The organism is Micromonospora sp. NPDC050276, from assembly GCF_044459545.1.
GTDB lineage: Bacteria > Actinomycetota > Actinomycetes > Mycobacteriales > Micromonosporaceae > Micromonospora.
Genome location: NZ_JBITJA010000009.1, coordinates 236097 through 292987, shown reverse-complemented (window position 1 = coordinate 292987; position 56891 = coordinate 236097). Strand labels below are relative to the sequence as shown.

Annotated in this window: 50 protein-coding genes and 1 pseudogene (2 of these 51 cut by a window edge); 33 read left to right on the top strand and 18 right to left on the bottom strand. The window is 72.3% G+C overall.

Annotated elements, in window-relative coordinates; translation table 11 throughout:
- A protein-coding gene (locus ACIBF8_RS22095) for an ABC-F family ATP-binding cassette domain-containing protein (protein ID WP_396785223.1) crosses the window boundary here: on the bottom strand, nt 1–794 show its beginning. The gene continues 844 nt to the left of window position 1, outside the view; 794 of the gene's 1638 nt are visible here — the first part of the coding sequence; it begins with the start codon at nt 792–794; the stop codon falls past the left edge of the window.
- 62 nt (nt 795–856) lie between these two features.
- Here ACIBF8_RS22095 and ACIBF8_RS22090 point away from each other — a divergent pair, with 62 nt between their 5' ends.
- The 3 genes from ACIBF8_RS22090 (at nt 857) to ACIBF8_RS22080 (ending at nt 2501) form a co-directional block, all read left to right on the top strand.
- Complete coding sequence (locus ACIBF8_RS22090; RefSeq protein WP_396785221.1) at nt 857–1627, top strand: ROK family protein; 771 nt, start codon at nt 857–859, stop codon at nt 1625–1627.
- A gap of 129 nt (nt 1628–1756) precedes the next feature.
- Nucleotides 1757–2125 carry a M48 family metallopeptidase gene (locus ACIBF8_RS22085; RefSeq protein WP_112584722.1) on the top strand — a complete coding sequence of 123 codons (369 nt, stop codon included), beginning with the start codon at nt 1757–1759 and terminating at the stop codon, nt 2123–2125.
- A gap of 121 nt (nt 2126–2246) precedes the next feature.
- A complete protein-coding gene (locus tag ACIBF8_RS22080) occupies nt 2247–2501 on the top strand; it encodes a Smr/MutS family protein (protein WP_030329768.1) in 255 nt (84 codons plus the stop codon).
- A gap of 168 nt (nt 2502–2669) precedes the next feature.
- On the opposite strand, the gene ACIBF8_RS22075 is transcribed toward ACIBF8_RS22080, so the two are convergent.
- Nucleotides 2670–3884, bottom strand: a complete 1215-nt coding sequence (locus ACIBF8_RS22075; protein WP_396785219.1) for a low temperature requirement protein A — start codon at nt 3882–3884, stop codon at nt 2670–2672.
- 114 nt (nt 3885–3998) lie between these two features.
- Between ACIBF8_RS22075 and ACIBF8_RS22070 the strand changes: the two are divergent.
- Nucleotides 3999–4378: pseudogene (locus tag ACIBF8_RS22070) on the top strand (CHC2 zinc finger domain-containing protein); the annotation flags it as partial.
- Nucleotides 4379–4648: 270 nt separating this feature from the next.
- Here the strand turns inward: ACIBF8_RS22070 and ACIBF8_RS22065 are convergent.
- Complete coding sequence (locus ACIBF8_RS22065) at nt 4649–4897, bottom strand: hypothetical protein (RefSeq protein WP_396785217.1); 249 nt, start codon at nt 4895–4897, stop codon at nt 4649–4651.
- Between the two features lie 221 nt (nt 4898–5118).
- Here ACIBF8_RS22065 and ACIBF8_RS22060 point away from each other — a divergent pair, with 221 nt between their 5' ends.
- Nucleotides 5119–5892, top strand: coding sequence for a proline hydroxylase (locus ACIBF8_RS22060; protein ID WP_396785215.1), 774 nt, complete (start codon nt 5119–5121; stop codon nt 5890–5892).
- Nucleotides 5893–5908: 16 nt separating this feature from the next.
- Complete coding sequence (locus tag ACIBF8_RS22055) at nt 5909–6850, top strand: threonine/serine dehydratase (RefSeq protein WP_396785213.1); 942 nt, start codon at nt 5909–5911, stop codon at nt 6848–6850.
- 113 nt (nt 6851–6963) lie between these two features.
- On the opposite strand, the gene ACIBF8_RS22050 is transcribed toward ACIBF8_RS22055, so the two are convergent.
- Nucleotides 6964–9147 carry a tetratricopeptide repeat protein gene (locus ACIBF8_RS22050; RefSeq protein WP_396785211.1) on the bottom strand — a complete coding sequence of 728 codons (2184 nt, stop codon included), beginning with the start codon at nt 9145–9147 and terminating at the stop codon, nt 6964–6966.
- Nucleotides 9148–9395: 248 nt separating this feature from the next.
- Between ACIBF8_RS22050 and ACIBF8_RS22045 the strand changes: the two genes are divergently transcribed.
- Nucleotides 9396–9884 (top strand): hypothetical protein, encoded by a 489-nt coding sequence (locus tag ACIBF8_RS22045; protein ID WP_396785209.1) that lies wholly within the window; start codon nt 9396–9398, stop codon nt 9882–9884.
- 49 nt (nt 9885–9933) lie between these two features.
- Here the strand turns inward: ACIBF8_RS22045 and ACIBF8_RS22040 are convergent, their stop codons facing one another.
- Nucleotides 9934–12360, bottom strand: coding sequence for a M28 family peptidase (locus ACIBF8_RS22040; protein WP_396785207.1), 2427 nt, complete (start codon nt 12358–12360; stop codon nt 9934–9936).
- Between the two features lie 282 nt (nt 12361–12642).
- Here ACIBF8_RS22040 and ACIBF8_RS22035 point away from each other — a divergent pair, with 282 nt between their 5' ends.
- The 7 genes from ACIBF8_RS22035 to ACIBF8_RS22005 all read left to right on the top strand — a co-directional run bounded on the left by ACIBF8_RS22035 (nt 12643) and on the right by ACIBF8_RS22005 (nt 21371).
- Nucleotides 12643–13842, top strand: a complete 1200-nt coding sequence (locus tag ACIBF8_RS22035) for a PP2C family protein-serine/threonine phosphatase (RefSeq protein ID WP_396785205.1) — start codon at nt 12643–12645, stop codon at nt 13840–13842.
- Nucleotides 13839–15572 (top strand): ATP-binding protein, encoded by a 1734-nt coding sequence (locus tag ACIBF8_RS22030; protein WP_396785203.1) that lies wholly within the window; start codon nt 13839–13841, stop codon nt 15570–15572. The genes ACIBF8_RS22035 and ACIBF8_RS22030 overlap by 4 nt, the downstream gene beginning before the upstream one ends.
- On the top strand, nt 15569–16021 hold the full coding sequence (locus tag ACIBF8_RS22025) for a response regulator (RefSeq protein ID WP_396785201.1): 453 nt from the start codon (nt 15569–15571) through the stop codon (nt 16019–16021). The genes ACIBF8_RS22030 and ACIBF8_RS22025 overlap by 4 nt, the downstream gene beginning before the upstream one ends.
- The gene (locus ACIBF8_RS22020) at nt 16014–16823 is read left to right on the top strand and encodes an inositol monophosphatase family protein (protein WP_396785199.1); all 810 of its coding nucleotides are present in this window, start codon (nt 16014–16016) and stop codon (nt 16821–16823) included. Before ACIBF8_RS22025 ends, ACIBF8_RS22020 begins: the two co-directional genes overlap by 8 nt.
- Before the next feature lie 193 nt (nt 16824–17016).
- Nucleotides 17017–18033 (top strand): coiled-coil domain-containing protein, encoded by a 1017-nt coding sequence (locus tag ACIBF8_RS22015; RefSeq protein ID WP_396785197.1) that lies wholly within the window; start codon nt 17017–17019, stop codon nt 18031–18033.
- A gap of 36 nt (nt 18034–18069) precedes the next feature.
- Nucleotides 18070–19632 carry a fused MFS/spermidine synthase gene (locus ACIBF8_RS22010; protein WP_396785195.1) on the top strand — a complete coding sequence of 521 codons (1563 nt, stop codon included), beginning with the start codon at nt 18070–18072 and terminating at the stop codon, nt 19630–19632.
- Between the two features lie 83 nt (nt 19633–19715).
- On the top strand, nt 19716–21371 hold the full coding sequence (locus ACIBF8_RS22005; RefSeq protein WP_396785194.1) for a protein kinase: 1656 nt from the start codon (nt 19716–19718) through the stop codon (nt 21369–21371).
- A gap of 56 nt (nt 21372–21427) precedes the next feature.
- Here ACIBF8_RS22005 and ACIBF8_RS22000 read toward each other — a convergent pair whose 3' ends face one another.
- Together ACIBF8_RS22000 and ACIBF8_RS21995 are read right to left on the bottom strand one after the other, a co-directional pair.
- The gene (locus tag ACIBF8_RS22000) at nt 21428–22096 is read right to left on the bottom strand and encodes a potassium channel family protein (RefSeq protein ID WP_396785192.1); all 669 of its coding nucleotides are present in this window, start codon (nt 22094–22096) and stop codon (nt 21428–21430) included.
- Between the two features lie 59 nt (nt 22097–22155).
- Complete coding sequence (locus ACIBF8_RS21995; protein WP_396785190.1) at nt 22156–23490, bottom strand: TrkH family potassium uptake protein; 1335 nt, start codon at nt 23488–23490, stop codon at nt 22156–22158.
- A 139-nt stretch (nt 23491–23629) separates the two neighbouring features.
- Between ACIBF8_RS21995 and ACIBF8_RS21990 the strand changes: the two genes are divergently transcribed.
- The 8 genes from ACIBF8_RS21990 (at nt 23630) to ACIBF8_RS21955 (ending at nt 33208) form a co-directional block, all read left to right on the top strand.
- Nucleotides 23630–24742: a glycerophosphodiester phosphodiesterase gene (locus tag ACIBF8_RS21990; RefSeq protein ID WP_396785188.1), complete on the top strand. Its 1113-nt coding sequence runs from the start codon at nt 23630–23632 to the stop codon at nt 24740–24742.
- Nucleotides 24743–25122: 380 nt separating this feature from the next.
- Complete coding sequence (locus tag ACIBF8_RS21985; RefSeq protein ID WP_396785186.1) at nt 25123–26322, top strand: substrate-binding domain-containing protein; 1200 nt, start codon at nt 25123–25125, stop codon at nt 26320–26322.
- A gap of 3 nt (nt 26323–26325) precedes the next feature.
- Nucleotides 26326–27069: an ABC transporter ATP-binding protein gene (locus ACIBF8_RS21980; protein ID WP_354819773.1), complete on the top strand. Its 744-nt coding sequence runs from the start codon at nt 26326–26328 to the stop codon at nt 27067–27069.
- The gene (locus ACIBF8_RS21975) at nt 27069–27794 is read left to right on the top strand and encodes an ABC transporter ATP-binding protein (RefSeq protein WP_396785185.1); all 726 of its coding nucleotides are present in this window, start codon (nt 27069–27071) and stop codon (nt 27792–27794) included. The genes ACIBF8_RS21980 and ACIBF8_RS21975 overlap by 1 nt, the downstream gene beginning before the upstream one ends.
- A complete protein-coding gene (locus ACIBF8_RS21970) occupies nt 27794–28684 on the top strand; it encodes a branched-chain amino acid ABC transporter permease (protein WP_396785183.1) in 891 nt (296 codons plus the stop codon). The genes ACIBF8_RS21975 and ACIBF8_RS21970 overlap by 1 nt, the downstream gene beginning before the upstream one ends.
- Complete coding sequence (locus ACIBF8_RS21965; protein ID WP_396785181.1) at nt 28681–29784, top strand: branched-chain amino acid ABC transporter permease; 1104 nt, start codon at nt 28681–28683, stop codon at nt 29782–29784. The genes ACIBF8_RS21970 and ACIBF8_RS21965 overlap by 4 nt, the downstream gene beginning before the upstream one ends.
- Nucleotides 29785–29927: 143 nt before the next feature.
- Complete coding sequence (locus tag ACIBF8_RS21960) at nt 29928–32057, top strand: DEAD/DEAH box helicase (protein WP_396785180.1); 2130 nt, start codon at nt 29928–29930, stop codon at nt 32055–32057.
- A gap of 143 nt (nt 32058–32200) precedes the next feature.
- A complete protein-coding gene (locus tag ACIBF8_RS21955; protein ID WP_396785179.1) occupies nt 32201–33208 on the top strand; it encodes a hypothetical protein in 1008 nt (335 codons plus the stop codon).
- 148 nt (nt 33209–33356) lie between these two features.
- On the opposite strand, the gene ACIBF8_RS21950 is transcribed toward ACIBF8_RS21955, so the two are convergent.
- On the bottom strand, nt 33357–33773 hold the full coding sequence (locus ACIBF8_RS21950) for a helix-turn-helix domain-containing protein (protein ID WP_091402568.1): 417 nt from the start codon (nt 33771–33773) through the stop codon (nt 33357–33359).
- Between the two features lie 249 nt (nt 33774–34022).
- Here ACIBF8_RS21950 and ACIBF8_RS21945 point away from each other — a divergent pair, with 249 nt between their 5' ends.
- Nucleotides 34023–34472: a hypothetical protein gene (locus ACIBF8_RS21945; protein ID WP_396785177.1), complete on the top strand. Its 450-nt coding sequence runs from the start codon at nt 34023–34025 to the stop codon at nt 34470–34472.
- A gap of 10 nt (nt 34473–34482) precedes the next feature.
- Here the strand turns inward: ACIBF8_RS21945 and ACIBF8_RS21940 are convergent, their stop codons facing one another.
- Complete coding sequence (locus ACIBF8_RS21940; RefSeq protein WP_396785176.1) at nt 34483–35643, bottom strand: class I SAM-dependent methyltransferase; 1161 nt, start codon at nt 35641–35643, stop codon at nt 34483–34485.
- Nucleotides 35644–35730: 87 nt separating this feature from the next.
- Nucleotides 35731–37443, bottom strand: coding sequence for a DEAD/DEAH box helicase (locus tag ACIBF8_RS21935; RefSeq protein WP_396785174.1), 1713 nt, complete (start codon nt 37441–37443; stop codon nt 35731–35733).
- A 448-nt stretch (nt 37444–37891) separates the two neighbouring features.
- Here ACIBF8_RS21935 and ACIBF8_RS21930 point away from each other — a divergent pair, with 448 nt between their 5' ends.
- A complete protein-coding gene (locus ACIBF8_RS21930; protein WP_396785173.1) occupies nt 37892–38521 on the top strand; it encodes a ferritin-like fold-containing protein in 630 nt (209 codons plus the stop codon).
- A 96-nt stretch (nt 38522–38617) separates the two neighbouring features.
- On the opposite strand, the gene ACIBF8_RS21925 is transcribed toward ACIBF8_RS21930, so the two are convergent.
- From ACIBF8_RS21925 to ACIBF8_RS21915, 3 genes are all read right to left on the bottom strand, one after another.
- The gene (locus tag ACIBF8_RS21925; protein ID WP_030329796.1) at nt 38618–38845 is read right to left on the bottom strand and encodes a DUF3107 domain-containing protein; all 228 of its coding nucleotides are present in this window, start codon (nt 38843–38845) and stop codon (nt 38618–38620) included.
- A gap of 64 nt (nt 38846–38909) precedes the next feature.
- Nucleotides 38910–39548, bottom strand: coding sequence for a TetR/AcrR family transcriptional regulator (locus tag ACIBF8_RS21920; RefSeq protein WP_203152031.1), 639 nt, complete (start codon nt 39546–39548; stop codon nt 38910–38912).
- A gap of 529 nt (nt 39549–40077) precedes the next feature.
- On the bottom strand, nt 40078–40410 hold the full coding sequence (locus tag ACIBF8_RS21915) for a hypothetical protein (protein WP_396785248.1): 333 nt from the start codon (nt 40408–40410) through the stop codon (nt 40078–40080).
- Nucleotides 40411–41136: 726 nt separating this feature from the next.
- Between ACIBF8_RS21915 and ACIBF8_RS21910 the strand changes: the two genes are divergently transcribed.
- The 6 genes from ACIBF8_RS21910 (at nt 41137) to ACIBF8_RS21885 (ending at nt 48194) form a co-directional block, all read left to right on the top strand.
- Nucleotides 41137–43017 (top strand): hypothetical protein, encoded by a 1881-nt coding sequence (locus ACIBF8_RS21910; RefSeq protein ID WP_396785246.1) that lies wholly within the window; start codon nt 41137–41139, stop codon nt 43015–43017.
- Between the two features lie 24 nt (nt 43018–43041).
- Nucleotides 43042–44016, top strand: coding sequence for an alpha/beta fold hydrolase (locus tag ACIBF8_RS21905; RefSeq protein ID WP_396785171.1), 975 nt, complete (start codon nt 43042–43044; stop codon nt 44014–44016).
- Nucleotides 44017–44021: 5 nt separating this feature from the next.
- The gene (locus ACIBF8_RS21900; RefSeq protein ID WP_396785170.1) at nt 44022–44873 is read left to right on the top strand and encodes a DUF3152 domain-containing protein; all 852 of its coding nucleotides are present in this window, start codon (nt 44022–44024) and stop codon (nt 44871–44873) included.
- Between the two features lie 101 nt (nt 44874–44974).
- The gene (locus ACIBF8_RS21895) at nt 44975–45796 is read left to right on the top strand and encodes a DUF3152 domain-containing protein (RefSeq protein ID WP_396785168.1); all 822 of its coding nucleotides are present in this window, start codon (nt 44975–44977) and stop codon (nt 45794–45796) included.
- Between the two features lie 123 nt (nt 45797–45919).
- Nucleotides 45920–47101: an adenylyltransferase/sulfurtransferase MoeZ gene (gene moeZ, locus ACIBF8_RS21890; RefSeq protein WP_396785166.1), complete on the top strand. Its 1182-nt coding sequence runs from the start codon at nt 45920–45922 to the stop codon at nt 47099–47101.
- A 256-nt stretch (nt 47102–47357) separates the two neighbouring features.
- On the top strand, nt 47358–48194 hold the full coding sequence (locus tag ACIBF8_RS21885) for a prenyltransferase/squalene oxidase repeat-containing protein (protein WP_396785165.1): 837 nt from the start codon (nt 47358–47360) through the stop codon (nt 48192–48194).
- A 234-nt stretch (nt 48195–48428) separates the two neighbouring features.
- Here the strand turns inward: ACIBF8_RS21885 and ACIBF8_RS21880 are convergent, their stop codons facing one another.
- Both ACIBF8_RS21880 and proB read right to left on the bottom strand, forming a co-directional pair.
- Nucleotides 48429–49670: a glutamate-5-semialdehyde dehydrogenase gene (locus ACIBF8_RS21880; protein WP_396785163.1), complete on the bottom strand. Its 1242-nt coding sequence runs from the start codon at nt 49668–49670 to the stop codon at nt 48429–48431.
- Nucleotides 49671–49760: 90 nt separating this feature from the next.
- Nucleotides 49761–50918, bottom strand: a complete 1158-nt coding sequence (proB, locus tag ACIBF8_RS21875) for a glutamate 5-kinase (RefSeq protein WP_396785160.1) — start codon at nt 50916–50918, stop codon at nt 49761–49763.
- A 13-nt stretch (nt 50919–50931) separates the two neighbouring features.
- Between proB and ACIBF8_RS21870 the strand changes: the two genes are divergently transcribed.
- The 3 genes from ACIBF8_RS21870 to ACIBF8_RS21860 are packed head-to-tail and all read left to right on the top strand — an operon-like array spanning nt 50932 to nt 54206.
- Complete coding sequence (locus ACIBF8_RS21870) at nt 50932–51246, top strand: MGMT family protein (protein ID WP_124772730.1); 315 nt, start codon at nt 50932–50934, stop codon at nt 51244–51246.
- Between the two features lie 32 nt (nt 51247–51278).
- Nucleotides 51279–52670, top strand: coding sequence for an MFS transporter (locus ACIBF8_RS21865; RefSeq protein ID WP_396785159.1), 1392 nt, complete (start codon nt 51279–51281; stop codon nt 52668–52670).
- A gap of 27 nt (nt 52671–52697) precedes the next feature.
- Nucleotides 52698–54206 carry a pyridoxal phosphate-dependent decarboxylase family protein gene (locus tag ACIBF8_RS21860; protein WP_396785157.1) on the top strand — a complete coding sequence of 503 codons (1509 nt, stop codon included), beginning with the start codon at nt 52698–52700 and terminating at the stop codon, nt 54204–54206.
- 55 nt (nt 54207–54261) lie between these two features.
- On the opposite strand, the gene ACIBF8_RS21855 is transcribed toward ACIBF8_RS21860, so the two are convergent.
- The 3 genes from ACIBF8_RS21855 to ACIBF8_RS21845 form a co-directional block, all read right to left on the bottom strand.
- Complete coding sequence (locus ACIBF8_RS21855) at nt 54262–55467, bottom strand: hypothetical protein (protein WP_396785155.1); 1206 nt, start codon at nt 55465–55467, stop codon at nt 54262–54264.
- On the bottom strand, nt 55460–56017 hold the full coding sequence (locus tag ACIBF8_RS21850; RefSeq protein WP_396785244.1) for an RNA polymerase sigma factor: 558 nt from the start codon (nt 56015–56017) through the stop codon (nt 55460–55462). The genes ACIBF8_RS21855 and ACIBF8_RS21850 overlap by 8 nt, the downstream gene beginning before the upstream one ends.
- 210 nt (nt 56018–56227) lie before the next feature.
- Nucleotides 56228–56891: the 3' portion of a hypothetical protein gene (locus ACIBF8_RS21845; RefSeq protein WP_396785153.1), read on the bottom strand. The gene runs 281 nt beyond the window's last position; the window shows 664 of its 945 coding nt (coding positions 282–945); its start codon lies beyond the right edge, outside the window; it ends in the stop codon at nt 56228–56230.

Here is a 56891-nt window from a genome sequence, read left to right as displayed (position 1 = left end):
TCGGCGTACTCCTCGAAGTCCGCACGGGCGTGCCGGCGGGCCACCTCGCGCTCCTCCAGGTAGGCCGCGTAGCCGCCGCCGTAGTGGTTGACCTGCTGCTGAGGCAGGTCCAGCTCCAGCACCCGGGTCACTGTCCGGGTGAGGAACTCCCGGTCGTGGCTGACCAGCACCGTGCCGGCCCGCAGCCCGGTGACGAACTCCTCCAGTCGCTCCAACCCGGCCAGGTCCAGGTCGTTGGTCGGCTCGTCGAGCAGGAACACGTCGTACCGGCTGAGCAGCAGCGACGCGAGCCCGGCCCGGGCCGCCTGGCCGCCGGAGAGCCCGGTCGTCGGGTGGTCCAGGTCGACCGCGAGCCCCAGGTCGGCGCTCACCTGCTCGGCGCGTTCGTCCAGGTCCGCGCCGCCCAGGGCGAGCCAGCGCTCCAGCGCGTCGCCGTACGCGTCGTCGGCGCCCGCCGCCCCGGCGGTCAGCGCCTCGGTCGCCGCGTCCAACGCCGCCTGCGCGGCGGCCACCCCGGTCCGGCGGGCCAGGAAGTCGCGTACCGTCTCGCCCGGTCGCCGTTCCGGCTCCTGCGGCAGGTGCCCGACGCTCGCGGTGGGCGGGCTGAGTCGCACGCTGCCGGCCTCGACCGGCAACAACCCGGCGAGGGTACGCAGCAGCGTCGACTTGCCGGCCCCGTTCGGCCCGACCAGCCCGACCACGTCACCGGGGGCGACCACCAGGTCCAATCCGGCGAAGAGCGAGCGGTCGCCGTGCCCGGCGGCCAGGTCCTTGACGATCATCGTGGCGCTCATCAGGACGGCAGCCTATCCGGCCGCCCGCATACGACCGGTCGGCAGCGGGCAGACTCAACGACGTGGTGACCACACTGGCGATCGACTGTGGCGGCGGGGGCATCAAGGCGTCCGTGCTCGACGAGGCGGGGACGATGCGGGCCCGGCCGTTGCGGGTGCCCACCCCGTACCCGTTGCCGCCTGCGCTGTTTGTCCGGACCCTGCTGGATCTGGGCGGGCGCCTGCCAACGGCGGACCGGCTCACGGTCGGCGTACCCGGGATGATCCGGCACGGAGTGGTCGTGAGCACGCCGCACTACGTGACCCGCAGCGGCCCTCGCAGTCGGGTCGACCCGGACCTGCTCGCCGAGTGGTCCGGCTGGGACGCGCGCGGCGCGCTGGTCGACGCCTTCGGGGTGCCGGCGCTGGTGCTCAACGACGCCGAGGTGCACGGCGCCGGGGTGGTCGCCGGCACCGGCTGCGAGCTGGTGCTGACCCTGGGGACGGGGCTGGGCAGCGCGCTCTTCGACGGCGGGGTGCTCGCACCGCACCTGGAGCTGTCGCACGCGCCGGTGCGCTGGGGCACCACCTACGACACGTACGTCGGTGAGCCGGAACGTCGGCGGCTCGGTGACGCCTTCTGGTCCCGCCGGATCCGCCAGGTGGTGGACGGCCTCCGCCCGGTTTTCCGCTGGGACCGGCTCTACCTGGGCGGGGGCAACTCCCGACTGATCCGCCCCGAGCAACTGGCCCGGATGGGCGACGACGTGGTGGTGGTGCCGAACACCGCCGGAATCGTCGGCGGGGTCCGCGCCTGGGAGCTGTCCGCCGGGCGCCGGGACGCCCGAACCTGACCCGCCGGCGCCCGTCGGCGCCCGTCGGCGGCCGGAAGTGACTCGATCTCGACTGCGGGAACAGTCGCCAAACGTCCGGTGTTGTGCCAGCGTCGGAACAGGTGACGGTGCGACCCGAGGAGGTGGCAGATGGATCTTCTGGCGGACTACCGGCGGGCGACCATGTTCTTCGAAACCGGTGACCCCAGCGGGGCGGCCCGACTGCTGGAGCCGATCATCGATGCCGAACCCGGCAACGCGGCGGTCCGGCAGTTGCTGGCCCGGGCGTACTTCCAGTCGGCCCAGCTCAACCGGGCCGAGGAGCACCTGCGGGAGCTGGTCGAGCGGGACCCGAGCGACCACTACGCGCACCACGTGCTCGGTCGGACGCTGGAGCGGCTCAACCGACACACCGACGCGCTGCGGCACCTGCGGATCGCCGCCGCGATGTACGCGGCCAACGACGACTACCGGACCGCGCTGGAGCGGGTGGAGACCCGCCTGGGCGGCCGGCGCTGAGCCTGACCCGGTGACGCGTGCGGGGGCGGCCCTTCGGGGCCGCCCCTTCGTCGTCGTCGGGCGACCTGAAGGACGTGCCTAGGATGGCGGACATGGGACCTGACCGGCCGGGGGCTGCGGCATGAAGCTCAAGCTGGACCTGCACGAGATCTTCAACAAGGGCCACGACATCGACCGCGCGTTGCGCGGGATCATGGACGAGGCGGTGGCGAAGAAGGCCACCCTCGTCGAGATCATCCCCGGTAAGGGGTCCGGCCAGCTGAAGAAGCGGGTGCTGCGGTTCCTCGACCAGAAGGACGTCAAGCAGCTCTACCACCGCGTGGAAAAGGACTCGAAGAACTTCGGCCGGCTCTTCGTGCACTTCCGCTGGAAGTAGCAACGGCCTTGTCGATGGGGTGTAGGTGTGGCACGGGCGGTGACGCGCCCCTAGCACCGCAGGACGCCAGGCCAGCTCGGCTCGGCGGACGCCTGATTCGGATCGTCTACGCGGCGGACCATCATCCTCAGCGGGCTGACTCTCCCGGTGTACGGACGGGACGTCGGTTCAGTCGGTGGTGGTGACCGCCCCCGCCGGCTGCCTCGACCGTTCGCTGCCCAGCAGGACGGTGAACAGCACCGCGTACCCGGCGATCACCGCGCTGAGCAGCACGAGCAGCAGGTACGGCGAGGAGACGGCCAGGGCGAGTGCCCAGACCGCGGCGGCGGCGAGCCCGAAGAGCAGTGCGGCGGGGAGCGAGACCCGGATCGACAGCCAGTACAGGCCCAGCCCGGAGACGATCCAGACGGTGGACGCGCCGGCGAGCAGCAGGCGTACCTCCTGGGTCATCGGGATCTCCCCGTGGATCGCCCGCACTATCTGGGCGAGCGCCCACCCGAGCAGCAGCAGGCCGCCACCGAGCGAGTAGTGCAGGTAGGTGTAGGGCTGGCCGCCGCGCAGCCGGTGGATCGGGATGCCGCTGGTGACGAAGGTGGCGTAGATCCACCAGATCGCCGCCGGCACGAGGGCGGCCAATGCCCCGGTGAGGGCCATCTTCTGCTCCGGGTGGTCCGGCACCGTGGCGAGCAGGTCGGCCACCGTGCTGCCGAGCACGATGATGACGAACTGGCCGACCCGCTCCGGCAGATGCCGGACGTCCACCGGCCACCGGCTCAGCCAGCGGTAGCCGATCCAGGGCGTGGCGAGCTCGATCGCTGTCCCGGTGATCCAGAACACCGGGCGCAGGTGCCCGGGGACGGCCAGCGAGGCCAGCCAGATCAGCCAGCCGATCCCGAAGCCGATCAGGTAAACGGCGGTACCCGCCCGGGCCATTCTGGTCTGGGGGCGGGCCCGGATGTAGAGCAGGAGCAGCACGCCCCGGACGATCAGATAGCCGACCGGCAGTATCTCGCCGTCGGGGACCTCGTCCACCCCGAGGGTGATCGCTCCGGCGCCAAGCAGCGCGAACAGCAGCAACAACCGGTGCGGCAGGTCGTCCGCCTCGTACCGGGTGGCGTAGTAGGCGTGCCCCACCCAGGCCCACTGCACCACCAGGAAGAGCCCGAAGACGGCGACCACGCCGCCGAGTCGGGGCGTGGGATCGTCGCCGAGCCGCTCGACCACGGCCGCCAGGGCGAACACGAAGATCACATCGAAAAAGAGCTCGAACCAGGTGGCGTGCCGGTGGCCGGACTCCTCGGCCACGGTGGCCGTCGGCCGTACCGCGATCAGCCAGCCGGCCAGGCGGTTCCAGCGGGCCCCGTCGCCCCGTCGCCTCCACATCTGTCCATGCTCGCCGAGCGGGTCGGGTGTCCGGGACGAAACGGGGGCAAGGTGTGCGCGGTCCGCGCCACACCGCGCGCCCCCGCCCGTACGTCGTCTGTCCGGCAGGGAAGGATGTACGCCGAGGGGGTGCATCCATGGCTGGCCGGATCCGGGATGAGGACATCGCGCTGGTCCGCGAGCGCACCTCGATCGCGGAGGTCATCTCCGACACGGTGACCCTGAGGCCGGCGGGCGCCGGAAACCTCAAGGGCCTCTGCCCGTTCCACGACGAGAAGAGCCCGTCGTTCAACGTCTCGCCCGGGCGCAACGTCTGATACTGCTTCGGCTGCGGGGCCGGCGGCGACGCGATCAAGTTCCTCATGGACGCCGACCACCTCAGCTTCGTCGAGGCGGTCGAGCGGCTCGCCGCCCGCGCCGGCATCCAACTGCGCTACGTCGAGGCCGACCACTCCCGTTACCTAATGAATCCCGAACGGTCCGTCGCGGCTCGCGGGATGCCTGCCCGTTACCCGATCTCTGAAGGTGCAGCAACGCCTCAGGTGGCAGGGGTTGGAACGATGTGCTGGCCCAGGGAGACCTGACCCGAACGCCAGCGCCCTTGTGGTGATCAAGTGATGAAAAGTAGGTTCCCGCGCTGTTCTTGACCTACTTCTCATCACCTGATCAACGAGCGAACCCGCCTCGGTCATCGGCGGGTCAGAGGCTGGTGACGAGGAGGCCGTACGCGAGCAGCGGAAGCTATTGCTGTTGGGTGAGCAGCGTCAGCCCGCGAGGGCTTCGGCGCGGGTGCCGTGGCCGACCGGGCGTCGGGACCAGCACTGTGGGCGCTGCCGGACGGCGAGCTCCAGGGCCTGGTGGTCGGACTCGATCATTTCTCGGGCTATCCGACGCGCCATTTCCAGGCGGTCGACGTGCATATCAAGATCCGTCGGGCCGGCGCCTGCCATCTCGAACTCCTTGTCAGCGTTCGAACTAGTCGCATCATGCGTCACGCCGAGAATCGTCACCATTCCCCGATCGGTGGAAAGCTTCCGCCGTACGGCTCGGTGTCGTGTCTCCCGGTTGCGCCGATGGTAACGGTGGCCGCGTCACGCCGCCCGGAACTGACGGAACCCCGCCTTGCCGAAGGTTTGTACATTGCACGGTGCGCGGATCGGGGGGCGCGACATGTCCGGTGAGGGATCTTCGTTACGGGAGGATCGCCGTGCAGCATTCGAGTAGGACCGACCCCTTGTTCGTCGCCGTCGAATCAGACTCGATCACCCGTGCGGATATCGCCGGGCTCATCGCGGGCCGACTGGCCGCCGTCCGGGTGCCGGGGTTGTTGTCCGCGGCCCGCTGTCAGGCGATCACCGCTGCCCTGGCGAACGCGCCGATGGACCGGTACGACGAGAGCCGGGTCTTTCCCGTGGTCGCCAAGTTCGGCCCGGCCATCAACGACCACCGGGCTGGCGGTGAACTCCGCGACGACTACTGGGACGCCGCGGCCGCGGCCGAGAAGAGTTGGTCCACGCTGGGCCTGGCGGACTCGCCCCGCGAGCTGTGTCTGGCCGCGTTCCGAGGCGCCTGGCCGGACGTGGCACCCGGGCGGCGGCAGGGTCGGGAGATGCACGTCGGCATCGTCCGCGAGATCAACGCGGGCCTTCAGATGCACTTCGACGACGCGGTCCGGGAGTACGCGGGCCGGCTGCTCGACGGCGAGGTGGTGGCGCAGTTGGCGTTCAACATATACATCCGGGTGCCGCCGGTCGGTGGTGAGACCGTGCTGTGGCGGCGGCGCTGGCAGCCGAACGACGAGGCGCTGCGGATTCCCGGCGGGTACGGCTTCCAGGAGTCGGCGGCCGCCGACGCGCAGTCGTTGACGCTGCGACCCACGCTCGGGGAGGGGTTCCTGTTCGATCCGCGGCACTACCACACGGTGCGTCCCGCGACGGATGGCCGCCGGATCTCCATAGGATGCTTTGTCGGGCTCACCGACGATGGTCGACTGGCCCTCTGGTCGTAGTGAAGGGCGTTTCCCCATGGTGGACAGAAGCAACGTCGAGGCGGCCGCGGCTCTTGTCGAGGGGCGGGTCCGGGAAACCCCGGTCATCGCCGTCGATGGCGCCGATCTGGGGGTGCCCGGGCAGCTCAGCCTCAAACTGGAGCTGCACCAGCACACCGGCTCGTTCAAGCCGCGTGGCGCGTTCAACCGGATGCTCCAGGGGGCGTTGCCCTCGGCCGGGGTGATCGCCGCCTCGGGTGGCAACCATGGCCTCGCCGTGGCGTACGCGGCGCGGTCGCTGGGCGTGCCGGCGGAGGTCTTCGTGCCGGTCACCGCCGCACCGGTGAAGGTGCAGCGGTTGGCCGGGCTGGGCGCCCAGGTGCGCCAGGTCGGTCAGCACTACGCCGAGGCGTTGGCGGCGAGCACCCAGCGGGCCGCGGAGACCGGCGCACTGGTGGTCCACGCGTACGACCAACCGGAGGTGGTGGCCGGTCAGGGCACCGTTGGCCGGGAGCTGGAGCGGCAGGTGAAGGGCATCGACACCGTGCTGGTCGCGGTTGGTGGCGGCGGGTTGGTGTCCGGCATCGCCAGTTGGTTCGGTGGGTCGGTACGCGTCGTCGCGGTCGAACCCGAGCAGATCCCCACCCTGCACTCGGCGCTCAAGGCCGGCCGTCCGGTCGACATCGAGGTGGGCGGCATCGCCACCGATTCGCTGGGAGCCCGGCGGATCGGTGAGATCGCCTTCGACACCGCCCGCCGGACCGAGGTGGTGTCCGTGCTGGTCCGGGACGAGGATCTGGTGCGGGCCCGGCGGTTGCTCTGGTCGGAGCTGCGGGTCGCCGCCGAGTTGGGTGGCGCCGCCGCGCTGGCCGCACTGGTCGGCGGCGCGTACGTGCCGCAGCCGGGGGAACGGGTCGCGGTGATCATCTGCGGTGGCAACACCGACCCGAGTGACCTGGGCCCGGCCGCACCGCACTGACCGGCCGCACCGCCGGCCGCGCCGCCGGCCGCGCCGCCGGCCGCGCCGCCGGCCGCGCCGCCGGCCGCGCCGCACTGACCGGCCGCGCCGCCGGTCGCGCCGCACTGACCGGGTCAGTCGCCGGTGCGCAGTCGGCGCAGGGCGTGCTCCACCTGGAGGGTGTCCAGGTGGGTGTCCCCGAGTAGTCGCCGACGATCGGCCAGCAACTGCTCGTACACCTCGATCGCCGCGTCGACCTGCTCCTCGAGCAGCAGCACCAGGCCGAGGGTGAACCGGATGGCGAGCACCTCGCTGCGGTCGGCGTGCCGGGGTTCCACGGTGGCCAGGGTGGCCCGCAGTTCGGCTTCCGCCTCGGCGAACCGGCCCTGCGCCTGCATGCAACGGGCCAGCGTGTGCCGCGCCTGCCAGGTTTCCGGTTGGTTGAGCGGCCACAGCCGGTAGCGGACCTCCAGGATGGCGTGCAGCATCTCCTCGGCCTCGGGTGCCCGTTGCTGGGCGAGCACCGCCAGCGCCAGGCTGTGCCGCACGATCATGGTGTCCCAGTGTTCGGGCCCGCGGACCTGGTCCTCGGCGGCGACGATCTGTCGCAGCTCCAGCTCGGCCTCCGGCCACTGGCGCTGCGCCATGATCGCCTTGGTGAGCTTGTGCCGGCTGGCGAGGGTGTCGGCGTCGTCGCTGCCCAGCACCCTGGTGCGGTCCGCGATCACCTCCCGGAGCACCCGGTCGGCCATCTCCGGTTGGTTGCGCTCCAACCAGGTGCGGCCCAGCTCGTGGCGCAGCGCCAGCACCTGCGGCCGGTCCAGGTCGTGGTCGTACGCGGCGCAACCGCGCACGATCGGGTCCAGGATGTCGAAGGCCGAGCCGGGTAGGCCGACCGCGATGAGGTAGCGGGCGGTGAGCCGGGTCAGCTCCAGCGCTCGACGTACCGTCTCGGGGTCGTGCTTGTGTTTCTGCGGCACGAGGTATTCCCGCACGGCCTCGACCAGGTGTGGCACCAGCACGTCCCAGTTGGCCCAGTCGGCGGGGTAGTCCGGATTTTGCCCCTCGGTGGCGGCGAGCAGCAGCTTCATCACCAGCCCGTGGTATTCGGCGATCTGCTCACGGACCTCGTCGCGGTCGCGGAACATCGCGTGTACCAGCGGGTGCAGCGACAACACGTGTGCGAACGCCGGGTCGTTGACGTCCTCGTGGACGTCGAAGTCGACCAGGGCGAGGTTGCCGATGCCCTCCAGCACCTTCACCCGCTGCCGGCCGGTGAGCCCCTTGAACAGTGGCGACTCGGCCAGGATGGCCGGCTTGAGCACCACCTCGTAGGGGACCGGAGAGATGCTCAGGCAGGCCAACACGTTGAGCAGAGGCCGGCTCTGTTGGAGCTGGCGGCGGGCCAGCAGGTCCAGTGAGATGTCGTCGACCTCGCGGACGATCTCCAGGCCGAGGGACTCGTCGAGGTCGACGTCGGCGGCGTCGCGCGGCGAGCGGAAACGACGCTGCACGGCCGTCCGGTAGTCGGCGAAGGTGGTGATGGTCGATGAGCCGCGCCAGACCGGGCTGGCGTTGACCGACCGCAGGTAGTTACCGGCCGCGCGCAGGGCCAGGGGTAGCCCGCCCAACTCCCGGGCGAGTTCGCGGGCGTCGGCAAGGCTCCCGGCCTGGGCGCCGGCCCGGTCGATCAGCACCTGGGCGCCGGCGTCGGCGTCGAGCGGGCGCACCTGGTGCAACCTCGACCAGGTGCCCCAGGTGGCCCGGTTGCCGTCCCGGCTGGTCACGATGACCATGCCGTCCTCGGCCTCCGGGCTGCGCAGCCAGCCGGTGCCGTCGGCGAGCACGCCGTCGGTGGGGCCCAGGCTGGCCGGCTCATCGGCACTGTCGAAGATCAGCAGCCAGGGCTGCGCGGCCTGGTTGAGGTAGCGCCACACCAGGTCGGTGGCGCTGATCATCCCGGCCCAGGCCTGGTCGACCTGGGTCTCCGAGGCGCCGAGTTGGCTGACCACCTCCCGCATCCCGGAGTTGAGCCGCCCGGCCTGCACCCACCAGACCGTCCGGCCGTCGGCCCGGGCCCGGCGGGCGATCTCCAGCGCGACGTGGCTCTTGCCGGAGCCGCCCATGCCGCACAGGATGTGCACCGAGGGGCGGCCCCCGGCATCTTCCCCCGGCTGCACGATCTCGTTGATCAGATCCTCACGCCCGTGCAGTGGGCTGTCGAGTCGCCCGAGTGGTGGATCGACGGAAACACGACTCGGCCGGTCGTACGCGGGCCGAGAAACGACGGCTTCCTCGGGTGGAGCGTCCGCAGTCAATGCGGCCCCCCTTCGGTGGCGAATTCGCAATGGGCCGGCGGCGAAAGATCCTGTCCATCTGTTGGACAGTCGGAGGGATTGCCGCCCGCACCATGTAGACCGCAAGGGTATCCATCACCGTACTGGGTTGCACACTCTCCGTTTAGGCCGCCCGGGTGGCCGGAATCGGTGCCGGAATTCCCAATTCGTGGTCGAATCCAGCCGATCCGCCGTGCCCGGCACTCGACAGCCGCATCCACGATGGACTCATGAACTGGTCACCAATCCAGGACGTGATCGACTGGGGCTCCGTGCCGGACTGGTTCGGCGCGGTCGGCTCCATCGCCAGCGTGCTCTTCGTCTACCTCGGATTGCGGCGGGAGATTCGCGCTCGCCGCAACGATGACCTGCGGGTTCGCGCCTCCCAGGCCCGGTTGGTCTCGGCGGTGGCCGAGATTCGCGGCACCTCAGTGCTGCGGCTCACCGTGGCCAACGAGAGTGACGCCCCGGTGCTGGACGTCTCTGTGCTGGCTCGGCTCGTCCCCGCCGATGATCCGGACGGCCCGCCGGTCGCGCTGGCCGCGGCGAAACAGGTCCGTCGGATACCGGGCCGCGAGGGGCACGACCTCTTCGTCACGGTCGCGGCCGAGCACCGCCTACGCGCGGCCGACACCGTTCTGGTGGACCTCACCTTCACCGATCACGACGGAAATCGCTGGCACCGGGTCGGTGCCGGCCAACCCGAACCGGTGGGCTGACCGGAAACGGTGGTCCGGCGGAAGAACGTTCCGCCGGACCACTGTGAGATCAGAGGGGATAGGTGCGGGCGACCGCCAACATCTCCGAGCTGTGCGACCCGACGACGCCGACGGCCGGCGGCCGGGGGCGGAAGCCGGGCAGCGCGTCCAACCCGTCACTGGCGTCCATCGCCCGCAGCGCGACCGGGCCGTCAGCGAGGCTCGGGTACATGGTCAGCGCGATTTCGACACCCTCCGCTGGAGGTGCGTGGAACACCACGCCGAAGCCCCAGGGCTTCTGAGTCGGCGCCATCCGAACGTCGAACTGTCGTCCGTTCACCGTCGCCGACGTCACCGCCGTCGGTCCGTTCACATGCAGCGTGAGCAGGCGGACCGGGCGCTGCGGGAGAACACGCACCCGCACCAGCCGTTCGTTACCGGAGCGGGTGTCGGAGAGCACCTCCACCTTCGGCGCGGGCAGGTCCGCCGCCGGGGCTGGACCGCCCCGCAGCTCCGCATCGCCCAGGCCGGGGAAGTCGTCCACCGTGGTCACGCCGTCCACGTAGCCGTCCGTCCACGGCTGCGGGTCGCCCTCGTGGCTGAGCCAACGGGCCTGGCCGGTGCCGGCGTCCAGCGCGTACATCAGGTGGGTGGGCGCGGGATGGGCGGCATCGAACCGGTCGACGCTCAGCCCGACCCCGGCGAGCACCACCGCCGTCACCGCGGCCGCGGCGGCCGGCAGCACCCCGAGCCGTCGGGCCCGCAACGCCAGCAGGCCACGCTGGCCGCCGGCCTGCGGGTGCAGCAGGTCGACCACCGGCAGGGCGGCCAGGCCGAGCAGCACCGCGACCAGCGCGGCGACCCCGCCCATGGCCATTCCCAGCGCGGGAAAGAGCAGCACCACGGTGGGCAGCAGGATGACCACCCCGACGGCCGCGGCGGCGGTCACCGCCACCACCGGCCAGGGCCCGGTCTGCCGGGTACGCAGCGCCACCAACCCGCCGAGGGCACCGGCCAGCGCCGGCAGGGTGGTGAGGTACGCCCCGCCCGGCACCGCCACGGCGAGCAGCACCCCGAGCAGGGCCAGCCAGGCCAGCCCGCCCACGGCCAGGGCGGCCGGGCTGACCCGACGGCGCAGCAGCGCGTACCAGGTGAGGACGACGGCGGTGGCGAGCGCCAGGACGGCCAGCCGGTACCAGATCGGCCGGTACGGGTCGAGCAGTTCCGCGTACCCCGGTCGGATCGTGGTGATCGCCAGCCAGAGCAGTTGGGCGGCGACCGGCGCGGCGACGATCGGCACCAGGGCCAGCGCGAAGCCGGCGACCAGCCGGCCGGTGCTGGCCCGGCCACTGCGACGCGTCAGCCAGCCCAGGGCGCCCACCGCGGCCACCGCGAGCAGAGCCAGCGGCAGGGTGAGCCAGCCCGGGTAGCGGACCAGCCCGCCGGGGACGGGGAAGTAGGTGGCGTCGTGCCCGGAGCGTAGGTCGGTCAGGTCGGTGCGACCGAACTCGCGGGCCAGGCCCAGCGCGTTGTCGCCGTGCTGCTGGAGGCTGCCCCGGTCCATCGCCGCCGGGGTGTCCAGCGGCGTGTGGTAGATCGCGCCGCCGTCGATGTACGCCGAGTTCAGCCCGACGAACTTCCGATCGAGGAAGGCGGTGAAGTCGGTGTCGTTGGGCAGCGCGCGGTAGATCTCCACCGCGAACGAGGTGCCGACCGGGTGCGGGGCGGCCCGGCCGAAGATGTCCACCAGCTTCGCGTTGTTCCGGGACGTCTCAAACATGATCACCGGCCCGGTGGAGCCCCGCGCCTCCAGGTTGAGCACCACGCCGCCGTCGGCGGCCAGCGGGTGACTGGCGGCGAACGCGGACGCGCCGCAGAGGCACGCCTCCTCGGCGTCGGTCAGCACGAAGACGATGTCGTTGCGGGGCCGCGGGCCGGTGGTCAACGCGCGGGCCACCTCCAGGATGGTCGACGTGCCGGCCGCGTCGTCGTTGCCCCCCGGCCCGGTCTGCACCGAGTCGTAGTGGGCGACCAGGAAGACCCGGCCGGTCGAGTCGGTGCCGGGCAACCGGGCCACCACGTTGCGGACCCGGGCCAGGGTCGCCCCGCCCGCCGCCCCGCTGAGCTGACCGGCCTCCTGCGCCACGGTGTCCTGCACCTCGGTCTCCAGGCCCAGCCCCCGCAACTGCGCCTCGAGGTGCGCGCGGACCTGCTCGTTGGCCGGGCTGCCGGCGACGTGCGACCGGGCCGCGATCACCTGGACGTCCTCGTACGCCCGGGTGGCGCTGAACGCTCCCGCCGGCGCGTCCGCCGGCCTCGGGGCCGGGGTGCGCAGGTCGAGCAGGCTGCCGGCGCCGACCGCGGCCAGCGCGAGCAGCGCCGCCACGGCGGCCACCAGCCGCCGACGCGGCCGAGTCAGCGCGCGGTTGGCAGCGGGTACGCCTGGAACCGGACGCGGCGGCGTGCCCGTCGCGGCCGGGGTGGTGGGTGCGCCCACGGGAACTCCTCGGGGGGTGGTGGGGCCTGGGGTGGAACCATCCTGCCGTCCCTCGGCACCTGGCGGCACGGCCGGGCGGTCACCGATCGGCAAGGATGTCCCTCCGTGGGCAGTGATGCGGCCCATCCCCGCCCGCGCCGCCGGCGTCGTGTTGTGTGCGACCGTTGTCTAATACAGGATCAGCGGGGCACTCGGAAGGAGCCCGACATCACCAGCGAACTCCCGCGTCTCGCGGCGGTGACCCGGCCGCACCGGGGGACCGGCTCGGCCGGCTCCCCAGTTGTGCCGTACCCGCACGGTGGCCTGGCGCGGCACGCCAACCTGCCGCCCGGTGAGCGGTTGCGGGTGCTGTTGGTGGAGGACGACGAGGGTGACGCCTTCCTGGTCGGTGAGCTGCTCGCCGAGACGAACTCGATGATCGACCTGCTGGTCGCCACCAGCCTCCGGGAGGCGCGGCAGCGGATCGGCGACGTCGACTGCGTCCTGCTCGACCTGGGCCTGCCCGACGCGCAGGGGCTGGACGGGCTGCGCCAGGTGCTGGAGATGTCCAGCGGCGCCGCGGTCTGCGTGCTGACCGGCCGTACGGACGAGCACCTGGGCGTGGTGGCGGTCGCCGAGGGTGCCCAGGACTACCTGGTCAAGGGCCAGGTCGACGGGGTGCTGCTGACCAGGGCGCTGCGCTACGCCGTGGAGCGTAAGCGCGCCGACGAGAACGCCCGCCGGCTGCGCGAGGTCGAGCTGCGCCAGGCCGAGTCGGCCCGACTGGAACGCGGCCTGCTGCCCCAACCGCTGATGACGACCGACCAGGTGGCGGTGCACACCTTCTACCGGCCCGGCCGGCACGCCGCTTTGATCGGCGGGGACTTCTTCGACGTGGTGCAGACCCACCCGGACTGCCTCAACCTGATCGTCGGCGACGTCTGCGGGCACGGGGTGGACGAGGCCGCGCTCGGGGTCGAGCTGCGGGTGGCCTGGCGCGCCCTGGTGCTCGCCGGAGTGCCGGACGACGAGGTGCTGCCCGCGCTGGAGCAGGTGCTGATGAGTGAGCGCCGCCTCCAGGAGATCTTCGCGACGGTGGCCACCGTCCGACTGGACCTGGACGCCAACCGGGCCACCGTCCGCCTGGCCGGGCACCCGCCGCCCCTGCTGCTCTCCGGCGGCCGGGTCGCTCCGGTGCCCGCGCCCGGCGGCCGGCTGCTGGGCGTACGACCGCGCCGGCCGATCGCCTACGACCTGGAGTTCGACACCGATGACTGGTCCCTGCTGATGTACACCGACGGCCTGATCGAGGGGCGGGTGGGTGCCGGCGACGAACGGCTCGACGTGCCGGGCCTCAGTGGGTTGCTGGACGAGCCGGACAACCGTTCGGTGTCGCTGCCGGAGCTACCGGCCTGGCTGGTCGGCCGGGCCGAGCGGCTCAACGGCGGCGCGCTCGCCGACGATGTGGCCATGCTGCTGGTCAGCCGGGGCGGTGGCCGGTGAGGCCGGTGGTCGGCGGCTGGAGTCTGCGCCGCCGGGTGATCACCCTGCTCACCGTCGTGGGTGTGTTGCTGATCGGCCTGGCCACCGCGGAGGCGGCGATGGCCGCCCGCAACCGCACCCAGATCGACGCCGTGCTGAACGAGACCGGCCCGCTCCGGGTGCAGTCGCAGGAGCTGCTCAACGCGCTGCTCGACCAGGAGACGGCGATCCGGGGGTATGCGGTCAGCGGTAATCCGGCCGACCTGGACCCCTATCGGGAAGGGCTGGAGCAGGAGAAGAACGTCGTCGCCTCGATGCGGGCGCTGCTCGACGACTATCCGCAGATCGGCCAGGAGCTGCGGATCGTCGAGGAGCGCACGGCGCAGTGGCGGCAGTCGGTGGCGGAGCCGGTGATCACCACCACCGAGCAGAGCGGCACCAGCGCCGGTCAGGCGTTGGTCACCGAACGCGCCCGGCAGCAGTTCGACCAGGTGCGGTCGGCGGTGAACGACCTCCAAGAGGAGATCCTGGCCGCCCGGGAGCAGGCCGCCGCTGACGTGCGTACCAGCAGTAACGTGCTGGTCGTCCTCCTGATCGTCGCCGCGCTGGTGGTGGTCGTCGCCGGGGCGCTGCTGGTGCTCTCGCTGGACCGGATGGTCATCCGACCCCTGATCGGGCTGGCCGACCAGGTCCGCGAGGTCGCCGAGGGTGACTACCAGCACGGCATCGCCACCACCGGCCCGCCGGAGTTCATCCGGCTCGGCCAGGACGTGGACGCGATGCGGCAGAAGATCGCCGCAGACCTGGCCGAGGTCCGGGCCGCCCGCGAACGCATCGAGTGGGTCAACAGCCAGCTTCAGAAGCAGGCCGAGGAGCTGACCCGCTCCAACCGTGACCTGGAGCAGTTCGCGTACGTGGCTTCGCACGATCTGCAGGAGCCGCTGCGCAAGGTCGCCAGCTTCTGCCAGCTGCTCCAGCGCCGCTACGCCGGGCAGCTCGACGAGCGGGCTGACCAGTACATCGCCTTCGCGGTGGACGGGGCGCAGCGGATGCAGCGCCTGATCAACGACCTGCTGGCGTTCTCCCGCATCGGGCGGCTCACCACCGGCTTCGTCGAGGTCGACCTCAACAAGGTGATGGGTGACGTGGCCGGACAGACCGAGGCCGCCCGGCAGTACGCGGATGCCGAGCTGACCTGGACCGAGCTGCCGGTGATCTCGGGTGAGGAACCACTGCTCACCAACCTGCTTGCCAACCTGGTCAGTAACTCGATCAAGTTCCGCCGCCCGGATGTGCCGTCGAAGGTGCACATCTCGGCCCGGTTGGTGGGCACCGAGTGGGAGATCAGCTGCCAGGACAACGGCATCGGGATCGAGCCGGAGTTCGCCGACAAGATCTTCGTGATCTTCCAGCGGCTGCACTCGAAGGACGCGTACCCGGGCACCGGCATCGGGTTGGCGATCGTCAAGAAGATCGTCGAATATCACGGCGGCCGCGTCTGGGTGGACACCGACGTGCCGGAGGGCACCGCGATCCGGTTCACCCTGCCGGCGCTCCCCGGGGACGTCGAGGCGGCTGCCGCCGCCGACTCGTCGGAGCAGCCGGACGCCCCCGGTGCGGAGGACGGCACGTCCTCGAACGAGGCTCCGGCAGCGCTGACGGAGCAGGCCGATGGGTCGGACCAGCCGGACCGCGCCGACGAGACGCCGGAAAGCGGTAGAACGGGTGACATGAGGGAGACGGTGGGATGACCGCGCCGGCGGATGGCAAGAGCCCGATCGAGGTCCTGCTCGTGGAGGACGACCCGGGTGACGTGCTGATGACCCAGGAGGCGTTCGAGGAGCACAAGGTGCGCAACCGGCTGACCGTCGTCTCCGACGGCGCCGAGGCGCTCGCCTACCTGCGACGGGAGGGCCAGTACGCCGACGCGGTGGCGCCCGACCTGATCCTGCTCGACCTCAACCTGCCCCGGCGCGACGGCCGGGAGGTGCTCGAAGAGATCAAGAAGGACGAGGAACTGCGCCGGATCCCGGTGGTGGTGCTCACCACCTCACAGGCCGACGAGGACATCCTGCGCAGCTACCAACTGCACGCCAACGCCTACGTGACCAAGCCGGTGGACTTCGAGCGCTTCATCTCGGTGGTCCGTCAGATCGACGAGTTCTTCGTCAGCGTGGTCAAGCTGCCGCCGCGTGGCTGACACCCTGCTGGACGACGTTGGCGACCTGCTCTGGGAGGCCGCCGACCAGGTCGTGCTGCCACTGTTTCGCAAGCTCGACGACGATGACGTGTCGGAGAAGGCGCCCGGCGAGGTGGTCACCGTCGCCGACCGTCGGGCCGAGGAGCTGATCTCGGCCGGGTTGCGCCGGCTGCGGCCGGGCTCGATGGTGGTGGGCGAGGAGGGCGTCGCCGACGATCCGGGGTTGCTCCGGCACCTGCGCGGCGGCGGGGACGTCTGGCTGGTCGACCCGGTCGACGGCACCGCCAACTTCGCTGCGGGTCGCCGGCCGTTCGCCCTGATGGTTTCGCTGCTGAGCGAGGGGCGACCGACCGCCGGCTGGATTCTCGACCCGCTCGCCGACACTCTCGCCGTCGGTTCGGCGGACGAGGGCACCCTGCTCAACGGCCGGCCGGTGGACCGCGCCGGTGCGGTGCCGGCGCTGGGCGAGCTGCGCGGCGCGGCGATGACCAAGTTCCTGCCACCGGAGACCCGGGACCGGGTCCGTGCCGGCGGCCGGCGGCTCGGTGAGCTGCTGCCCGGCCAGCACTGCGCCGGTCGGGAGTACCTGGACATCCTCACCGGCGAGCAGCAGTTCGTTCTCTTCTGGCGCACCCTGCCGTGGGACCATGCTCCGGGCACCCTGCTGGTCCGTGCCGCCGGGGGCGTCGCCCGCCGGTTCGACGGCGTCGACTACCACCCCGCCGACGACGGCCGCGGGCTGCTCGTCGCGGCCAACGAGCAGGTCTGGGCCGAGGTACGCGAGGCCCTCCTCAGCACCTGATCCATGCGCTGCGCGACCACGCTGGGACGCTGCGTCGACATCGAGACAGCCCGGGGCTCAGGGGGCTGGTCACCGGCCCAGAGTCCGGTATCGTGACCGGCGGTCTCCGCCAGCAGGCCGCCGACCGGCGCCGGTGGGGACGCCGCCGCGTAGTGGTCAACCGGGGGCCGGCGGTCGACGGAAGGACGCTTTCGTGCCCAGGACCAGGCTCAGCCCGCGGCTCGGTCGCCGCGCTCTGTTCGCCCTGTTCGCCGCCGTCGCGCTGGTGCTCGGCGGCGCTGCCGTGCCCGCGTACGCGGAGCCGGGCGAGGGCGGCAGCAAGAAGCTGCGGGACGCGTTGGAGCTGACCGCCAAGGGGCACATCGAGGCCAAGGCCAAACTGGACAATTCCAAGCGTCGCCAGGCGGCGCTGACAAGCGAGCTGACGGCGCTGGAGGGCCGGCTGGTCGGGCTCACCGCCCAGGTCGGCGAGGTGGCCGCACAGTCGTACCGCTTCGGCCGGCTGAGTGCGGCGTCGATGCTGCTCAACACCGCCACGCCGGAGGCGTTCCTGCAACGCGCGGGCGACCTGGACCTGATGGCCCAGCGGGACAGCAAGCGGCTGCGTGATCTCACCGAGGCGCGGCAGCAGGCGCAGCAGGCCAAGGTCGCCATCGACGCCGAGGTCCGCGAGCAGCAGAAGCAGCTCGCCGTGATGGCGAAGAAGAAGAAGGAAGCCGAGGAGGCGCTGGCCGAGGTCAGCTCGGGCAGCAGCAACGGTTTCAGCGGCGGCAGCTCCGCCTCGGCGAAGCCGGCCCCGCGCAACTCCGACGGGTCCTGGCCGTCGGAATCCTGCTCCGTGAACGACCCGACCACCTCCGGATGCATCACCCCGCGCACCCTCAACGCGCTCAAGCAGACCCAGGCGGCCGGCTACAAGCGGCACGTCTCCTGCCACCGCAGCGGCGGAGGCGGCGAGCACCCGAAGGGCAGGGCCTGCGACTTCGCGGCCGCCACGAACGGCTTCGAGGACAAGAACGCGACCGGCGGCGACAAGGCGTACGGGGACAGCCTGGCCGCCTGGCACGTGCGTAATGCCGACCGGCTGGGCGTGCTCTACGTGATCTGGTACCGGCAGATCTGGCATCCCGGCACCGGGTGGCGTTCGTACAGTGGGAGCGGCAGTCCCGCCGCCTCCCACACGAACCATGTTCATCTCTCGATGTACTGACCCGAAGCACCAGCTTCGCTGCGTACCATCGCGACGATGAGTTCCCCACCGTCCGACGTAGCGGCCCCGCCGGCTTTCCCTGGCCCGCCCGTGCCGGTCACCGGCCGGGCGCTGCCCAACGGCCTGGCCGCCTTCCTGGTCTTCTTCTCCAGCGGCGCCGTGCTGGTGCTGGAGACCGTCGCGCTGCGCCTGGTCGGCCCGTACGTCGGGGTGACCCTCCAGGTGACCAGCTCGGTGATCGGTATCGCGCTGGCCGCTATCGCGTACGGGGCGTGGTCCGGCGGCTGGCTGGCCGACCGCCGTAACCCCCGTGGGCTGCTGGCGCCGGCGCTGGTGCTGGCCGGCATCGCCACCGCGGTCACCCTGCCCGTCGTCCGATACGCCGGTGAGGTGCTGCGCGGTGGTGCGGCCAGCGGCATCCTGCTCCTGGTGGCGCTGGCGGTGTTCGTGCCGGCCGCCCTGTTGGCCGCCGTCACCCCGTTGGTCGTGAAGCTCCAACTCGCCGACCTGCGCCGCACCGGTCAGGTGGTCGGCCGGCTCTCCGGGATCGGCACCCTGGGCGGCATCACCGCCACCCTGCTCACCGGGTTCGTGCTGGTCGCCGCGCTGCGCAGCACCGTCATCCTGCTGGCGTTGGCGGTCGCGCTCGGGCTGGTCGGCATCGGTCTCGGCTGGTACCTGCGCCGGCAGGAGCCCACCGAGCTGCCCGGTCCGGCCCGGGCCCGCGCCGCGTTGGCCGTGCTCGGCCTGGTCGGGGCGGGGCTGAGCACGGTGGCACCGAACCCGTGTGACATCGAGACGGCATACCACTGCGCCCGGGTCACCCCGGACCCGTCCCGAGCCACCGGGCGGACGCTGCTGCTCAACTCCGCCCAGCACTCGTACGTGGACCTCGCCGACCCGAAGCACCTGGAGTACGCGTACACGAAGTGGATCGGCGCGGTCGCCGACGTCGCCGCGCCGGCCGGTCAACGCCTGGACGCGCTGCACCTGGGCGGCGGCGGGTTCACCGTGCCGGGTTACCTGACCGCCACCCGACCGGGCACCGACAACCTGGTGTTCGAGATCGACGGCGGGCTGGTGGAGCTGGGTGAGCGGGAGCTGGGCGTACGCCCGGGGCCGGAGCTGCGGGCGGTGGTGGGTGACGCCCGGATGCTGGTCGCCGGCGAGCCGACGGACGGTCGCGACCTGGTGGTCGGTGACGCGTTCGGTCACCTGGTGGTGCCGTGGCACCTCGCCACCCGGGAGATGGCCGCCGACATCCGGCGGGTGACCCGCCCCGGCGGGGTGTACGTGCAGAACGTCATCGACTACCCGCCGCTGCGGTTCATCCGTGCCGAGCTGGCCACGGTGGCCGCCGAGTTCGGGCACGTCGCGTTGATCGCGCCGCCGGAGGCGCTCGCCGAGGAGCAGGGCTCCAACTTCCTCATCGTCGGCTCCGACGCGCCGCTGCCGCTGGACGCCGTCCGCGCCCGGCTGAGCGAGGTGGACCCGAAGGTCAGCCTGCTCTCCGGCAAGGCGCTGACGGACTTCGTCGGTGGGGCGATGGTGCTGACCGACGACTACGCCCCGGTGGACCAGCTGCTGGCCACCGCATAGGGCACGCCCTGAACGGGTGACAATCCTGACCGATTCCGATACGCCAGGTGTAGGCCGGTCGTTCCTGGGCAACAACGGTCACCATGGGCGGTGGGGACCGAAAGGGCGCGCAGCTACTCGATGAGCGGTACCGGCTGATCGAGCAACTCGGCGCGGGCGGTATGTCGGTGGTCTGGCGCGGCTACGACGAGGTGCTCGGCCGTCAGGTCGCGGTGAAGGTGTTGGCCTCCCGGTTGGCCAGCGACCGGGCCTTCCGGCACCGGATCCGGATCGAGGCGCAGGCCGCCGCACGGCTCTGCCATCCCAACATCACCAACGTGTACGACTACGGCGAGTCCGAGCAGGTCGGTCTGACCGTGCCGTACGTGGTGATGGAGCTGGTCGACGGCGCTTCGCTGGCCAGCCGGCTGGGCCGGGAGAGCCAGCTGCCGTGGCGGGAGGCGGTGACCATCGGTGCGGAGGTCAGCTCGGCCCTGGCCACCGCGCACGTTCGCGGTGTGGTGCACCGCGACGTCACCCCGGGCAACGTCATGCTCACGTCGACCGGGGTCAAGGTGGTCGACTTCGGCATCTCCGCGCTCGTCGGCGAGAGCGAGAGGGGGCCGGACGGCGCGCTGCTGGGCACTCCCGCGTACCTCGCCCCGGAACGCCTGGACAACGGCCAGGTCTCCCCGGCCACCGACGTGTACGCGGTCGGGCTGCTGCTCTACCGGATGCTCACCGGCCGACTGCCGTGGCGGGCCAGCACGACCACCCAGATGCTGCGGGCGCACATGTACAGCGACCCAGAGCCGATGCCCACCGTCCCGGGGCTGCCCGACGGGGTGGCCGACCTGGTCGGACGCTGCCTGGCCAAGCGGCCCGCCGACCGGCCGGCGACCGCAGAGCTGACCCGCACCCTCGCCGACGCGGCCGGCATGCTCACGGCGGTGCCGGTCTCCCCGGCCGGCGGGCCCCTGGACGCGGCCATGCTCGGCAGTGCGCGTACCACGATCCTGCCCTGGTCGGCGGCGACCGACGCGTTGCCGCTGTCCCGGACCCGGGATCGGAACCGTCGGACGCGGCAGCGAGTGACCCGGCGTCGGCGGGTGGAGGCCGGCGTGGCCGCCGTCGGCTTGATCGCGGTCACCGGGGCGATGTGGGGGTTCACCTCGCGTAGCCCAGCCAGCGGCGGGGACCGGCCGACCACCGAGGCCCGGATGGGTCTGCCGGCGGCGCCGCCCTGCGAGGTGGCGTACGCGCTGCGCACCGACTCCGGCAAAGAGTTCGCCGCCGAGCTGACCCTGACCAATACCGGTGGTCGTGAGCTGCGGGACTGGACGATGAGTTTCACCTTCCCCGGGCAGCAGACGGTGACGAAGGCGGAGCCCGCACCGGTGCACCAGCAGGGAAGCACGGTGCTGATCCGGCCGGCGGCCCACCGCACCACGCTCGCGCCCGGCGCGGCCGAGAAGCTGACCCTGACGGGTAAGTACAGCGGGGCGAACCCGCTGCCGGTCGAGTTCCGGCTCGGTGAGGCGACCTGCGGCGTCCGGGTGTCCGGGGTCGCCGGCAGTACGCCCTCCACCGCCCCGCCGAGCAAGACCGCCACGACGAAGGCCCCGCCCAAGGCCGCGACGGTGCGTCCCGGCTCCGGTTCGGGCGGCGGTGCGCCCAAGGCCAAGCCCCCGAAGCCGGCCAAGGAGCCCGCGAAGCCGAAGGCCGCGGAGCGGGGTGGTCCGGGAAAAACGGGAAGGTGACCAAGGGGCCGGGTGGTCACCGGAAGGGACGGTGAGCCCCGCCCCGGGGTACGCCGTCAGCTCATCCCCGCGAACCGTTGGACCTGGTCGATTCCGCCCTCGACGATGAGTACCCCGCCGTGGGGAAGTGCCGTGTCGTCGGAGGCGTACCGGAAGCGCTCGCCCGGCAGTTTGGCGCCGACCATGCGCACCCCGAAACGCTCCTCTGGTCGCAGGTCGAGCAGGGTGCGCCCGACCAGCGACTCCGGCACCCGGACGGTGGCGATGGCGAAGTCGTCGTCGAACTCGATGAAGTCGAGCAGCCGGCTGACGATCAGGTGGGCGACCCGATCCCCGGTCTCCGCCTCCGGGAAGATCACGTGGTGCGCGCCCACCGATGACAGGATCTTGGCGTGTTTCTGCGAGGTGGCCCGAGCCCAGATCTGGGGCACACCCAGCTCGACCAGCGCCAGCACGGTCAGCACGCTTGCCTCCACCGAGGCCCCGATGGCCACCACCGCCCGCCCGAAGCTGGTGATGCCCAACTGCCGCAGCGCTCCCTCCTCGGTCGAGTCAGCCTGCACCACCCGGTCGAGCTGCGCCGACCAGCGCTGCACCTTCTCCGGGCTGCGGTCGATGGCCAGCACCTCGCGGCTCATTCGGGTCAGCGACCCGGCCAGGTGGCAACCGAATCGACCCAACCCGATCACCACGATGCCGCTGCTGTCCGCCCGTTTAGCCGACACCTCGGTCCTCCTCACGCCTGGGCGCCGGCTCGGCTCGACCGGCACCTCCGAAACACGCCCTAGCCGACAATGGGTTGCTCTTGGGGGTAGCGGTAGAGCCGACGTCGGGTGTTCAAGGCGATCGCCGACCCGAGGGTGAGCGTCCCGACCCGGCCGATGAACATGAGCACGGTCAACGCCAGCTGGCCGCCGGCCGGCAGTTCGGCGGCCAGGCCGATGGTCAGTCCGGTGGTGCTGAACGCCGAGGTGATCTCGAACAGCGCCGCCACGAAGCGGACGCCCTCGGTGAGCAGGAGCAACACCATCGTTCCGCCAATCACCAGCGCGACACTGAGCAGCGCCACCGTGACCGCCTGCCGCTGGCTGGCGGTGGCCACCCGCCGGTGCCCGATCGTCACGTCGGGCTCGCCCCGCAACTCCGCCCAGATGGTGAACGCCAACAGGAAGAACGTGGAGACCTTGATGCCACCGGCGGTGCTGGCGCTGCCGCCACCGATGAACATCAACACGATCAGCAGGGGATAGCTCTCCTCTTGGAGGGCCGTGATGTCCAGCACGCTGAAGCCGCCGGTGCGACTCAGCGCGATCTGGGTGAACGACGCGAGGATCTTGCCCGATGCGTCGTACTGGCCGATCGTGTCCGTGTTGGTCCACTCGGCGGTGAGCAGGCCGGCGAACCCGACCAGCAGCAGCACCGCACTGCCCCAGATGGTCAGCTTCGTCGCCACCGCCCAGCGCGTTGGTTGACGCCACTCACGGACCGCCTCGAACAGGGCCGGAAACCCGAGGCCGCCGATGATCCCGCCGACCGCCAGGGGCAGCGACACCCACGGGTCACGACTGAAGGCCAGCAGGCCGTCGGTGTACAGCGCGAAGCCACCGTTGTTGAACACCTGCACGGCGTGGAAGACACCCGACCAGAGGGCCTGCCCGAACGGGTAGTCGTAGGTCAGCCAGAGCCGACCGGCGACCAGCACGGTCATCACCGCCTCGCAGGCGAAGACGGTCAGCGCGATCCGGCGGAGCAGCCGACCCACGTCGCTGATGCCGAACTCCGCCGTCTCGGCCTGCACGAGCAACCGGTTGCGCAGCCCGAGCTGACTGGAGACCACCAGGATGACCAACGCCGCGACCGTCAGGATGCCGAGACCGCCGAGCTGGGTGAGCAGGGTGATCACCAGCAGTCCGGGGCCGGACCAGTAGTTCGGCGTGTCGGTGATCGCCATACCGGTGACCGACACGGCTGAGGTGGCGGTGAAGAGCGCGGTGACCAGCGGCGGGCGCTGGTGCTCGACGGTCGCCCAGCGCGCCATGAGCAACCCGGTCCCGAGCAGGATCGGCAGCAGGAACGCGAACGGCACCAGCCGCACGGGATTGCGGAAAAACCGGCGCACCAGACAATCTTCCTGTCCGCCCGCGACCCTGGAGTGGGAACGGGCATTCCGGAGATTCATCTGCCGGCCAGCCATCGACCAACTCCTGGCAAATCGCGGGCGGTCTGCTTACCCCGACCACCGACGACAGGAGACGGCGTTGCGACGTACCCTCTCGACCTTCGGCGTGGCCGGCGCTCTGCTCGCCGCCGCCGTGGTCCTGCCGACCATGGCCGCCGCCGAACCGGCCACGACCGCGGACCGCTCCCGGGCGACCGACGGACCCATCGTGATCGGCCACCGTGGCGCCAGCGGCTACCGGCCGGAGCACACGCTGGAGGCGTACCGGTTGGCGATCCGGATGGGGGCCGACTACATCGAGCCGGACCTGGTCTCCACCTCCGACGGCGTGCTGGTCGCCCGACACGAGAACGAGATCTCCGGCACCACCGACGTGTCGAACCACCCGGAGTTCGCGGCCCGCAAGGCGACGAAGACCATCGACGGTGTGGCGGTGACCGGTTGGTTCACCGAGGACTTCACCCTCGCCGAGTTGAAGACACTGCGGGCCAAGGAGCGGCTGCCGCAGGTACGCGCGGCGAACACCGCCTTCGACGGCCGCTTCGAGGTGCCCACCCTCCAGGAGGTCATTGACCTGGCCCGGACCGAAGGGCGGGCACGGGGCCGCACCATCGGGATCTACCCGGAGACCAAGCACCCGAGCTACTTCGCCGCGATCGGTCTTCCGCTGGAGGAGCCGCTGCTGCGGACGCTGCGGCAGAACAAGCTGGACCGGAAGAACTCGCCGGTCTTCATCCAGTCGTTCGAGACGGCCAACCTGCGCCGGCTGAGCCGGCTGACCGAGGTGAAGCTGATCCAACTGCTCGACGCCGCCGGCCGCCCGTACGATTTCACCGCCGCCGGTGACACCCGCACCTACCAGGACCTGGCCACCGCGGCCGGCCTGAAGTGGATCGCCGGGTACGCCGACGGCATCGGCGCGAACAAGAACCTGATCGTGCCCCGGAACGCCGCCGGCGCCCTGCTCGCCCCGACCACCGTGGTGCGCGACGCGCACCGGGAGCACCTGCTCGTGCACGCCTGGACGTTCCGCGCCGAGAACCAGTTCCTCCCGGTGGACTTCCGGATCGGCACCGACCCGAACGCGCGCGGCGACATCACCGCCGAGTACGAGCTCTTCCTCGGCCTGGGCCTCGACGGTGTCTTCAGCGACCACCCGGACACTGCCGTCGCCGCCCGCGCCGGCCTCTGACCGAACCTCGGCCCGGAGCTGATCCGCTCCTGGGCGAGTTGAGGCAGCGATCTTCGCCCGCGGGGCATCGAGTGCGGTCGGGCGGGGGGTTTCCGGTCGGGGTGCTCGGCGACGGTCGTCGGCGCTGCCTGCGCACGACGGGCTCTGCGGCTGACCGATCGGGGCGAATGGCGCGAGGCGACACACGGCTTGGGTGGTCCGTGGGGGTTGGGGCCATCGAGGGCGAGGGCTCCCGGCTGGTAGTGCGGCCCGTTGTAACCCTCGGCCACCTCATTCCTGTTACTTGTGTGTTTCTGCCACATAGCTCGTGGGTGACGTCACTTCTAGCGTGAGCCGACACGAAGAAGTTCTCTCCCTCCGAGTCCTCATGTGGAGTCGCAATGACGGTCCGGACGACGCGGCGGGTGTTCCTCTCCGCCGCCACGATGATGGCCGCGGCGTTGGCCGCCACGGCCTGTGGCAGCCCGCAGGACACCGCCACCGGCGGCGGCGACAGTGCCGCGCCGGTCAAGGTCGGCCTGGTGTACTCCCAGTCGGGTGCCCTGGCCAGCTACGGAAAGCAGTACATCGAGGGGTTCAAGGCGGGGCTCGACTTCGCCACGAAGGGCACCGGCAAGGTCGGTGACCGGAAGATCGAGCTGACCGAGGTGGACGACGCGGGCGACCCGGCCAAGGCGGTCTCCGCGGCGAAGGACCTGATCGGCAAGGGCACGAAGATCATTGCCGGCTCCACCGCCTCCGGTGTGGCGTTGCAGGTCGCCCCCATCGCCGCGCAGAACAAGGTCCTCTTCATCTCCGGCCCGGCCGCCACGGATGCGGTGACCGGCGCGAACAAGTACACGTTCCGCTCCGGTCGGCAGTCCTACCAGGACGTGGTGACCGCCAAGTCGTTCATCGGCGACCCGACCGGCAAGAAGGTGGTGGTCTTCGCCCAGGACGGCGCGTTCGGCGACGCCAACGAGGCCGCCGTCAAGGCCGTCATCGGTGGCGCGGGCGCGACCGTGAGCAGTGTCCGGGCCCCGGCCAGTGCCACCGAGTTCACCCCGTTCGCCAGCCAGATCAAGGCCGCCAAGCCGGACCTGCTCTTCGTGGCGTGGGCGGGCACGACCGCTCCGGCCATGTGGCAGACCCTCGACCAGCAGGCCGTACTCTCGTCGACCACGGTCGTCACCGGCCTGGACATCCGCGCCTCGTGGCCGACCTTCGGTGCTGCCGGCGCGAAGATCTCCTTCCTGTCGCACTACTTCGACGGTGCCAGCGACACCGAGGCCAGCAAGGCGCTGAAGGCCAAGGTCAACACCATCGACCTGTTCCACCCGGACGGCTTCGCCGCCGCGCAGATGGTGGTCCGTGCCGTGCAGGAGGGCGGTGACGACGTCGACAAGATGGTCACCGCGCTGGAGGACTGGAGCTTCGACGGGGTCAAGGGCAAGATGACCATCCGGGCCGCCGACCACGCGCTGCTCCAGCCGATGTTCCAGGCCAAGCTGACCGGCAGCGGCACCGCGTTCACGGCCACCGCGCAGAAGAGCCTCACCGGTGACGAGACCGCGCCGCCGGCCGTGGCCATGAAGGGCTGACCCATGCTCGCCACCCGCGGTCTGACCTGGCGGATCGGTGAGGTCGCCATCGTCGACAGCGTCTACCTCGACCTGGCGCCCGGGGAATTCCTGGGCGTGATCGGGCCGAACGGCGCCGGCAAGACCTCACTGTTCAACCTGATCACCGGCCTGCGCCGGGCCACGGAGGGCCGGATCACCCTGGACGGGCAGGACATCGGAGCGCTTCCGCCGCACCGGCGGGCCCGCCTCGGACTGGGCCGTACCTTCCAGGCGTCCTCGGTCTTCGGCTCGCTCAGCGTGCGGGAGAACGTCCGGCTCGCCGTGCAGGCGCACCGCGGGGGCTCGATGGCACTGTGGCGGCGGGCGGCGGCCGACCGGGAGGTCGCCGCCGCCGCCGACGCGGCGCTCGACCGGGTCGGCCTCGCCCACCGGGGTACGGCGCTCGCCGGCACCCTGGCGCACGGCGAGAAGCGCAAGCTGGAGATCGCCCTGCTGCTCGCCGGCGAACCGCGGGTGATGCTGCTGGACGAACCGATGGCCGGGGTCAGCGCCGAGGACGTGCCGGAGCTGGTCGCCGTGATCAAGTCGTTGACCGGCGACAGCGGCCGGGCGGTGTTGATGGTCGAGCACCACATGGACGTCATCCTGGAACTGGCCGACCGCATCGCCGTCATGCACCACGGCGCCCTGCTGGCCTGCGACACCCCGGAGACGGTGATGGCCAACCCCACGGTGCAAGAGGCCTACCTGGGGGAGCAGCTCTGATGGAACCCATCCTCAGTGTGCAGGACCTGTCGGTCCGGATCTCCGGGCTGCACATCCTCCAGGGGGTGTCCTTCACGGTCGCCCCGACCGGCGTGACCGTGCTGCTCGGCCGCAACGGTGTCGGCAAGACCACCACGCTGCGCGCGATCGTCGGCCTCACCCCGCCCGCCGGGGAGGTCCGCGGCACCATCCGGATGGGCGCGCAGAGCCTGCTGGCCCGGCCCACCCACCGGCTGGTCCGCGGCGGGCTCGGTTACGTACCGGAGGACCGGTGCGTGTTCGCCGGCCTCACCGTCGCCGAGAACCTGCGGCTCGCGGAGCGGCGCGGCACCAGCCCGGCGTACGACAAGGTTTTCGCGCTCTTTCCGGAGCTGGACCGGCGCGGACGGCAACGGGCCGGTTCGCTCTCCGGCGGGCAGCAGCAGATGCTCGCGATCGGTCGGGTGCTGCTCAACGACAACCGGCTGCTGCTCGTCGACGAGCCGACCAAGGGGTTGGCGCCGAAGGTGGTGACCGAGGTGGCCGAGGTGTTGGAACGGGTCGCGGAGTCGGTGCCGGTGCTGCTCGTCGAGCAGAACCTGGCCGTAGTCCGGCGGCTCGCGAAGGACGCGGTGGTGCTGGCCGCCGGCAAGGTGGCCTGGACCGGCGACGCCCGGGAGTTGCTGCTGGAGACGGCGTTGACGAAGTCGCTGCTGGGTGTCGGCTCGGCGGAGGTGAATCACTGATGGGCACCGTGATCCTGTTGGCGTTGACCGGGCTCGGTTTGGCGGCGCTGTACTTCCTGGTCGCCTCCGGCCTGTCCCTGGTCTTCGGCCTGGCTGACGTGCTCAACTTCGCGCACGGGTTGTTCCTCGGCGTCGGCGCGTACGGCACCTGGTGGGCGGCGGGCAACCTGCCCGGCGCCGGCTCCGACGGGTTCGGCTTCGTGGTCGCGGTCGCCTTCGGGGTGGCCGCCGGCACGCTGGTCGCCATCCTGGTCGAGTTGGTGCTGATCCGCCCGCTGTACTCCCGCACCATCGAGCAGGTACTGGTCACCGTCGGTCTGTCCCTGGCCGGGGTGGCGCTGCTCCAGGCCACCTGGGGTGCGGACGCCCGGCCGTTCCCGCGTCCGGACTGGACCCGGGAGGTGACCGGGATCCTCGGCGCGCAGGTGCCCAACGGTGGCCTGCTGCTGATCATCGCGGCGGTGCTGGTGCTCGGCGCGATCCTGGCGTTCCTGCGCTGGACCCGGTACGGCCTGGTGATCCGGGCCGGGGTGGAGAACCGGGAGATGGTGACCGCGCTCGGCATCGACGTGCGCAAGGCGTTCACGCTGGTCTTCGCGATCGGCGGGGCGGCCGCCGCGCTCGCCGGCGCGCTGGGCGGGGTCTACTTCGGCACCGTCTCGCCCGGCCAGGGCAGCTCGCTGTTGATCTTCGCGTTCATCGTGGTGGTGATCGGCGGGATGGGCTCGGTGGTCGGCTCCGCGTACGCGGCGGTCGTGGTCGGGCTGGTGCAGCAGTTCGTCAACTACTACGGCACGTCCGGGCTGGGCGACATCTGCGTGGTCGGGCTGCTGGCCGTGGTGCTGCTGCTGCGTCCGCAGGGCATCGCCGGAAAGGTGGCAACGGCATGACGCTCCTCGAGGCAACACCGGCGCCGGCGCCCACCGCGCCGAAACCGGGCCGCGCGCACCGGGTCCGCCCGTTCCTGCCGCTGGTCGCGCTGGTCGTGCTGGCGATCCTGCCGTACTCGACGATCTCCCTGCCGGGGATCTTCGAGGGGCCGGTCAACTCACCCGGCACCCTGCAACTGCTCGCCATCTGCCTGATCTTCGGTGGCTTGGCCGCCGGGTACGACCTGCTCTTCGGCCGGACCGGGATGCTCTCCTTCGGGCACGCGCTCTACTTCGCGGCCGGCGTCTACGGCACCGACATCCTCATCACCCGGGCCGGTCTGCCGCTGTGGCAGGCGGCGCTACTGACCATCACCGGCGGTACGATCCTCGCCGCGCTGCTCGGCGCGGTGGCGCTGCGGACCGTGGGCATCGCGTTCGCCATGGTCACGCTGGCGTTCGCCCAGGTGGGCGCGATCCTGGTGGCACGGGACTTCGGTGGGCTCACCGGTGGTGAGGAGGGCCTGCCGCTGGACGTGTCCGGGCTGCCCGCCGGGTTGGTCGGGGTGACCAACACCGTCAACCTGTACTGGCTGGCGCTCGCGTACCTGACGCTCGTGGTCTTCGTGGTGCACCGGGTGAGCGGGTCGCCGACCGGGCGGGTGCTCGCCGGGCTGCGCGACGACGAGCGGCGGATCGGGGTGCTCGGGCTGGACCCGTATCGCTACAAGCTGGTGGCGTTCACCCTGGCCGGCGGGTTGGCGGCGGCGGGCGGGGTGGTCTACGTCCTGATCGTCGGCGGCGCGTCGCCGCACATCACGTCCTCCGAGCTGACCCTGTCGCTGCTGGTGATGGTGGTGCTCGGTGGGCCGGGCACCCGGTGGGGTCCGGTGCTCGGTGGGGTCCTCTACATGTACCTGGACCACCGGCTCACCGCTTTCGGCACCAGCGACGCGGTGGACAACCTGCCGGCCGTCCTCAGCCGCCCGCTGAGCCAGCCGCTGTTCGTCCTCGGCACGGTCTTCATCCTGGCCGTCTACTTCTTCCCCGGCGGCCTGACCAGCCTCGCCCCCCGCCTAACCCACCTGACCAGAACCCTCCGCCCCCGCCCCCCAACCTGATCCCCCTGCCCCCCTGCCCCCCTGCCCCCCTGCCCCCCGCTTGACCCTGGTGATCAAGAGGTTTGCGTCAGGATTCGACCGGAGAATGACGCAAACCTCTTGATCAACAGGGTGATGGCGGGCGGCGCTGGTAGACATGTCGGGTGAGCGAGGACCGAACAGCGGTACGGGAGCGGGCCGAGGCGGTGCTGCGCCGGCTGGCCGGTGACCACGCCCGGCTGCGCGAGGATCAGTGGCGGGCCATCGAGGCGCTGGTCGTCGACCGGCGACGGGTGCTCTGCGTCCAGCGGACCGGTTGGGGCAAGTCGGCGGTCTACTTCGTGGCCACCGCCCTGCTCCGAGACCGTGAGCAGGGCGACCAGGCCGGGCCGACCGTCATCGTGTCGCCGCTGCTGGCGTTGATGCGCAACCAGGTCGAGGCGGCCGCGCGGGCCGGCATCCGGGCCCGCACGATCAACTCGGCGAACCTCGACGAGTGGGACGAGATCACCGCCGAGATCCAGACCGGCGCGGTGGACGTGCTTCTGATCAGCCCGGAACGGCTCAACAACCCGGATTTCCGCGACGGCGTCCTGCCGAAGCTGGCCGCCACCACCGGTCTGCTGGTGGTCGACGAGGCGCACTGCGTCTCCGACTGGGGGCACGACTTCCGGCCCGACTACCGGCGGCTGCGGACGTTCCTCGCCGAACTACCCGAGCGCACCCCCGTGCTGGCGACCACCGCCACCGCCAACGCCCGGGTCACCCAGGACGTGGCCGAGCAGTTGGGCGACGCCCTCGTCCTGCGCGGCACCCTGGACCGCGAGTCGCTGCGCCTCGGGGTGCTCGACCTGCCCAGCCCGGCGCACCGGCTGGCCTGGCTCGCCGACCACCTGGACCAGCTGCCCGGCTCGGGCATCGTCTACACGCTGACCGTGGCGGCGGCGGGGGAGACGGCCGAGTTCCTGCGTTCCCGGGGCTACCCGGTCGCCTCGTACTCCGGACAGTCCGACGACGCCGACCGGCGGGCCGCCGAGCAGGACCTGCTCGACAACAAGATCAAGGCGTTGGTCGCCACCAGCGCCCTCGGCATGGGCTTCGACAAGCCCGACCTGGGTTTCGTCGTCCACCTCGGCGCGCCGCCTTCGCCGATCGCGTACTACCAGCAGGTCGGTCGCGCCGGCCGCGCCGTGGAGCACGCCGAGGTGCTGCTGCTGCCCGGCGTCGAGGACGCCGCGATCTGGCGCTACTTCGCCTCGCTGGCGTTCCCACCGGAGGCGCAGGTCCGGGCCGTGCTGGCCGCCCTGCACACCGACCGCCCGCTCTCCACCCAGGCCCTCGAACCCCTCGTCGACCTGCGCCGGGCCCGACTGGAGCTGATGCTCAAGGTGCTCGACGTGGACGGCGCGGTCCGCCGGGTGCGCGGTGGTTGGCTCGCCACCGGCGAGCCCTGGGTCTACGACGAGGCCCGGTTGCGCCGCGTCGCCGAGGCGCGCACCGTCGAGCAACAGGCCATGCGGGAGTACGCGACCACGGCCGACTGCCGGATGCGGTATCTCCGGGAACGCCTGGACGACACCGAGGCGGCCGACTGCGGCCGATGCGACCGGTGCGCGGACCCCCTCTTCGCCGCCGACGTGTCGACGGCCGCGCTCGCCGCCGCGCAGACCTTCCTGGGCCGACCCGGCGTGGAGATCGCGCCGAAGAAGCTCTGGCCGACCGGGCTCGACGCGGTGGGCGTACCCCTCAAGGGCCGGATCGCCCCCGCGGAGCAGGCGCTGCCGGGCCGGGCCGTCGGGCGCCTCTCCGACCTGGGCTGGGGTGGCCGGCTGCGTGCTCTCGTCGGCCCCGACGCGCCGGACGGGCCGGTGCCCGACGACGTCGCCGGCGCGGTCGTGGAGGTGTTGAAGGCGTGGGCACACGGCGACGACCCGTGGCCCCGCCGGCCGGTGGCGGTGGTCGCGGTCGGTTCCCGTCGGCGGCCCCGGCTGCTCGGCTCGCTCGCCGAGCGGATCGCCACCGTGGGCCGGCTGCCGCTGCTCGGCGAGGTCACCGCAGCCGGCCCCGGCGGCCCAGCCGGGCCGCGCGGCAACAGCGCCCAACGGGTACGCGCGCTGCACGACGCCTTCACCGTGCCGACCGAGTTGGCCGATGCCCTGGCCGGACTGGACGGCCCGGTGCTGCTCGTCGACGACCTGATCGACTCGGGTTGGACGATGACGCTGGTGGCCCGGGCACTGCGCCGGGCCGGCGCGACCGACGTCCTCCCGCTCACCCTCGCCGTGGCCGGCTGACCCGTACCGCTCGCCATGCTCGAAGCAGTCGGGGGTGGCTTCGGCGCTGCGAGCCCGGTTCCCGGGCGGCGTCGAATGCGACAGTCGCCACGCCGTCCGGGCGTCGGCCTGACCGGGCCGGACGCGGCGGTACCGTGGGCGGCATGACCGACCACCAACCCGTCCGCCGTGCGTCCGCCGGCACGGACCTGACCGCCGGTGACGAGGCCGGGCAGGTGCTGGGCGGGTCTGATCAGGTCTCCGCCGGGCCGGACCGGAGCACTCTCCGGCTGGCGCTGGTGGTCGGCGGCCTGATGCTCGCGATGCTGCTCGGCTTCGGCCTCGGCCGGATGAACACCAAGAGCGCCGCCACCGGCAGTCCGTCGTTGGCCGCCGAGCACACCGACCCGCCGGGTGTCGCCCCGCACAGCCACGGCTCCGCCACGGGCACCGACCAGAGCGCGGCCACCGAGCCGGGCGGTCTGGCGGTCAGCTCGTCCGGGCTCACCCTGGTCCCCCTGGCCACCGAGTTCGCCGCCGGCCGCCCCGGTCAGCTCCGCTTTCAGGTACGCGACGGGCAGCGCCGGCCGGTCACCCGGTTCGCCATCGTGCACGACAAGCCGCTGCACCTCATCGTCGTCCGGCGGGACCTGACCGGTTACCAGCACCTGCACCCGACCATGGCGGCGGACGGCACCTGGTCGGTCCCGTTGACCCTCGCGCAGCCCGGCCTCTGGCGCGCGTACGCCGACTTCACCGTGGTCGCCGACAACGGCGCGCAGGCCGCGGTGACCCTCGGCGCGGACCTGACCGTGCCCGGTGACTACCGGCCCCGCCCACTGCCCGGGGCGGCCGCCACGGCGACCGTGGGCGGCTTCACCGTCGGTTACCAGGGCACCCCGCAGGCCGGGGCGACCGTGCCACTGACCTTCCGGGTCGACGGGGCTGGCGGTGCCGCCCGACTGGAGCGGTATCTCGGGGCGTACGGGCACCTGGTGGCGTTGCGCGAGGGCGACCTTGGCTACCTACACGTGCACCCGGAGACCGAGCTGGTGGACGGCCAGATCAAGTTCTGGCTGACCACTCCCGGCCCGGGCCGCTACCGCCTCTACCTCGACTTCCAGGTGAACGCCGAAGTCCGAACCGCCGAGTTCACCCTGACCGTCCCCTAGGCCACCCACCCACCCACCCACCCACCCACCCACCCACCCACCCACCGGCCCCGCCCTCATCGGCGTTGATCATGAAGTTATTGCCTCCCGCCGCGGCGTGTCGTGGCAATAACTTCATGATCAACCGCGCTCGGAGCGGGGGTGGGGATTAGCCGGCTCGGCGGATGGGGCGGCGGGCCAGGTAGCGGAGCAGGTCGCGGATGTGGTGCTTCTCCTCGGCGGGGACCGTGGGGTCGGCCAGCCGGTCGAGGATGGCCCGGACGTCGGCCTCGACCGGACCGTCGTCGTGGCGTCGGCGGGGAGCGGGGCCGGCGTCGGGCAGCCCCAGCGCGCGGAACGCGGCGGCGACCGGCAGGTCCAGTGCGGCGCAGAAGCCGCGCACCTTGGCCAACTCGGGATAGTCCTGCCAATCACCGGCCAGCCAACGGAACACGGTGGAGCGCCCCACGCCCGTGTGCGAGGCAAGATCGGTCACGGTCCAACCACGTTCGTCGCGAGCATCATCGATGGCGCGCCGGACGAAGCGGGCGAAGGCCATCTGCGGTGATACGTCGGCAGATCCCATCCCTGTGTGTCTTCCCCTCCTGCCGGAGCACCGGGACGATGCGCCTTCCGAGGGTAGTACGCCGGGGGCGGGAAACAATTGACTGACCGCACAAACTGTCCCGTGGGCGAGACTTTTCTTCTGGAAGCGTGTGTGCAGAACGAAAATTGCACCGAGCGATCATCGTCGTTCTTCTATTAAGCTCGGTGCCCGTCCCGACCTGGCGTTTTTCGCCTGCCGCGTCCGTCCGGACCATCGCCGAGGAGCACCATGGCCGAATCGAGCCGCCCCCAGCCGTACCAGCCCGGTGCGGTGAGCCTCTTCTTCGTCGCCAAGGCCGGCGTCTTCGCGGCCGCGTTCTGGATCTGGTTGCTGGTTCTGGTGCTACGCACCGAATCCGCGACTGGCCTCCAGGTGCTGGCCGCCACCGGCACCATCACCACCACGCTGGTCGCCGTACTGCTCGGTGCCCGGATGGCGTTGCAACACAACGCCGCCATCCGGCACGCCGAGATGAAGAAGCTGCTGGTGGACATCTCCTGGAACGCCTTCGCGGCAGCCGGAAACGCCGAGAGCGGGGGCAAGGTCGTGCCATTCCCGTCCGCCCCCGGCGACGGTGAGCGGGCCGCCCAGCGGTCGGGTGCCGACCGGGTGTCGGTCCTTGAGCGTGGTGCCGGCGAGCGCAACGGTGGCCGGGAGCGGGGGGATCGTCGGCGCTAGCCACCAGGAGCTAGGAGGCGGATGCCTCTCCGGCGGCCAGCAGGGTCTCCAGTCGCGGCGTGACCTGCCACTGGTCCACCAACTCGCGGTATTCCGCGCGCTGCGGCTCGGTCGCCCCAGCACCGGTCCGACGTGCGCGGATCAGCAGGTTACGTGGCGTGTGCTGCGAGTCCACGAACTCCACCACCTCGGTCCGGTACCCGTGCACCCGCAGCAATCCGGCGCGTAGCGCGTCGGTGAGCACGTCGGCGAAGCGCTCACGCAGGATGCCCTGCCGAGTCAACAGCTCGTACGGGGCCGGGGCGGGGTTGGTGCGGAGCTGCTTCGCCAGGTCGTGGTGGCAGCACGGCGCGGCCAGCACCCAGCGGGCCTCCCAGCGCACCGCGCGGGCCAGCGCCTCGTCGGTGGCGGTGTCGCAGGCGTGCAGCGCCAGCACCAGATCGGGGGCAGGGTCGACGACGGCGCCGGCGATCGTCCCGGCGACGAAGCTGACCTGGTCGGCCCAGCCCAGTCGCTGTGCCAGCTCGGTGTTGCGCCGCCGTTGGTCCTCCCGGACGTCCACGCCGACCAGCTGGACGTCGAGCCCCCGACTGGTCAGGTAGCGGTACGCGGCGAACGTCAAATAGGCGTTGCCGCAGCCCAGATCGACCACGCGTAGCGAACCGGTCAGATCGTCGGGCAGGGTCGCGGCCAGGGCGCGCAGGAACGCGTCCACCTGGCGGCGCTTGGCCGCCGAGCCGCCGATCTCGGCGAAGATCGGGTCACCGGGGTCGAGCAGGTACTCCTTGGCCCGGTCATTTCCGGTGGGCGTCGCCGCCGGGCGGGGCGTCGCGGCCCGGTGCACCTGCGCTTCGCCGGATTTGGTCACCCGTAGTTGGAGCGTGGCGTCGGCCGTCTCAACGTGCCAGTTGCCGAACGGCTCGGCCAGCAGCTCGTCGACCGCCGCGGCGGCCTCCGGACCGGAGGCGATGTTGCGGGTGTACGGGCGAGCGCCGTCGGACGTGGTGATCTGGATCCGGGGCCCGGCCTTCAACGTCACCGGCCGCAGTTCGGCCCGCTCAACGGTGGGGCGGCGCCCGCGGCGACGCCCGGCGGCGACCGCCCGGGTCAGCGCGGGGTCGAGCAGCAGCGCCCGAACCTCGGTCAGGGCAGCGTCCAGTGGTTGCGGCATCGTTCCATCTTCGGCAGGTGGGTGGGAGATGGGAACATCCCCCGCACCGCGCGAGGCGGTCCGGGGGATGTCAGGTGTGGCTGGTGGTCAGTCCGCGGTCGCCTCGGCCGGCGTACCCGCACCGGAGCCGCCACCACGGCGGCGCCGGCGGCGGCGCGGCTTGGAGGCCTCGCCGTCGGACGCGGTGGCCGGCTCGGTGGGGCCGGCGTCGGCGGAGATCACCGCGGTCGCCTCGCCCGCGACCACCTCGCCGGCCCGGCGGCGACGCCGGCGGCGGGGGGTACGGGTGCCTTCGTCGGCGGTGTCGGTCGCGGCTGCCTCGGCGACGGCCGGGGTGCCGGCATCGGAGCGGTCGCGGCGGCCATCGCCTCGACCACGGCGCTCACCTCGACCCTCACCACGACCCTCACCACGACCCTCACCACGGCTCTCACCGCGGCGGGAGCCTCGGCCACCGCTGTCGCCCCGGCGGGAGCGGGTCGTGCCACCCAGGTCCTCTTCGATCTCGGCGGACAGCCCGGCCCGGGTGCGCTCGGCGGTGGGCAGCGTGCCGGTGACCTCGGTGGAGATGTGCAGGTCGGTGTAGAGGTGTGGCGAGGTGTGGTACGTCTCCGGCGGCTCCGGCATCTCCAGACCGAGGGTCTTGTCGATGATCCGCCAGCGGGGCATGTCGTCCCAGTCGACGAAGGTCACCGCCACACCCGTCGCGCCGGCCCGGCCGGTACGACCGATCCGGTGCGTGTAGGTGTCCTGGTCTTCCGGGCAGTCGTAGTTGATGACGTGGGTGACGCCGGTGACGTCCAGCCCTCGGGCCGCCACGTCGGTCGCGACCAGGATGTCGATCTTGCCGGCCCGGAAGGCCCGCAGGGCCCGCTCGCGGGCACCCTGACCGAGGTCACCATGCACCGCTGCGACCGCGAACCCACGGAAGTCGAGGTCCTCGGCGACCCGGTCGGCGGCCCGCTTGGTACGCGTGAAGATCATGGTCAGCCCGCGCCCCTCCGCCTGGAGGATGCGCGCCACCACCTCGACCTTGTTCATCGAGTGGGTGCGGTAGACCAACTGCTGGGTCTGCGGCGACGGGCCGGTCTCGGCGGTGTGCCCGGCGTGGATCGTCATCGGCTGGCGCAGGAAGCGCCGGGACAGGGTGACGATCGGGTCCGGCATGGTGGCCGAGAAGAGCATCGTCTGCCGGTCTTCCGGGAGCATCGCCAGGATCTTCTCGACGTCGTCGAGGAAGCCCAGGTCGAGCATCCGGTCGGCCTCGTCGAGGACGAGTGCGTGCACCCGGTCCAGCCGGAGGTGCTTCTGCTTCTGCAGGTCCATCAGTCGGCCGGGGGTGCCGACCAGGATCTCGACGCCCTTGCGCAGCGCGTCGATCTGCGGCTCGTACGCCACGCCACCGTAGATCGGCAGCACGCGGACGCCGCGCGTCCGGCCGGCGGCGGCCAGATCCTTGGCGACCTGGATGCCGAGCTCGCGGGTGGGGACGACGACCAGCGCCTGGGGAACACCGTCGCTGCCCTCGCCCGGGGCGAAGACCCGGTCGAGCAGCGGTACGCCGAAGCCGAGGGTCTTACCGGTGCCGGTGGGCGCCTGGCCGATCAGGTCGACGCCGCGCAGCGCGATCGGGATCGCGTACTCCTGAATGGCGAAGGCGCGGGTGATGCCGGCCGAGGCCAGAGCCTCGACGGTCTCGGCGCGGGCGCCGAGTGCGGCGAACGTGGGGGCCTCCGGTCGGACCGGGGCGGTGGGGGCCAGTTCCTGGCCGTCCAGCAAATCTTGAGTCAGCTCGCTCATGTGGATGTGGGGGTGCCCTCTCGTGGGTGCGCCCGTCATGTCCTCAGGGCGCGATCGGTATGACGCGGGCCACACGGTCGGCGGCAGATTGCCGAGCCGGACCGGGCCGCACGCGCGCCGCGGGCTGAGCTTCGATCAGATCGGCGCCCACGGCAACTGCTCCATGTTACCTGAACAGGCATGCCCCCGTCCCGATTCCCGACCCGCCACTCGACACGCGGGGCAAGCAAATGTGACCCACGCCATACCCGCGTCTCTCTGCCCCCTCCCTGCTCGCCGGCCGACGTCGACGTCGACGTCGGCGTCGATCATGGAGTTGTGGTGGGGGACAAGGTCTGTAAAAAAGTGCAAATCGGGCACCACTAGTCCATGATCGACCGGGACGGCGTGGGACGGCGTGGGACGGCGTGGGACGGCGTGGGGGACGGGCGCACGGTAGCCTGCGCTCGTGTCTGCCGTCGTCGGTCTGCTGGGTCTGGTCGCCTTCGGTGAGCTGCTCGCCTTCGAGCGGATGGCCGGGGATGCCCGGCTCGCCCCGGACCTGCGCCGTCGGGCGGCGCTGAGCGAGATGGCCGCGGCCGAGATCGCCAACTACCGGCGCCTCGCGGACCGGCTCAGTGCGCTGGGCGTGCCGCCGGAGGACGCGATGGCCCCCTATGTCGAGCCGTTGCAGGCGTACCACGACTCGACCGAGCCGCGGGACTGGGCGGAGGCGGTCACCAAGGCGTACGTCGGCGACGCGATCACCGACGACTTCATCCGCGAGATCGCCGACGCGCTGGAGGATCCGGACCGGGCGCTGGTGCTGGACGTCCTGCACGACTCCCGGTATGCGGACTTCGCCGCGGCGGAGATCCGGGTGGCCGTCGCCGACGACCCCCGGGTGGCTGGTCGGCTCTCCATGTGGGCCCGGCGGCTGGTCGGAGAGGCGCTGTCGCAGGCCGGCCGGGTGGCCGCCGAGCGGGCCACGCTGACCATGCTGATCGCGCGGGACGGCCGGGTCGACGTGCCCGGGCTGTTCGGCAGGCTCACCACCGCGCACACCGCGCGGATGGCTGCCGCCGGGCTGAACAACTGACCACCGGGCTGAACGACTGACCGCCCGGCTGGTCAGCGCCGGTGCCGGCCTGCGGCAGGTGGGTTGAACGCCGACCTGCCGCGATGGCCGGACCGGTCAGCGGACGGTGAAACCGACCGCCCGGGGCGACGCCTCGGCGATCTCGACGTAGGCGACCTTCTCGACCGGAACGATGACCCGCCGGCCCTTCTCGTCGGTCAGGGAGAGCGTGCCGCCGTTACCGGCGAAGGCGTCGGTCACGATCTGCTCGATCTCGGCCGGCGACTGCGCGCTGTCCAGTACCAGCTCGCGCGGCGCGTACTGCACGCCGATCTTGACCTCCACTGTGCCTCCTCAACTGGGGCGAAAGAACCGCCCTGCGAAGGCTATCCGATCACGGGGTCGGCGGTCAGGCTGACTCACCTTGCAGCGGGAAGCTCGCGATGCCCCGCCAGGACAGCGCCGCCACCAACGCCTCGGCCTCCGCCTTCGGCACCTGCCGGCCACCGGCCAGCCAGAACTGCGCGGCCGTCTCCGCCGCACCGACCAGCCCCGAGGCGAGCAACTCGGCGTGCGCCCGACTCACCCCGGTGTCGGAGATGATGGTGTCGGTGATCGCCGCGATGCAGCCCTGCTCGACCCGCTCCACCCGCTGCCGCACCGCCGGGTCGTTGCGCAGATCCGACTCGAAGACGAGACGGAACGCCTCGCTCTCGTGGTCGACGAAGTCGAAGTACGCCCGTACCGAGGCGCTGACCCGTTCCTTGTTGTCGCTGGTGCCCCGCATGGCGTCGTGCACTTTAGCGACGATGGCGTCACAGTGCGTGTCGAGCAGCGCCAGGTAGAGATCCATCTTTCCGGGAAAGTGTTGGTAGAGCACCGGCTTCGAAACCCCGGCCCGCTCGGCGATGTCGTCCATCGCGGCGGCGTGGTAGCCCTGCGCGACGAACACCTCCTGCGCCGCAGCGAGAAGCTGCTTGCGGCGCGCGGAGCGGGGCAGACGGGTGGGCCGGCCAGCGGTCTGTGCGCCGTTCCCCGCAGCGGTCATGGGATCCTCCGAGTTCTCCGTACGAGCCGGCATTTTCGCCCAGACCGGGCGAGGCCCGTGACCTCCGTCGTGGAAATGGCCCGCCGCTGTAACTTATCGCCACTCTCGGCACACGGTAGCCTCAGCGGGGGCGACCAAGGAGCGCGCGGTGAGTGAAACAGGGCAACCCGGAGCCGCCACCCCGGGAGAGCACGGTGACGGAGCGGGCCAGCACGACGACCCGAGCCGTTCCGTCAGTGGGTGGGCGCCGGCGGCGGGTGGGTGGCCCCGAGCTGCCGACCCCGAGGACGCCCGGGACGAGGCGCCGCGCTGGCAGCCCGACCCCGCGTCCGGCTGGCGTACCTCGTCCACAGGGCACGGCGACCTGCCGTCACCGCTGGTCGGGCGGTCGGATGACCGGGAGCCACCGGCCCGCGTGAACGGCCATCACGCCAACGGCGTGCGCCGCCCGGACGACACCAACGGCGTCCGTCATCCCGCTCTCGAACCACCCGCAGGCCGTTCCACGCCGGTGAGCGCACCGCCCGGGCTACCCACCGAGGGCCGCCCCGGGCCGGCCAGCGACCGGCTCGTGGTGCCCGCCCAACGTCCCGCACCGACGGCGGAGCAGGGTGCCGCCGAGCCCGATCCGGGCCCCGCCCACCACTCCACCGCCGATCCGACTGCCGCGCACCGTGCCCGCTGGGCCGAGCCCGGGTTGCCCACCTCGGCGCCGCCAGCCGTCCAGGTTCCGCCCGTGGGCACCGCGGCGTCGGGTTTCGAGGTGCCACCCGGCCTCCACGCGCCCGGCGGCGAGCGGCTGACCGCCGACGAGACCCCGACCGGGCCGCGCGACTGGCGGGACCCGCTCGCGCCGGAGCACCCGGCGACCTCGGGACGCACCCCGGCCGGGCACGCCGAGAGCGAGCCCGGTCGCGCCGCTGAGAGTTCCCGGCCGGGAGAGCCGCACCATCCCGGCGAAGCACACCGGGCCGGAGAATCGTCGGCCATCGAGCCCGACTGGTCGGGGCCGAACTGGAACCGTCCGAGTTGGGGTGGCGGCTGGGCCCCGCCCTGGTCCCGTCCAGACGACGAACCGGTTGACCCGGCGGCCCGGGACGAGTCGGCGCCCGGCTGGGTCGCCGAGCCCCATCAGCCGTACGAGCCGGTGCGCGCCGAGGCTCCCCGCCCGTACGAGCCGGTCCGTGCCGATCCACCCCGTGGGTATGAACCCATTCTGGCCGAGTCCGACTCCACGCCGGAGCGCCCCACCGAGCCGACCAGCACGCCGCCCGCCGACCGTCCGCCCTGGGCGGGTGGCCCGACGCCGACCAGTGGTCCGCCCGCCGACCGTCCGAGCTGGGCAGGCTCCGCGGCGAGCGGCGGACCCCGGGCCGACCGCCCGTCCTGGGCCGGCGGGTCCGACCCCGAACCCACCAGCGCGCCCCCGGCGCGGCCGTCCTGGGCCGGCGGGTCCGATCCGACGCCGACCAGCGTCCCGCCGGCGCGGCCGTCCTGGGCCGGCGGGTCCGATCCGACGCCGACCAGCGTCCCGCCGGCGCGTCCGTCCTGGGCGGGCGGGTCCGAGGCAGCGACCAGCGTCCCCGCGGTGCGGCCGTCCTGGGCGGGTGGGTCCGAACCGCCGTCGACCAGCGCGGCGTCGACGCGGCCGTCCTGGGCCGGGGGGTCCGATCCGCTGCCGGCCAGCGCCCCGCCGACGCGGCCCTCCTGGGCCGCCAGCCCGGCATCGTCCGAAGCGCCGGCATCGGCCGACGCGTCGCCTCCGGCGCCCGCTGGACCGCCGCCCGCGCCAGCCGGACCACCTCCCACGCTGGCTGATGCGCCGCCGGCTCCGGCAGGCCCGTCCCTGATCGCGGAACGCCCCTCCTGGACCGGAGGCTCGCCGACGGCGAGCAGTTCCGGGGCCGAGCGGCCGGACTGGTCCGAGGGCCGGATCCCCGCGGCCCCGGTCGAGCGCCCGTCCTGGCCGGCCAGCCGATCGGCCAGCGACACCGGTGGGGGCGACGGGGCCGACACGCCCGGCCGATCCCGCCCCGAGGTCCGGCCGACCGCACCGTTCCGGCTCCGTCCGGCCGCACCGGAGCCGCCCGGTCCGTCACCCGTCGAGTCGCCGCAGGCGGCTGCGTCGGGCAACGATCAGCCACCAGGTGACACCACACCGTCCCCCACCGACGCGGTGCCGCCCGCCACCACGAAGGGATCCGGGCGCCGCGATCAGCCCGCATCGGCGTCCGCTTCTTCCTACGCGGCTCGCCGATCCGCCCCCGACCCGACGTCGCGGGCTGACGCCGGTCCGCAGCCGGCCCCGAGCGCGGTGGTACTGCCGCAGCGCGTCCCCGCCCAACCGGACGTGCCCGTCGTGCCGGAGCCGCCAGCCGTGGAGCCACCCGCCGAAACTCCGGAACTCGCCCGCATCGCCACCCACCTCCGTCGCGACGACGAGCCAGCCCCGCTGCGGGAGCGCCCCGAAGGGTTCGACGTCAACGCCATCCTGGACGCCGTCCGGGAGGTGGCCGGTGTCCGCGACGCGGCCCTGCGCCGTACGCCGGCCGGGGAGCACAGCCTGCGACTGGACCTGGCCGACGGTGCCGACCCGGCCGAGGTGAGCCGGCAGGTGGCTCGGCTTCTTCAGGAGCGGATGGGGTTGGCCGCGGCGCCGCAGAACGTGCCCGGCCTGCCCAGCACGCCACCTCCGCCGGTGCGCCGCCGCGCGGCCGAGCCCCGACCCGTCGAGCGGCGTGCCCCCGAGCCGTCGAGCGCGGCTGCGCGTGATTCCGGCGACGCCCGGGCGGCCGAGGCGCCGACGGTGGCCAACCCGTCCGGCGGTCGGGCAGCGGCCACGTCGGCAGCCCCGGAGCAGCGGACCGGCACGGACCCAACGCGCCGTCGCCGGTCGAACGCTCCACACCGGGGCCGGGCCACCGTGGAAGAACCCGGATCGGTCTCGGCCGCGCCGGCCGGCGCCGCGACCGGTAGTCCGGCCACGCTCGGCACGTCGTACTCCGGTGGTCAGGTGACCACGACGGAGTCGGCGCCGTCCCGACCGCTGGAGACCGGCGGCACGCCGGGGCCCCGAGTGGTGATCGACCACGTGCAGGTCAGCACCTTCGGCCTGGACGCGAACGTGGAGGTCCGGCTGCTGGCCGGGGGCGACAGCGCCTCCGGGTACGCCACCGGGCCCGCGGTGGACGGCTACGTGCTGCGGCTCTGCGCGGTGGCGGCAGCCGCCGCGGTGGACGAGCTGCTGCGCGGCGCCGACAACGCCGAGCGGGGGCGCTGCTTCGTCGAACACGCGGCGGTGGTGCCGTTCGGCAACTGCGAGGTGGCCACCGTGGTGGCGCTGCTGGTCTGCGAGGGCTGGGTCGAGCAGCTCGCCGGGTCGGCCCTGGTCGCGGGTGATCCGCGCCAGGCGGTGGTCCGAGCGACGCTGGCGGCGGTCAACCGTCGGCTGGAGGCGCTGCTTTCCTGAGTGGTCCCGGTGCAAACTGGGAGTATGAGACGCGCCACACTCTGGCCGGACCATCTGCTCCCCGACCACCGTGTCCCGCCCCCGTGGCCGGGTCGGGAGGTCCGCCTCGACGGCCGGGTCACATATGTGCGCGACACCCCGGCCACCGCCGCTGGCGCGGAGCCGGCGCTGTACGTGCACGGGCTGGGCGGCTCGTCGCAGAACTGGACCGATCTGGCCGGGCTGCTCGCCGACCGGCTGGACGGTCAGGCCATCGACCTGCCCGGCTTCGGCCGCAGCGAGCCCGGCCCCCGCTACACGATTCCGGCCTTCGCCGATCTGGTCGTCCACTGGATCGAGCATTCCGATCGGGGCCCGGTGCACCTGTTCGGCAACTCGCTGGGCGGCGCGGTCGCGGTGCAGGTCGCCGGGCTGCGGCCGGACCTGGTGCGGACCCTCACCCTGATCTCCCCGGCGTTGCCGTTCCTGAATTTCCGGCGCTCGTTGCAGGGTCGGATGCTGCCGGTCCTCGCCATCCCGCGGGGTGAGCGGCTGGTCGCGCGGCGGCTCACCCAGCTCGCGCCCGAGGTGATGGCCCAGCAGGTGCTGGAGGCCTGCGTGGCCGATCTCAGCCGGATCTGCGATCAACGCCGGGCCGAGGCGCTGGAGGAGATTCGGGTGCGGTACGAGGCCGAGCACTACGCCGCCGCGTACGTCCGGACGTTCCGTGGGCTGGTCTCCAGCTTCCTGCGGGCGTACCTGCGGGGGCCGGGTTCGCTGTGGCGCCTCGCCGAGGCGGTGCGCGCACCGACCCTGGTGGTGGGTGGCCGACAGGACCGACTGGTCGACGTGCGGGTCGCGCCGCAGACCGCCCGGGTCATCCCGGACAGCCGATTGATGATGCTCGGCGGTGTCGGTCATGTGGCGCAGCTGGAGGTTCCCCGGCTGGTTGCCCGCGCGGTGGTCGGCCTGCTCGCCGAAACGGGGGAGGCCGTAGGGCGGCCTGATCTGGCAGGCTGACCTGGATGCTCAGCTCAGCCCGCCACCCTGGCCGCCGTCGGCGACGGTTGGCACTGCTCGCCCAACTGGTGGCGGTGGTGCTGGCCGTGGGTGCGGCGGTGACCGTGATCGCCGAAGGGCCGGGTGGGCACCCGAGCGCCGACCGGCTGGCCGCCGAGGAGATCGTCCCGCCGCCGCTGGTGGCCGCGCCGCTGCCGCCGCCGGCCGATCCCACACCCGCCGACGTGGTCCCGTCCAGCCCGCCCCCGGTGTTACGGGCGCCCGGCCCGGTCCCGAGCGCCGGCACCGGGAGGTTCGGCTACGACGCCAGCGCCGGCCCGGTGCTGGGTCGCGCCGGCGAGCTGCGGCGATACCGGGTCGCGGTGGAGTCGGGCAGCAACGAGGACGTCGCCGGGTTCGCCGAAGCGGTCCGGGTGGCGCTCGCCGGGCCGGGCAGTTGGGTCGACAGCGGCAGGCTGCGGCTACAGCAGGTGCCGGGGAGCGCGCCTCGTGACTTCACCGTCTACCTGGCCACCGCCCGCACCGCCGGTCGGATGTGCGCCGAGGGTGGGGTGGACATCCGGGTCGACGGCCGGCCGTACACATCCTGTCGAGCACCCGGTCAGGTGATCATCAATCTGGATCGGTGGCGGCTGTCCGTGCCGCACTTCGTCTCGGCCGGTGTGCCGCTGACGGTCTACCGGACGTACGTGGTCAATCACGAGGTGGGTCACCAGCTCGGGCATCGGCACGAGCGCTGCCCCGGCGCGGGCCGACCAGCGCCGGTGATGATGCAGCAGACGCTGTTCCTCAACGGGTGCCGGGTCAACCCGTGGCCCTATCTCGAGGGGCGTCGTTACAGCGGGCCCGCCCTCTGAGTCGATCGGGCGACACGCCGGCCGTCCGCCCCCATCAGGCGTCTTGCGGCAATAGCGGCAAAAACGGAGAAATGCCCGAATAATCTGGCAGGCTCGACGTCATGACGCCGTCGTCCCCTTACGGCCCGCCTCGGCCGCCCGGCCTTCGGTCGGCGAACCGGGGTGCGCGTCCCGCGCTGGTCAGGATGCACCGGCGTCGCCGCCGCAGCAGCCTGCTCGGCCTCCTCGTGCTCGCCGCCGCCATCGGCGTGACGGTGAGCCGGACCGGCGAGCCGTCGAGCGAGCCTCCGGCCACCACCGAGGGCGGCATGGGGCACGGGGGCGGGGTAGCCGCGCACCCGGCGCCCACCAGCTATCCGTCCGTCGGGGCGGGACGCTTCACGGTGGCCGACGGCGAGACACCCGTGCACGGCACGGACGGGCCGCTGCGGCGTTACCGGGTCGTCGTCGAACGCGGCACCGGCCAGGATGCCGACGCGTTCGCCGCCCGGGTGGACGAGGTGCTGGCCGACCCGCGTAGCTGGATCGCCTCCGACGAGTTGCGGGTACAACGGGTGGCCGACGCCGGGGCCGCCGACTTCACCATCTACCTCGCCACCCCGGTCACGTCCGAGCGGATGTGCGCCAAGGGTGGGCTCAGCACCGAGCGCTACACCTCCTGTCGCCTGCCCGGCCAGGTCATCATCAACCTGGCCCGCTGGATGGACGCGGTCCCCGACTACGGCGCCTCCCTGGACACCTACCGCACCTACGTCATCAACCACGAGGTGGGCCACGAGTTCGGCGAGGACCACGAGGCGTGCCCCGGCCCGGGGGAGCCCGCACCCGTGATGCAGCAGCAGACGTACGGCCTGCAGGGCTGCGTCGCCAACGCCTGGCCCTACCTCGACGGCCGTCGCTACGCGGGGGACATCATCCCCTGATCGGCCGGGTCGTCGGTTATTCCCGCTCCCGCATACCGGACCACGTGTCGTCCCTCATGGCCGAGCGGGGCTCCCGCGAGCAACAATGGCGCGGTTCACACCGCCGATCCCGGGGAGTCCACCGTGTCGTTGCCCCCGCTCGTCGAGCCCGCCGCCGAGCTGACCGTAGACGAGATCCGCCGCTACTCACGTCACTTGATCATCCCGGACGTCGGGGTGACCGGCCAGAAGCGGCTCAAGAACGCCCGGGTGCTCTGTGTCGGCGCCGGTGGCCTCGGGTCCCCCGCTCTGATGTATCTCGCCGCGGCCGGGGTCGGCACGCTCGGCATCATCGACTTCGACACCGTCGACGAGTCCAACCTCCAGCGCCAGATCATCCACGGCGTGTCCGACATCGGCCGGTCCAAGGCCGAGTCCGCCGCCGCGTCGATCCGCGAGATCAACCCCCTGGTCAACGTGGAGATCCACAACACCGCGCTGGACCGGGAGAACGTCCGCGAGATCTTCGCCCAGTACGACCTGATCGTCGACGGCACCGACAACTTCGCCACCCGCTACATGGTGAACGACGCGGCGGTGCTGCTCGGTAAGCCGTACGTCTGGGGCTCGATCTACCGCTTCGACGGCCAGGCGTCGGTGTTCTGGGCCGAGCACGGCCCCTGCTACCGCTGCCTCTACCCGGAGCCGCCGCCGCCCGGCATGGTCCCCTCCTGCGCGGAGGGCGGCGTGCTCGGTGTGCTCTGCGCGTCGATCGGTTCGATCCAGGTGAACGAGGCGATCAAGCTGCTCACCGGTATCGGTGAGCCGCTGGTGGGCCGCCTGATGGTCTACGACGCCCTGGAGATGGAATACCGCAAGATCAAGGTCCGCAAGGACCCGAACTGCGTGCTCTGCGGCGACAACCCGACGGTCACCGACCTGCTCGAGGACTACGAGGACTTCTGCGGCGCGGTCTCCGAGGAGGCGCAGGAGGCGACGGTCGACTCGACCATCACCGCGCTGGAGCTCAAGGAGTGGCAGGACGCCGGCAAGGACATCTTCCTGGTCGACGTGCGGGAGCCGGCCGAGTACGAGATCGTCCGGATCCCCGGGGCCACCCTGATCCCCAAGGGCGACATCATCTCCGGCGAGGCCCTCGCGAAGCTGCCGCAGGACCGGCAGATCGTGCTGCACTGCAAGTCCGGCGTCCGCTCGGCGGAGGCACTCGCCGCGCTCAAGGCGGCCGGTTTCAAGGACGCCGTGCACGTGCAGGGCGGCGTGCTCTCCTGGATCAAGCAGATCGACCCGGCGCTGCCCGCCTACTGACCGATCGCGCCGGGGCGGCCACGCCGTCGCGTCGGGGTGGACATGCCGTCGCGTCGGGGCGGCCGTGCCGTCGCGTCAGGGCGGCCGTGCCGTCGCGTCGGGGTGGCCGTGCCGTCGCGTCGGGGTGGCCCACACGGCCGCCCGGGCAAATCGACGCAGCTGACACCGAGCGGCCGTCCGGCCGGAGCGACGCAGCCATTCCTGGCTGGCCGATTCTCCGAGGCGGCGTCGCGTCTGCGCAGGTAGCCTCTCCGCCGTGGTCGACTTGGAAGCCGCGATCGGGTTCGTCGTGGCGCATGGGGATGCGGTGGAACGCGCCCGCCTCTCCTGGCTCCGAAACGGCACCGCCGTGCCCGCCGAGTTGTTGGAGACGGCCGAGGTCGGCCAATCATCCGACGGCGGCTGGCCGGCTACCTGGGGCGGCGATATCGCCTCGATCGACGCCACCTGCTTTCGCCTCGCCGAGCTGGACGATCTGGGCGCGCTCGGTCGTCCCGCCGCTCGCCGCGCGCTGGACTGGCTGGCGTCCCGGCAGCAGGCCGACGGCGGTTGGGAAGAGGACGCCTCGCTGGCCGACTCGGCACCGGAGTGGGCCCGGCCCGGTGACCCGGAGGCCGCGTTCCTCGTGTCGGCCAACGCCGGTTTCTGGCTCACCGTCGGCGGCCTGGACGCCCGGGCGTCGGGTCCACTCGACCACCGGGTCGGTGGGGCGTACGCCGGGGTGGTGCAGGCGGCGGCCCACTCGCTCACCGCGCGGCTGCGCCCGGACGGTAGCTGGCCGTTGTTCCTCGCCGCGGGCTGGCTGAGCGCGGCCGTGTTGCACCGGCAGGAGATGTTCCAGGAGTCGGCGCGGATCCAGGTGGTGTTGGCCGAGCGGATGCCGAAGATGTCCCCGGGAGACGTGGCGTGGCTGGGGGCCACCCTGCGCCGCGCCGGCGTCGACCCACAGGACTGGATCATGGTGCGGGCGCTGCGCCGGCTGGCCGAGACCCAGCGCAGCGACGGCGGCTGGGAGAGCGACGACGGCCACCAGTTCGACGTGCACACCACGCTGGCCGCGATCCGGGCAGCCCGCCCCGCGCCACCCAGCTGAGCGCCGCCGCGCCGCGCCGCCGCGCGCCCCGCCGCGCGCCCCGCGCCCCGCCCCGCCCGCGCGCCCCGCCCGCGCCGATCTTGCAGTTTCGGTTGCCGGTTCACGTGAAGTGCCCGTTATGCCAGGGCAGTAAGTGCAAGATCGCCGGAGCGCCGGAGCGCGGGAGCGCGGGAGCGCGGGAGCGCGGGAGCGCGGGAGCGCGGGAGCGCGGGAGCGCGGGAGCGCGGCAGGGCTCTAGCGCAGGTGGCCGTCTCCGGTGACGACGTACTTGGTGCTGGTCAGCTCGGGCAGGCCCATCGGGCCGCGGGCGTGCAGCTTCTGGGTGGAGATGCCGATTTCCGCGCCGAAGCCGAACTCGCCTCCGTCGGTGAACCGGGTCGAGGCGTTCACCATCACCGCCGCCGCGTCGACCCGGGCGACGAACTCGCGGGCGGCCGTCGTCGAGTCGGTGATGATCGCCTCGGTGTGCCCGGTGCCGTACCGGCGGATGTGCGCGACCGCCGCGTCCAGCGAGTCGACCACCGCCACCGAGATGTCGGCGGACAGATACTCGGTGGCGTAGTCCTCCTCGGTGGCCGGGACCACCGCGGCGGAATGGGCGGCCACCTCAGGTGAGCCGTGCACGGTCACCCCCGCCTCGGCGAACGCGGCCAGCACCGGCGGCAGGAACGCGTCGGCGATGCCCGCGTGCACCAGCAGCGACTCGGCCGTGTTGCAGGTGGACAGGCGTTGCGTCTTGGCGTTCAGCGTCACCGCGACGGCCTTCGCCAGGTCGGCGGCGGCGTCGACGTACACGTGGCAGTTGCCCACCCCGGTCTCGATCACCGGCACGGTCGACTCCTCGACCACGGTGCGGATCAACGAAGCGCCACCGCGCGGAATGAGCACGTCGACGAGCCCCCGGGCGCGCATCAGCTCCTTGACCGAGTCGCGGGAGCTGGCGTCGAGCAACTGCACCGCGTCGGCGGGCAGCCCGGCCCCGGCGACCGCGTCGCGCAGCACCGCGACCAGCGCGGCGTTCGAGTGCGCGGCCGACGACGACCCGCGCAGCAGCGCCGCGTTGCCGGATTTGAGGCAGATCCCGGCGGCGTCCACTGTCACGTTGGGCCGCGCCTCGTAGATGATGCCGACCACCCCGAACGGCACCCGAATCTGGCGCAGCTCCAGCCCGTTGGGCAGGGTGGAGCCACGGACCACCTCGCCGACCGGGTCGGGCAGCGCGGCCATCTCGCGCAGCGCGCCCGCGATGCCCGCCACTCGACCAGCGTCGAGCGCGAGCCGGTCGAGGACGGCCGCGCTCAGCCCGGCCTCGCGCCCGGCCGCCAGGTCCGTCTCGTTCGCGGCCAGGATCTCCGGGGTACGCGCCACCAGCGCGTCGGCCATCGCCACCAGCGCGGCGTCCTTGGCGGTACGCGTGGCCACGGCCAACTCGGCGGCGGCGTCCCGCGCCCGCCGGGCCTGCTCGACGACGCTCATGCCGGCACCCCGCTTCGCTCCGTGGCGGCCTGAGGCACGACCGCCCCGAGCCGCTGATTCGCTCGCTGACGTTCACTCATTGTCGACTCCTCAGAGCAGCACCAGGTCGTCGCGGTGGACGACCTCTCGTTCGTACGCCGGGCCCAGCGCCGCGGCGAGTTCGGACGTGGAACGGCCGAGCAGCCCGGGCAGCTCCACCGCGTCGTAGTTGACCAGCCCGCGGGCGACCGACGCGCCGGCGGTGTCCACCAGGTCCACCGGGTCGCCGGCGGTGAACGTGCCGTCCACGGCGGTGATGCCGGCCGGCAGCAGCGACTTGCGCCGCCCGACGACGGCGGCGACCGCGCCCGGGTCGAGGTGCAGCCGCCCTCGGGGCGAGGTGGCGTGGGCCAGCCAGAACAGTCGGGCCGTCGGGCGTTGTCGCTGTGGGTGGAAGAGAGTGCCGACCGGTTCGCCGGCCAGCGCCGGCGAGGCCAGGTCGGCGGCGGTGAGTACCACCGGAATCCCGAACCCGGTGGCGATCCGGGCGGCCTCGACCTTGGTCACCATGCCGCCGGTGCCGACGCCGGACCGGCCGGTCCCGCCGATGGTGATCCCGGCGAGGTCCGTGTCGTCGCGGACCTCGGCGATCCGGGTCGAGTGCGGATTGGTGGGGTCGCCGGTCCAGAGCGCGTCCACGTCGGAGAGGAGCACCAGCAGGTCGGCGTGCACCAGAGCGGCCACCAGAGCGGCCAGTCGATCGTTGTCGCCGAACCGGATCTCCTGGGTGGCGACCGTGTCGTTCTCGTTGACGATCGGCACCGCCCGCAGGTCGAGCAGCTTGCGCAACGTCCGGTACGCGTTGCGGTAGTGCGCTCGTCGGGTCACGTCGTCCACGGTGAGCAGCACCTGCCCGACGGTGCGGCCGTGCCGGGCGAAGCTGGCCGCGTACCGGCCGATCAGCAGCCCCTGCCCGACGCTGGCGGCGGCCTGCTGGGTGGCCAGGTCGCGCGGGCGTCGGGCCAGCCCGAGCGGGGCGAGCCCGGCGGCGATCGCGCCGGAGGACACCAGCACCACCTCGCGCCCTTCGGCGGTGAGCCGACCGAGGGTGTCGACCAGCGTGTCGACGCGCTCGTCGGCCAGCCCGCCGGTGGCGGTGGTCAACGAGGAGGATCCGATCTTGACGACGACCCGCCGGGCCGTCGTGACTGCGTCGCGCACCCGACCATTCTGCGTGGTCACGGCGGCACCGCCCGGCGGCGTTCCCATATGGTGGCGGATTGTGACTCCTGACGAGTACGTCGAGGCGGTGCTCGACCTGGTCGAGCGGATCCCGGAGGGCCGGGTGATGTCGTACGGCGGGGTGGCCGACGCGCTGTCCGAGCGTTCGGGGCGTGCCTCGGCCCGGTTGGTCGGCAACATCATGGCCCGGCACGGGGGCTCGGTGCCCTGGCATCGGGTGGTGACCGCGAGTGGCCGACTGCCACCTGGGCACGAGCGGGAGGCGCGGGCCCGACTGCGGGCCGAGGGCGTGCCGCTGCGCGGCGAGGGTGTGGACGTCGCGGCGGCGGCCTGGTCGCCTGATGAGGGGATGTGACCGCCGTCCTAACGTGAGTAACATTCGGCCCCATGAAAACGCGGCCGGGCGCCGGCTCGTCTGCCAGCGGCTCGTTGCCCCGATCGGTGCACGCCGGCTACGCGCTCGGCTCACTGGCGACCGGAGCGTTCGGCACCGTGCCCGGTCTGCTGCTGCTGCCGTACCTGACCGACACCCTGGGAGTGGCCGCCGGGCTGGCCGCCCTGCTGGTGCTGCTGCCCAAGGCATGGGACGTGGTGGTCAACCCGGTCGCCGGGCGGATCTCCGACCGCACCCGGTCGCGTTGGGGTGCCCGTCGGCCGTACCTGCTCATCGCCGGCCTCGGCCTCGCCGTCCTGTTCGCGTCGATCTTCGCCGCGCCGTTCGGTAACGGTCCGGCCGCCGCGGCGTACGTGGCGTTCGCCTTCCTCGCCACCGCCACCGCGTTCGCCTTCTTCCAGGTGCCGTACGTGGCGATGCCGGCGGAGCTGACCGGCGACTACGCCGAGCGCACCCGGTTGATGACCTGGCGGATCGCGGTGCTGGCGCTGGCCATCCTGGTCTCCGGCGCGGTCGCCCCGCTGGTGGTGAGCGCCGGTGGTGACGGCGTGGCGGGGCACCGGTGGATGGGGCTGTTCGTGGCGGTGCTGATCGCCCTGGGAGCGCTCGGCGCGTTCCTGGGCACCCGGTCCGCGCCGACCGGCTCGGTGGGCGAGAGCGAGCCGACCCTGCGCGCCCAGCTCGCCGTGGCCGGCGCCAACCGCCCGTTCCGGGCGCTGCTGATCTGCTTCGTGGTGCAGTCCGCCGGGGTGGCGACGATCCTGGCCGGGGTCAACTACTTCGCCGGGCAGATCCTGCGCGACGAGCAGAACGGGCCGACCCTGCTCTTCGTCTGCTTCGTCGGGCCAGCACTGCTGGTGATGCCGCTCTGGACCCGGATCGGCGCCCGGCTGGGCAAGCGGACATCGCTGGTCGTCGCCTCGCTGATCCTCGCCGCCGGTGCGCTCGCCCTGGTCGCCGCGCCGGTGTTGCCGCCGGTCGCCGTCTATCTCGTGGTCGCGCTGATCGGCGCGGGGTACGCCGGGCAGCAGGTCTTCGCGCTGGCGATGTTGCCGGACTGCATCGCGCACGAGACGGCGCGCACCGGGCGCCGGCAGGCGGGCGTCTTCACCGGCCTGTGGACCGCCGGGGAGACCTTCGGCCTGGCGCTCGGCCCGGGCATCTACGGCCTGGTGCTCCAGCTGTCCGGCTACGTCTCCTCCGACACCGGCTCAGCGGCCACCCAGTCCGACACGGCGCGACTAGGCGTCCTCCTCGGCTTCACCCTGATCCCCGCCCTGCTGATCGCCCCGCCGATCCTCCTGCTCCGCCAGTACACCCCCACCCCAACCCCCACCCCAGTCCGGGTCGATCATGGAGTTGTGCTGGGGGACGAAAGCCGTTGACCGTCACGAGAAGGGCACCATAACCCCATGATCGACGAGAACCGGGTTGAGGCTGGGGCGCTTTCCGCCGCTGGGGTTGCCGCCGAGGTCGCGTTGTCCGAGGTTCGGCAGCTGCGGGGTGCGGACCGGCCCACCCACGGGGGACGGCTGTTCGCCTACGTCTACGACCCGGCGGTGCCGGGGCTGGACGAGCTGGCTGCCGCCGCCCATCGGGAGAGCGCCCACGTGAACGGACTGGACCCGACCGCGTTCCCCTCCCTGCTGGCCATGGAGAACGCGCTGGTCGGCGCCGCCGGCCGGGTGCTCGGCGCCGGCCCCGGGACCACCGCCCCGGACGTCGTCGGCAGCGTCACCAGCGGCGGCACCGAGTCGCTGATCCTCGCCGTCAAGACAGCCCGGGACGCCCACCCGGAGATCACCACACCCCGGATCGTGGTGCCGTCGAGCGCGCACGCCGCATTCGCCAAGGCGGCGCACTACCTGCGGGTGGCGCTGGACGTCGTGCCGGTCGACCGGGACACGCTGCGCCCCGACCCGGTCGCGATGGCCGCCGCGATCCGCCCGGAGACGGTGCTGGTCGCCTGCTCCGCGCCGTCGTACGCGCACGGGGTGGTGGACCCGGTCGAGCAGATCGCGGCCGCGGCGGCCGAGGCCGGGGTGCGCTGCCACGTGGACGCCTGCTTCGGCGGCTGGACCCTGCCGTACCTGCGCCGCCTCGGGGAGCCGGTCCCGCCGTTCGACTTCGCGGTACCCGGCGTCACCTCCATCTCCGTGGACCTGCACAAGTACGCGTACGCGCCGAAGGGTGTGTCGGTGCTGCTGCACCGCGACGCCGCGCTGCGTGCCCCGCAGTACTTCGCGTACGCCGACTGGCCCGGCTACACGATGATCAACCCGGTGATCGCATCCACCCGGTCGGGTGGGCCGATCGCCGCCGCGTACGCGACCCTGCGGCACCTCGGCGATGACGGCTACCTGCGGCTCGCCGGCGTGACCCGGGACGCGGTCGCCGGTCTGGCCGACGCGGTCCGAGCCGTCGACGGGTTGCGGCTGATGGCCGAGCCGGAGTCGACAGTGGTCTGCTTCACCGCCACCGAGGGCGGTCCCGACCTGTTCGTCCTGGTCGACGAGCTGACCGCGCGGGGCTGGCACACCCAACCCCAGCTGTCGTACGCCGACCTGCCCGCCAGCGTGCATCTCACGGTGACCGCCGCGGTGGCGCCCCGGGTCGCCGAGTTCGGGCCGGCCCTGACCGAGGCGGTGGCCGCCGCCCGGGCCGCCGGTCCGGTGCGGCTACCCGCCGAGCTGGCGGCCCTGGTCGGCGCCCTGACGCCCGAGGCGCTGACCCCGGAGCTGATCGCCGGCCTGGCCGCCGGGCTGGGTCTGGGCGACGATGCGGGGGCGGGCACGGGACCGCTGCCGGAGCGGATGGCGCTGGTGAACACCCTGCTCGACGCCGCCGCACCCGCGCTACGCGAGCGGTTGCTCGTCGAGTTCGTCAGCCTGCTCCAGCACCCCACCTGGTCCTCCCGCTGACCGGGCGATGCCGGACCCGGCCGCCAAGGCCGGCCGGGCCCGATCAACACGTCGGTCAGGAAATCACCCGCAGGTCCACATGGGTGTCCCCGTAGGTCAGGTCTCTCCAGTACCGGCCGTCCTCGTCGAAATGCACTACTCGTGGGCTCGACTCGGCCACTGTGGATGGATCGACCAGAAAGCGGAACCTGTACGTGCGGCGCTCCCCGGACCGCAACCCGGCCACGCGACAGTCGGCCCCGGACCCGTCGTTCTGCCACGATGCGCACAGCGACCAGTCACCACCGTCGGGCGTGCCGATCAGCTTCAGCTCGCCGAAGCCGACCCGCGCGACGTCCACCGGTCCCTTGTTCGTCACGGTCAGGGTCAGGGTGCCCGGACGCTTGCGGCCTGCACCGGTTGGCCCCAGGACGAGATCACCCCCGGTCAACACCAGGTCGGTCAGGCGGGTGTCCGGCCCGAACGACGTCGGGCCAGCGCTCTGGGGGAACTGGTCCCCGTTCCAGCGGAATGTCCGCCACTGCGTCCGAGCCCAGTAGCTCGGCGTGGAGCAGCAGGACTGAAGGTCCGCCACCTGTGCCCGCACCCGTCCGCCGTCGGAGACGGCGAAGTCGGTGATGTCCGCGATCCCGTCTCCGGTCCGAACGATGCGACCCATGGTCACGATCCGGCCGTTCCCGTCGCGGTCGAAGGCGACGAGCTGTTTCGCCAGGGCCTCGCCGAACCGGCAGGCGACCAGGGCGACCGTCTCGATGGCGCCGTCGCCGTCCAGGTCGGTGTAGCGCAGCTCCAGGTCGGTCAGGACGGGCACGTAGTCGGTGCGCGACGGGGGACGCAGCCGCACGTCCGAGGTGAGGCAGGTCGTCGGCATGCCCGCGGGCCAGGCCGGCAGGGTGACGCGGGCGGCCAGCAGCTGCGCCCGGCTGATCCGACCGTCCGGCGCGGCCGGGCTCGTGGTCGTGGTCGTGCTGGGCATCAGCGGGGTGGACGGCGTCGGTGCGGGAGCGCTCGTCGGCGGGATGGTCGGTGTGCCGGTCTGCGCCGGTGCCGGCACCGACCCGTCGCCCCGTAGGCCGGCGTTGGCGACGATCGGCACGACCGCCAGGACGATCGCCGTCACCGCCACCACCACCGCCCTCGTCTGGCGACGCCGACGAAGGGTACGTCGGGCCTGGTCAGGTCCCGGACCGGTGACCCGGCAAACCGTCTCGGCCCGGTACGCGGCGAACCGCTCCCGTAGCCGCGGGTCGATGTCAGTCATTGCCCATCCCCTCGATGCTCTCGTCGAGCAGCCCCGCCAGCGTCAGCCGGCCGCGGTGCAGCCAGGACTTGACCGTGCCCTCGGCCACCCCCTCCTGACTGGCGATCTCGTTGACCGACAGGTCGGCGAGGTAGTGCAGGATGACGGCCCGTCGGTGGTTGGCGGGCAGCTGGGCCAGCGCGGCGTCGATCGCCACCCGATCGGGCGTCGGACCGGCCATCGTGGCCTCCGTCCGCCGCTGCCGGAGCAGGTGGTTGCGGGCGGTCCGCAGCCGCCGCCAGCGACTCCGGGCGAGGTTCCAGGCGACCTGCCGGACCCAGGCGACCGGGTCGTCGTACCGGGCCAGCTTGTCCCACCGGGCCAGCGCGCGGCAGAACGCCTCCTGGGCGAGGTCCTGGGCCTGCGACAGGTCGCCCACGTAGGCGCCGAGCTGGGTGGTCACATCGCGAAAGTGCGCGTGGTAGAAGGTGTCGAAGCTCGACGTCGCCGCGTGGTCCCTGGCCGCCGCGGTAGCCGCACCCGGCGGCTCGTTGGCGAGCGCTCCGGTCATCGCTGTCACTGCCCCTCCCCGTTCGCCGTCGGATCGTGCCCGAGGCGGTCGTAACACTCGTCAATTGGTCGGGGGGTTGCAGCCCGACCGCCGAGCCAGCACCGCTGCCGGTGGGTGGCCGTCCGGTGGGGGCGACCAGCCAGGTCGAGGCAACGCCCCGCCCGCGTCGCCGGCCGGAACCCCCGTGCCGGCCGGCGACGCACAGGTCGGTCAGCTGTCGTCGGAGGCGCTCAGGCTGACCTGGATGCGGTTGTCGGTCGGCGTGGCGTCGGCCACCTCGTCGGCGCCGTACCGGGTGCTCAGGACCAGGTCGACGGTTCCCAGGTCGCCGACGACGGTGTCCGCCGACGCACCGAAGAGCACCGCGAAGGTGCGCTCCTCGCCCGGTGCCATCCGCCCACCGGGCACCTCGAAGAACCCGCCGAAGCTCGGCGAGTCCTGCGGGTCGGTGCCGGTGATCTCCACCCCGGTCGGCAGGCTCGCCTGCACCGACAGGTAGTCGTGCGGAGCGTCGCCGGCATAGCGCACGGTCACCGGCAGCCGGCCCGCGTAGGTCCCGTCGGCCTGCCGGGTCAGGGTGAGCGCGCCGGTTCCGGCGGTCAGCGAGGCGTTCGCCGAGGTGTCCTGGACGTACGGTCGCGGGTTCCGCAGTGATCCGTTGGTGGCCCGGAACAGCGTGCTGAAGTCCTTGCCGGCGGCAACCTGCTGGGTGTGCCCGGGCACGACCTCGACCCGCCCACCGGTGGCGGACATCGCGTACGGGCGAGGCGCGGTCAGCACCTCGAAGGCCACGTCGACGCTGCGTCGCTCGCCCGGCTCGAGGTCCGGTCCCTCCACCGAGCACGCGATGACCCGTCGGTTGTCCACCGGTTCG

What these genes read in the sequence shown, in the direction of transcription:
- ACIBF8_RS21985 (WP_396785186.1), top strand. Translation starts at nt 25,123, where the DNA reads ATGACGGTCCGGACGACGCGGCGGGTGTTCCTCTCCGCCGCCACGATG.
- ACIBF8_RS22075 (WP_396785219.1), bottom strand. Translation starts at nt 3,884, where the DNA reads ATGTGGAGGCGACGGGGCGACGGGGCCCGCTGGAACCGCCTGGCCGGC.
- ACIBF8_RS21920 (WP_203152031.1), bottom strand. Translation starts at nt 39,548, where the DNA reads ATGACCGCTGCGGGGAACGGCGCACAGACCGCTGGCCGGCCCACCCGT.
- ACIBF8_RS21850 (WP_396785244.1), bottom strand. Translation starts at nt 56,017, where the DNA reads ATGACCGGAGCGCTCGCCAACGAGCCGCCGGGTGCGGCTACCGCGGCG.
- ACIBF8_RS21950 (WP_091402568.1), bottom strand. Translation starts at nt 33,773, where the DNA reads ATGGGATCTGCCGACGTATCACCGCAGATGGCCTTCGCCCGCTTCGTC.
- ACIBF8_RS21940 (WP_396785176.1), bottom strand. Translation starts at nt 35,643, where the DNA reads ATGCCGCAACCACTGGACGCTGCCCTGACCGAGGTTCGGGCGCTGCTG.
- ACIBF8_RS22010 (WP_396785195.1), top strand. Translation starts at nt 18,070, where the DNA reads ATGAGTTCCCCACCGTCCGACGTAGCGGCCCCGCCGGCTTTCCCTGGC.
- ACIBF8_RS21865 (WP_396785159.1), top strand. Translation starts at nt 51,279, where the DNA reads ATGAAAACGCGGCCGGGCGCCGGCTCGTCTGCCAGCGGCTCGTTGCCC.
- ACIBF8_RS21860 (WP_396785157.1), top strand. Translation starts at nt 52,698, where the DNA reads ATGATCGACGAGAACCGGGTTGAGGCTGGGGCGCTTTCCGCCGCTGGG.
- ACIBF8_RS21935 (WP_396785174.1), bottom strand. Translation starts at nt 37,443, where the DNA reads ATGAGCGAGCTGACTCAAGATTTGCTGGACGGCCAGGAACTGGCCCCC.
- ACIBF8_RS21955 (WP_396785179.1), top strand. Translation starts at nt 32,201, where the DNA reads ATGACCGACCACCAACCCGTCCGCCGTGCGTCCGCCGGCACGGACCTG.
- ACIBF8_RS21970 (WP_396785183.1), top strand. Translation starts at nt 27,794, where the DNA reads ATGGGCACCGTGATCCTGTTGGCGTTGACCGGGCTCGGTTTGGCGGCG.
- proB (WP_396785160.1), bottom strand. Translation starts at nt 50,918, where the DNA reads ATGGGAACGCCGCCGGGCGGTGCCGCCGTGACCACGCAGAATGGTCGG.
- ACIBF8_RS21880 (WP_396785163.1), bottom strand. Translation starts at nt 49,670, where the DNA reads ATGAGCGTCGTCGAGCAGGCCCGGCGGGCGCGGGACGCCGCCGCCGAG.
- ACIBF8_RS22085 (WP_112584722.1), top strand. Translation starts at nt 1,757, where the DNA reads ATGGATCTTCTGGCGGACTACCGGCGGGCGACCATGTTCTTCGAAACC.
- ACIBF8_RS22025 (WP_396785201.1), top strand. Translation starts at nt 15,569, where the DNA reads ATGACCGCGCCGGCGGATGGCAAGAGCCCGATCGAGGTCCTGCTCGTG.
- ACIBF8_RS21895 (WP_396785168.1), top strand. Translation starts at nt 44,975, where the DNA reads ATGACGCCGTCGTCCCCTTACGGCCCGCCTCGGCCGCCCGGCCTTCGG.
- ACIBF8_RS21975 (WP_396785185.1), top strand. Translation starts at nt 27,069, where the DNA reads ATGGAACCCATCCTCAGTGTGCAGGACCTGTCGGTCCGGATCTCCGGG.
- ACIBF8_RS21905 (WP_396785171.1), top strand. Translation starts at nt 43,042, where the DNA reads ATGAGACGCGCCACACTCTGGCCGGACCATCTGCTCCCCGACCACCGT.
- ACIBF8_RS22065 (WP_396785217.1), bottom strand. Translation starts at nt 4,897, where the DNA reads ATGGTGACGATTCTCGGCGTGACGCATGATGCGACTAGTTCGAACGCT.
- ACIBF8_RS22005 (WP_396785194.1), top strand. Translation starts at nt 19,716, where the DNA reads ATGGGCGGTGGGGACCGAAAGGGCGCGCAGCTACTCGATGAGCGGTAC.
- ACIBF8_RS21965 (WP_396785181.1), top strand. Translation starts at nt 28,681, where the DNA reads ATGACGCTCCTCGAGGCAACACCGGCGCCGGCGCCCACCGCGCCGAAA.
- ACIBF8_RS21900 (WP_396785170.1), top strand. Translation starts at nt 44,022, where the DNA reads ATGCTCAGCTCAGCCCGCCACCCTGGCCGCCGTCGGCGACGGTTGGCA.
- ACIBF8_RS21980 (WP_354819773.1), top strand. Translation starts at nt 26,326, where the DNA reads ATGCTCGCCACCCGCGGTCTGACCTGGCGGATCGGTGAGGTCGCCATC.
- ACIBF8_RS22045 (WP_396785209.1), top strand. Translation starts at nt 9,396, where the DNA reads ATGAACTGGTCACCAATCCAGGACGTGATCGACTGGGGCTCCGTGCCG.
- ACIBF8_RS21855 (WP_396785155.1), bottom strand. Translation starts at nt 55,467, where the DNA reads ATGACTGACATCGACCCGCGGCTACGGGAGCGGTTCGCCGCGTACCGG.
- ACIBF8_RS22080 (WP_030329768.1), top strand. Translation starts at nt 2,247, where the DNA reads ATGAAGCTCAAGCTGGACCTGCACGAGATCTTCAACAAGGGCCACGAC.
- ACIBF8_RS22055 (WP_396785213.1), top strand. Translation starts at nt 5,909, where the DNA reads ATGGTGGACAGAAGCAACGTCGAGGCGGCCGCGGCTCTTGTCGAGGGG.
- ACIBF8_RS21945 (WP_396785177.1), top strand. Translation starts at nt 34,023, where the DNA reads ATGGCCGAATCGAGCCGCCCCCAGCCGTACCAGCCCGGTGCGGTGAGC.